Here is a 52,988-nt window from a genome sequence, read left to right as displayed (position 1 = left end):
CGGGTGCTGCCGCGGGTGGTTTGGCGTTGATCAACTCCATGGGCCAGATGGCGGGTTTCCTCAGCCCGTATATCGTCGGGTTTGTGAAGGATGCCACTGGGTCTACGGACCTGGCGTTGTACCTGCTGGCGGCGGTGATTGTCGCGGGCAGTGTGTTGGCGTTGCGCATGACGCGCACCTTGAAGGTGTAACACCGGTAATGTGGGGGCGAATGGCTCGCTCCCACAGTCTGATGGCTGTTTACAACAAACCACCGCCGTCGACATCAATCACGCTGCCAGTGATAAACCCGTTCTCCATCGCCAGCACATACCCGGCAGCCACTTCTTCGGCCTGCCCCACTCGCCCCACTGGCAACGCCCCGCCCGCCTTGGCAAACATCGCCAGCCGCTGCTCCTCGGACAACCCGGCATACGCCTCGGTGTCGATCACGCCCGGACTGACCACATTCACTCGACGGAGTGCCAGCTCTTTGGCCAACTGTTTGCCCAGGGCTTCAGTGGCCGCGTTGATCCCGGTCTTGATGAACTGCCCTGCCACGGTTTTGCGCCCCAGTTGACCCGAGGTCAGCGTGATGCTGCCGCGCTCGTCGAGAAAAGGCAGGGCCAACTGGATCGCCCGCAACGAACCCCAGAGCTTCACGTTGAAGTTGTCTTGCGCCAGGGCCAGGTCCGTCTCGATCAAGGGCTTGGCCTGCACCGCCGGCCCTGCCGTGTAGACCAGATGATCAAACGGCCCCACGGTTTCGAACAAGCGCTGCAACGAGGCCGCGTCGGTCACGTCGACCTGCTCGCTGCGCACACCGTTCTCCACGGCTGAAGACAAGCGCCGCCCCGCCAGCACCACGTGGGCACCGCGTGCCACGGCCTGCTTGGCCACGGCCGCACCAATGCCGCTGCTACCGCCGATGACGATGATGGTTTTGCCGCTGAGGGGAGAAGTCATGAAGAGCTACCTGATTGAGAAATGAGGTTTCATCTTCCCAGCTTGGCAATCGTTGAAAAATCCCGGTAAAACGACAAGATCTTTAAAGGATTTTTACAGATGAGCTCAATCCTCGACCTTGAAGTGTTCGTGCGCACCGCCGACACCGGCAGCCTATCCGCCGCCGCCCGTAGCCTCAGCCTGACCCCGGCGGCCGCCAGCATTGCCCTCAAACGCCTGGAAACCCGCTTGGGCATGCGGCTGCTGGCGCGCTCCACCCGCAGCATGCGCTTGACCGAAGAAGGCCGGCGCTACCTGGACAGCGTACGCGTCGCCCTCGAGGCATTGTCCGAGGGCGAACAAGCAATCAAGCAACAAGGCCAAAGCCTCAGTGGTTTGCTGCAATTGGCCGCGCCCTCGGATTTCGGGCGCAATGTGCTGCTGGGCTGGCTGGATGAGTTCAAGCTTGAACACCCGAACGTTCGCCTCCAATTGCTGCTCAACGACAGTAATGCCGACCTGTTTCGCGAAACCGTCGACATCGCCCTGCGTTTCGGCGTACCACGGGACTCCAGCCTGGTGGCGCTGCCGGTGGTGCCCGATCACACACGTGTGGCGTGTGCCAGCCCCGACTACCTTGCGCGCCACGGTACGCCCCGCATGCCCCAGGACCTGGCGCAACACAGCACGCTGCGCTATATGCGCCAGGGGCGCGCGAACAACACCTGGTACTTTCGCCAGGGTGAGCTGCTGCAGGAAGTCGAGGTCAACGGCGACTACTTGAGTGATGACGGCGAGATCGTGCGGCGTTGGGCATTGGCCGGCCATGGCATTGCTTATAAAGCGCGACTGGATATAGCCCGCGACATCAAGGCCGGGCGCCTGGTGCCGTTGCTCACCGATTGGCAAGGCGAGCCGACGCCGTTCAACCTGATGTGCCCGCATCGGCTGCAAGTGTCGGAACGGGTCAAGGTACTGCACCGCTTCCTGCAGTTGCGTTGCGCCGAACTATTACCGCAATAACCGTCCCAGGGCTTGTTCCAGAGCCTTGCTGTCTGGTATTGGATAGGGACTGTCTCCCCCTTATGAGGTGTTCACGATGATTTACCGCACACTGGGCCAGTCCGGGTTGAAGGTCAGCGCACTGACCCTGGGCAGCATGATGTTTGGCGAGCAGACCAACACCGAGGACTCGCTGCGCATCATCGACAAGGCCTGGGATCAAGGCATCAACTTTATCGACACCGCCGACGTCTACACCGGCGGGCGCTCCGAAGAAATCGTCGGTGAAGCCATCGCCCGCCAACGCCAGGATTGGGTGCTGGCCTCGAAGGTTGGCATCGGCCCGGTGGATGGCCTGCCGAACCGCAGCGGCCTGAACCGCAAGCGGATATTCAATGCCCTGGAAGCCAGCCTGACGCGCCTCGACACCGATTACCTGGACATCTATTACCTGCATCGTGAAGACCACAACACGCCGCTGGAAGTCACGGTTTCAGCGATTGGCGATTTGATCCGCGAGGGCAAGATCCGCCATTGGGGCTTGTCCAACTACCGCGGCTGGCGTATCGCTGAAGTGATCCGCGTGGCCGAGCGCCTGGGGGTGGACAAGCCGATCATCAGCCAGCCGCTGTACAACATCGTCAACCGCCAGGCCGAGGCGGAGCAGATCACTGCGGCCGCCGCCTATGGCCTGGGTGTGGTGCCTTACAGCCCGCTGGCCCGTGGCGTGCTCAGTGGCAAATATGCGCCGGACGTAACGCCTGAAGCCGGCAGCCGCGCCGGGCGCCAGGACAAGCGCATCCTGGAAACCGAATGGCGCGTTGAATCCCTGCGCATCGCCCAGCAGATCCAGCAATACACCCAGGGCCGTGGCGTGGGGATTGTCGAGTTTGCGATTGCCTGGGTGCTGAACAACTCGGCGGTCAGCTCGGCGATTGTCGGGCCGCGCACCGAGGCGCAGTGGGATGCCTACACCGGTGCGCTGGAGGTGAAGATCACGGCGGAAGATGAAGCCTTCATCGATTCGCTGGTCACCCCGGGTCATGCCTCGACGCCAGGGTTCAATGACGTCAGCCACTTTGTCTCGGGACGCATTGCCCGGCCATAAACACACTTTACGGGAGGATCCGAGAAATCCTCCCGTAAAATTGCCCCAAAACAGAGCAAACATCTCACCTCAAAAGCACTATATTCCCTCCCTGAAATCTCCCTTCTTTTGTATGAATCGGTTTTCGCGAGGACAGTGTGTCTAAAGGTGTTGTGTTATCGGTCTTGGCCTCGGTGTTGTTTGCCGTGATGTATTACTTCACGTCGCTGCTGACGCCCTTGAGCGGCCTGGAGATCTTCGGCTGGCGGATGCTGCTGACCATGCCCTGCATGACCGTGTTCATGATCGTCAGCGGCGAGTGGCGGCGAGTGTGGGAATTGGTTCGGCTGGTGGCGGCCAAACCCGGATTGATCGGCGGGATGCTGGTGTCTTCAGCGTTGCTTGGGGTGCAACTCTGGTTGTTCATGTGGGCACCGCTCAACGGCCGTAGCCTGGATGTGTCCCTGGGGTATTTCCTGCTGCCGTTGACCATGGTGCTGACCGGGCGCCTGGTGTATGGCGAACAATTGTCACGCCTGCAAAAAGTCGCGGTGTTTTTTGCCGGCGTGGGTGTGCTGAACGAGTTGTATCAGGTCGGTGGTTTCTCCTGGGCCACGTTAGTGGTGATCATCGGCTACCCGATCTACTTCATCGTGCGCAAACGCCTGAAGACCGACCACCTGGGCGGGCTGTGGTTCGACATGGCGCTGATGTTGCCGGTGGCGTTGTGGTTCGTGCAAAGCGGCGAACAGGGGTTTGCCGTGCTCGATGCCCACAAGGGCTTGTACGTCTTGATCCCGATGCTGGGCTTGATCAGTGCCTCGGCGCTGGTGTGCTACATCATTGCCAGCCGCATGTTGGCGTTCAGCCTGTTCGGGCTGCTCAGCTATGTGGAGCCGGTGCTGCTGCTCGGGGTCGCCTTGTTGCTGGGAGAAAGCATCAAGGCGGGGGAATGGCTGACCTATCTGCCGATCTGGCTGGCCGTGATGGTGCTGGTATACGAAGGTTTCAAGCACCTGGTTCGCCAACGTAAAGCCTGATTCCAGGCGAAAAAAAATCCCGGTCGCGGATACCCACGACCGGGATTTTTTACATCAACGATCAGTCAGCGGTGAGCACACCACGACGCACCTGGTCGCGTTCGATGGATTCGAACAGGGCCTTGAAGTTACCTTCGCCGAAACCGTCATCACCCTTGCGTTGGATGAACTCGAAGAACACCGGGCCCATCAGGGTTTCCGAGAAGATCTGCAGCAGCAGGCGCTTGTCGCCCGCCACCGACGAACCGTCCAGCAGGATGCCCCGCGCTTGCAACTGGTCCACCGGCTCGCCGTGGTTTGGCAGGCGGCCTTCGAGCATTTCGTAGTAGGTGTCTGGCGGCGCGGTCATGAAGCGCATGCCGATCTTCTTCAACGCATCCCAGGTCTTGACCAGGTCATCGGTGAGGAAGGCTACGTGCTGGATGCCCTCGCCGTTGAACTGCATCAGGAACTCTTCGATCTGCCCGGCGCCCTTGGACGACTCTTCGTTCAGCGGGATGCGGATCATGCCGTCCGGCGCGCTCATGGCCTTGGAGGTCAGGCCGGTGTATTCGCCCTTGATATCGAAGTAGCGCGCTTCACGGAAGTTGAACAGCTTCTCGTAGAAATTCGCCCAGTAGGCCATGCGGCCGCGGTACACGTTGTGGGTCAGGTGGTCGATGACTTTGAGGCCGGCGCCCACCGGGTTGCGCTCAACGCCTTCGAGGTACACGAAGTCGATGTCATAGATCGAGCTGCCTTCGCCGAAGCGGTCGATCAGGTACAGCGGCGCGCCGCCAATGCCCTTGATCGCCGGCAGGTTCAGCTCCATCGGGCCGGTTTCGATATGGATCGGCTGGGCGCCCAGTTCCAGGGCCCGGTTGTAGGCCTGCTGCGAGTCTTTCACGCGAAACGCCATGCCGCACACCGACGGGCCGTGCTCGGCCGCAAAGTAGGAGGCGATGCTGTTGGGTTCGTTGTTGAGGATCAGGTTGATCTCGCCCTGACGGAACAGGTGCACGTTCTTGGAACGGTGGGTCGCGACTTTGGTGAAGCCCATGATCTCGAAGATCGGCTCCAGGGTGCCTGGGGTTGGCGATGCGAATTCGATGAATTCAAAGCCCATCAGGCCCATTGGGTTTTCGTATAGGTCTGCCATTTTCGGTGCCTCATCATTCTTGTAATTACAAATGTTTATTTGCGAGCAAGGATGAGGTCGGCGGGTGGCGCACAGGAGATACCCCGCACGCTGCGGGCGAGGAAGTCACCAAAGATGAGGGGGGACCCGAGTAGCTTCATGGTTGCATCAGTCTCTTACGGGCGAGGCTTGCGTTAGCGCAAGTCCTTATTCTTGTATGCGTAAATCGATTCTACACAGCGTAACCGCATTTGTCCGTACTCTTATCAAATCCCCATTGCCCTGGGCCGCGCAAGGGGTTTGTTGCACAGGTAGATGCCCAGCAGGATCACTGCCCCGCCCAGCAGCATCGGCGCGGTGACTTGCTCGCCCAGCAGCAATGCACCGCAGATCACCGCCGTCAGCGGATTGAGGGCGATGAACACACCCGCGCGTGTGGCGCCGATGCGACGCAAGCCGTCGTAGTATCCGATGTAGGCCAGCGCCGAGCCCAGCACGCCGAGATACAACAAGCTCGTCAGTTGGGGCAGATCAATCGCGCCCAACGCCGCCACGGTCAACCGCCCCGTCACCAGCGTGGTGATCGTCAGCATCAGCGTGCCCAACAGGATCGACCAGGTCACGGTTTGCAACGGCCCCAGGCTTTGGTTAAGGCTGCGGGAAAACAGCGAGTACACGCCCCAGCCCACCACGCAGCCGAAGATCAACAGATCACCGATCCAGGCATGCGCGCCGCCCTGCAACAGCTGCGGGTTGCGGCTGACGATCACCAACCCCGCACCGCCCAGGCACAGCGCGATACCCAACAGTTTCACCTGGCCCAGGCGCTCCTTGAACAGTAGCCAGGAAGCCAAGCCAATCACCGCCGGGTTCAGCGCCACGATCAGTGACGCCCGGGATGCATTGATGTAATGCAGGCCGTAGAAAAAGCACAGGTTGTAGAAAAAGATCCCGAAAAAGCCGAGTACGGTCAGTTGCGCCAGCTGTGGGTTGGTCGGGCGCACCAGGCGAATGCGCGCGACACCCAGGAATACCAATAAGGCGACGCTGGCCAGCACAAAACGAACGGTCGCCGCCAGCAGCGGGTCCGGGCCTGCGGCCAGATAGCGCCCGGCCACGAAGGTGCCACCCCAGATCATGGTCACCGCCGCCAATTTCAAATACGTGAGACGGTCAGAGGTCGGGGTCATCAGATTTCTACTCAAGAAGCGTGGGATTGGCTTATTGTTCAGCTAATCTCTTGTCATCGTAAAATGAGTAAATACTCATGACCCTTACCCAACTGGAAATCTTCTTCCTGGTGGCCGAGCTGCAAGGCTTCACCAGCGCCGCCAATCGCCTGGGCATCAGCCAGTCAGCGGTGTCCCATGCGATCAAATCCCTGGAACAGGAATTGGGTGTGGAGTTGATCCGCCGCCATCAGTCTCAAGTCGAACTCAGCGATATCGGCCAACAACTGCTGCTGCGCGCCCGGGCCATGCTCGGGCTGGCCAATACACTGCAACAGGAAGCCGCCGATGCTCGCGGGATGAAGCGCGGCACGCTGCGCATTGGTTCGTTTGGGCCGACTTCATCGATTCGTCTGTTGCCGAAGATTTTGCAACGCTTTCGCGAGCTGCATCCGGGCATTGAGGTGCACGTCGACGAAGGCCCTGATCGGCAGGTGATGCAATGGCTGGAAGAGCGGCGCGTCGACGTCGGGTTTGTGGTGTTGCCTGAAGAGCGCTTCGATACGTTCCCGCTGATCGAGGATCAGTTGGTCGCGCTGTTGCCAGCGGGACATCACCTGGGCGCGCAGCCGAGTGTCAGCCTCAAGGCGCTATGCGGCGAGCCCTTCATCCTGACCCAGGCCGGGTCATCCGAACTGGTCTCAAGGCTGTTCGTCGGTGCCGGGCTGCAGCCGGATGTGCGTTACCGCTGCTCACAATTGCTCAGCACCCTGGACACCGTGCGCCGGGGTGACGGCGTGACCATTGTCGCCGAGTCGTCGCTGCCTGAATCCACCGAGCCGGACTACCTGATCAAACCGCTCAAGCCTGCCGTGAAACGCCAGGTGGGGCTGGCGGTCCTGGATCGACGGCAGTCCTCGCCGGCGACCCTGGCGTTTATTGAACTGGCCACACGCTTGCCGTTTGATTGAGCATGCAGGGTCGCGTGCCGCCATCTATCATGGCCAATACCAATACGCTTTGTTGGACGTCCCGACCGCATTTGAGCGTCTTATTGACCCTTCCCGCTACAGGCTGCACAAATGCCACTGACCGTCAAAGGCCCACGAAAAGCGAGCACCCGCCTCCTCATCACCCTGCTCAGTGGCGCGCTGCCAATTCTGCTGGGTGTGCTGATCCTGTACTGGCAAGCCGGGCGCACGCTGGAGCACAGCACCGCGCAAACCGCCCAGGAAGCCGTGCGCCAGTTTGACCTGATGCTCGATAACACCGCCCTCGCCGCCCAGGCCCTGCTGCCCCTGGCTGGGCATGAGTGTGATAACCCGACACAACTGGCGCTACGGGAACAAGTCACCCGCCGGCCTTTTGTGCGCGCCACGACCTTGTTCTGGCAGAGAAATATCTATTGCAGCTCGTTGTTCGGTGGCAACTACCAGTCGCCGGTCAACCCTGAAGACTACGTCGACGGCCGCCTTTGGCTGATGAAAGGCAACCCGGTGACACCTGATACCGCATTGCTGGTGTATCGCCTCACCGAGGGCGACCGGGGTGCTTTCGCCTCCGTTGATGGCTATCACTTGACCAACGCGTTGCGCCTGATCAGCCGGTATGCCGACCTGGTGTTGCAGGTGGGGCCTAACTGGCTGGCGTCGGATGGCAAGGTGCACAGCGAAGCGTTGCCGACATTTCCTGTGGCGCACCATCATCTCGATTCCGAGCGGTATACCTACAGCGTGGAAGCCGGGATGCCGGAGGGCGAAACCTGGCGCTACATGCAAGCGCGGTATCCCGCACTGTTCGTTCTGGTGGTGTTTTTCGGCGTGTTGGCGGGCATCCTCGCCCACTGGCTGCAAAAGCGTTCATCGGCGCCGACTCACGAGCTGCAACGTGCCTTGGGTGCCGATGAATTCGTGCCCTATTACCAGCCGGTGGTACGTGGCCAGAACATTCGCCAGTGGGCCGGCTGTGAAGTGCTGATGCGCTGGAATCACCCTAAGGAAGGCCTGGTGCGCCCCGACCTGTTCATTCCCCTGGCCGAGCATTCCGGCCTGATCGTGCCAATGACCCGCGCCTTGATGCGCCGGACCGCACTGCAACTGGCGCCCCACGCCGAGCAGTTCGCGGATGGATTTCATGTCGGGATCAACATCACCGCCCGCCATTGTCACGACCTGGAACTGGTGGAAGACTGCCGGGAATTCCTCGCGGCCTTCCCGCCGGGCAAGGTGATTCTGGTACTGGAATTGACCGAGCGCGAGTTGATCGAACCCACGGATATCACCCGCCAGTTGTTCCAGGCGCTGCACGAAATGGGGGTAATGATTGCGATCGACGACTTCGGCACCGGCCACTCGAGCCTGGGTTATTTGCGCAACTTCAATGTCGATTACTTGAAGATAGATCAGAGCTTCGTCGCGATGATCGGTGTTGATGCACTCTCGCGGCATATACTCGACAGCATCATTGAACTGTCCGCCAAGCTCGATTTGGGTATCGTTGCCGAAGGAGTAGAAACACCAGAACAATCCGAATATCTTGCCGCTCAAGGTGTTGATTTCTTGCAGGGCTACCTGTTTGGCAAGCCAGTACCTTGCGATGAGTTCATTAGATTCCTGAACCGCCATTGAATAGCCATCCACTTCGACGGAAATATTGTTATTTATACAAAAGACATGATTTACTCATGGCTGATTAACTACTACAATTTTTCCTGCCTGTGCTGAATTGGCAGGAAGGCCACTTTCATTGAGTCGCCTTAAGGCTCTTGGCTTATCGCTTTGTTTGCAGTAGATATCAGCCAAATACACTATTGGAGTATAGATTTTGTCCAGACTCGCCGAATTTCGCGCAGCAGAAAAAGCCCTTCAAGAGCAGCTTGCCCAGCTGGAATCCCTGAAGAACGACGCTGGCCTGAAGAAAGAAATCGAATTCGAAGAAAAGCTGCAAGGGCTGATGAAAACCTACGGCAAAAGCCTGCGCGACATCATCTCCATCCTGGATCCTAACCCGAGCAAGTCCGGCGCTTCCGTCGCAACCGCACCAAAACAGCGCCGTGCACGTGTGGTCAAGGTTTACCACAACCCGCACACTGGCGAACTGATCGAAACCAAAGGCGGCAACCACCGCGGCCTGAAGGCATGGAAAGAACAATACGGCGCGGCCACTGTAGATTCCTGGCTTCGCGGCTAATGCTTTGCAGCTAGTACAAACGCACTAAGAAAAGCCCTGCACATGCAGGGCTTTTTTTGCTTACAGGCATCGATATTGAAACAAAACAGGCCCCTCGCACTTTCAAAAACGAACTTTAAAAAACATTTCACTTTGTGCAAATCGACTAATTTTCTGCTTTGCCTACAGCGCTCAAAGTTTCAGGCTTTCACGCACCGAACTGACTTCATCCTTGCTTGATTCGTAAGCCTGGGCCTGGCCTGCGTATGAAAATACATAGGCCTTATCGGTGTCGACCGCTCCCACCAGGGTTTGCGACAGCACATGCCGACCGTTCTCGGTGATTACACAAGTAGTTTCCAACGCCTCAAGGCGGCTCAATGTTGTGGGGTGCATCTTGGTGCACACACTTTGATAACCGCCTTGGGCAAAGTCCTTCTGGATGGACTTGCGCATTTCCAGCAGCACACCTTGAAGATTGACCGTATGCCCCGCTTCGATCGGAGTGCCTGTCAACTCCATGACCATCAAGGTCGCGCCATTTTCATCATTCTTGATCGCACGCTGGCGGGACACTGCCGACGGTTGCGCCGGAGCCTGATCGTCGGGCACCACCTCCTCCACCTGCCAGCCACTGGGCCAATGAATTTCCGGGTCAGCCGCCCATGCAGCAGTGCTGCCCAACAACAGGCCCAGGGTACTTAACAGCGGTGCGCGAAATCCGATCATTGCGAAAAACACTCAAGGTTCAAGCCACAAAGTTTGGGCCTCTGTACCCGCTGCTCGCAAGGGCTGCGTGACCTTTTTCATTTGGCGCATCCGGCAGGGCTGCGTATCATGGACCGGCTGCACGGATGCCAGCCGCAAGCCAAGGGATCGCTCGAACTAGAGCTGCGTTTGCCCCATTCTTCTCTGGAGGGCCCATGAGCCTGCACGAACTGAACACATTCCCGGGCGTAACCGCCCAACCTGACACCGCCACCACGAACTTCGTGTTCAACCACACCATGTTGCGGGTCAAGGACATCACCAAGTCGCTGGATTTCTACACCCGCGTACTGGGTTTTTCCCTGGTTGAAAAACGTGACTTTCCGGAAGCCGAATTCAGCCTGTACTTCCTGGCCCTGGTGGACAAGGCCCAGATCCCGGCCGACGCTGCCGCACGCACCCAGTGGATGAAGTCGATTCCGGGCATCCTGGAATTGACTCACAACCACGGCACCGAAAACGACGCGGACTTTGCCTATCACAACGGCAACACTGACCCGCGCGGCTTTGGTCATATCTGCATCTCGGTGCCGGACATTGTGGCTGCCTGCGCACGCTTTGAAGAACTGGGCTGCGACTTCCAGAAGCGTTTGAGTGATGGCCGCATGAAAAGCCTGGCCTTCGTGAAAGACCCGGATGGGTACTGGGTTGAAATCATTCAGCCAACGCCGCTGTAACAAAAAAAACCCCATGATCACTCATGGGGTTTTTCGTTTCAGGGCCGGCAGCTTAGCTGCGGATCAGGTGATCGAAAGCACTCAGGGAGGCCTTGGCGCCCTCGCCCACGGCGATCACGATCTGCTTGTACGGCACGGTAGTGACGTCGCCAGCGGCGAAGATACCTGGCAGTGAAGTCTCGCCACGGGCATCGACAATGATTTCGCCACGGGGCGACAACTCGACGGTGCCTTTGAGCCAGTCGGTGTTGGGCAGCAAGCCGATCTGGACAAAGATACCTTCCAGGTCAACGGTCTTGAACTCGCCACTGTCACGATCCTTGTACGCCAGGCCGGTAACCTTCTGACCGTCACCTTTGACTTCACTGGTGAGCGCGCTGGTGATCACGTCAACGTTAGGCAGGCTGTACAACTTGCGCTGCAACACAGCATCGGCGCGCAGTTTGCTGTCGAATTCCAGCAAGGTCACGTGGCTGACGATACCGGCCAGGTCGATGGCCGCTTCAACGCCGGAGTTACCGCCGCCGATCACCGCCACACGCTTGCCTTTGAACAATGGACCATCGCAGTGCGGGCAGAAGCACACGCCCTTGGCCTTGTATTCCTGCTCGCCCGGCACACCCATTTCACGCCAGCGGGCGCCGGTGGCCAGGATCACGGTCTTGGACTTCAGGGTCGCACCGCTTTCGAAACGGATTTCGTGCAGCTCACCCGCGTTCTTGGCCGGGATCAGCGCGTTGGCGCGTTGCAGGTTCATGACGTCCACGTCGTACTGCTTGACGTGTTCTTCAAGAGCACTGGCCAGTTTCGGCCCTTCGGTTTCCTGCACCGAGATAAAGTTCTCGATCGCCATGGTGTCCAGCACCTGGCCACCAAAACGCTCAGCGGCCACACCGGTACGAATGCCTTTACGGGCCGCGTAGATCGCTGCAGCTGCGCCGGCTGGGCCACCGCCGACGACCAGCACGTCAAAGGCGTCTTTGGCGCTGATTTTCTCGGCTTGTTTTTCAATGCCGCTGGTGTCGAGCTTGGCGAGGATCTCTTCCAGGCCCATGCGGCCCTGGCCGAAGTTCACACCGTTCAGGTAAACACTCGGCACAGCCATGATCTGACGATCATCGACTTCGGCCTGGAACAACGCACCGTCGATGGCGACGTGGCGAATGTTCGGGTTCAGTACCGCCATCAGGTTCAGCGCCTGGACCACGTCCGGGCAGTTCTGGCACGACAGCGAGAAATAAGTCTCGAAGCTGAACTCGCCTTTAAGGGCGCGAATCTGTTCAATCACTTCGACACTGGCCTTCGATGGGTGGCCGCCGACTTGCAGCAGCGCCAACACCAGCGAAGTGAATTCATGACCCATTGGGATGCCGGCGAAACGCAGGCTGATATCGGCACCCGGGCGGTTGATGGAGAACGAAGGCTTGCGCGCATCGTTGCCATCGCTTTGCAGGGTAATCAGCGTCGAGAGACTGGCTACGTCCTGCAACAAGGCAAGCATTTCCTCGGATTTCGCACCGTCGTCGAGGGAGGCGACGATCTCGATCGGCTGGGTGACCCGTTCCAGGTATGACTTCAACTGAGCTTTAAGATTGGCGTCCAACATACGGGCGATTTCCTATTAATTCGGTTTATTGCAGACAAAAAAACGCCCGAGCGAATCTCGCCCGGGCGTTTTGAGGGCGGATGCAGCTTACTTAGGTGCGGTAACCCGCCCTTGGCACTTCACAGACTTAGATCTTGCCGACCAGGTCCAGGGACGGAGCCAGGGTGGCCTCGCCTTCTTTCCACTTGGCTGGGCACACTTCGCCTGGGTGAGCAGCAACGTACTGAGCAGCCTTGATCTTGCGCAGCAGCTCGGAAGCGTCACGGCCAACGCCGCCATCGTTCAGTTCAACGATTTTGATCTGGCCTTCCGGGTTGATCACGAAGGTGCCACGGTCTGCCAGGCCAGCTTCTTCGATCAGTACGTCGAAGTTGCGGGAGATGGTCAGGGTCGGGTCGCCGATCATGGTGTACTGGATTTTGCCGATGGCTGGCGAAGTGTTGTGCCAGGCAGCGTGGGCAAAGTGGGTGTCGGTAGAAACGCTGTAGATTTCAACGCCCAGTTTCTGGAATTCGGCGTAGTTGTCAGCCAGGTCTTCCAGTTCGGTTGGGCAGACGAAGGTGAAGTCGGCTGGGTAGAAGAAGACGACAGACCATTTGCCTTTCAGGTCAGCATCAGTCACGTCTACGAAGTTGCCGTTTTTGTAGGCGGTAGCTTTGAACGGTTTTACTTGGCTGTTGATGATAGGCATCGTTGACTCTCCGTCAGGTTTGTAAAAGGGCTTAGTAAGTTGATGAGGTGAATCCTACCCACTCTCCCGGCCGATGGCTCATTGGCAAACCTGATGCTGACGATTGGTTTTCACTATCAACGGACGGTATTAATAGAAGAAACCTTCAATCACTCGAGGGATGCGCGGGTCATGCCGAGAAAGGGTGTCGCTTCAACATAGCGCATGGCAGATTTCATGTCTTTCCAGCCGACGTAAGTCATCAACGACTTCAAGTCCCAGCCACTGCGATGGGCCCAGGTGGCAAAGCCCCGGCGCAGTGAGTGGCTGGTGTATTGATCCGCTGCAATGCCCGCGCGCTCCAGGGCCTGGCGCAATAGCGGGATCACGCTGTTGGGGTGCAAGCCCTCCTCGCCCAGGTTGCCCCAGCGGTCTATACCGCGAAATACCGGGCCGCGCACCAGCGCCGAAGCACTGAGCCACTCGCTGTAGGCCTGGACCGGGCACAGGCGCAGCAACGCCGGCGCCTGGTAAGTGCGACCCAGGTTCTCCCGATCGCTTTTACTGCGCGGCAAATACAGGGTAATGCCCGAACCGGGTACTGCCTGCACGTGCTCGATATTCAACCGGCACAGCTCATCACTACGAAACCCGCGCCAGAAACCCAGCAGGATCAATGCGGCGTCACGTTTGGCACGCAGCCAGCGGGGATGGTCTTCTGCGCTTCGGGCGTCGCGGCCTTCCTGTTCGAGAAACTGGATCACCTGCTCCAGGTGCTGGAGCTGCAATGGTTCGGCCTGTTTTTCCTGAGCCGGGTGCACGGCGCGAATCCCTTTCAGGACTTTACGCACCACCGGCGCCTTGGTCGGATCGGGAAAACCCTGGCTGGTATGCCACTGAGCCAAGGCCGACAAGCGCAGCTTCAACGTGTTGACCGACAACACGCCCGCATGGGCCACCAGGTAGCGCGCCACGCTTTCGCTGGTGGCCGGCAGGAATCCACCCCAATTCACCTCGAAATGCTCGATTGCCGCTCGATAACTGCGGCGGGTGTTATCGCGGGTGGCCGCATTCAGATAACGGTCCAGTTCACTCATACCTGTACTGCCATTGGGCGCTGTCCACTTCAAAACCTTGATCACACGGGATAATACGCCAATATCCCATCTGTTAAATCATCAATTTCAGCCTAAATATAATCGTGATATAGTACGTAAATACATACTACGTAACACAGTACTAAATCGACGGAGACTCCATGGCTCGCGGCGGCATCAATAAAGCAGTAGTTCAAACGGCACGCCTGGCGATCCTCGCCCGCGGCGAAAACCCAAGCATCGATGCAGTACGCATCGAGATGGGCAATACCGGCTCGAAAACCACGATTCACCGCTATTTGAAGGAGCTGGACGAAAGCGAAACCCGCCAGACCATCACCGAAGCGCCCATCGACGACGAGCTTGGCGAACTGGTGGCACGGCTGGCTCAGCGTCTTAAGGAAAAGGCCCAGGAGCCTATCGACCTGGCCCTGGCGCAGTTCCAGCAACAGAAAGCCGCCCTGCTCGCCCAGGTCGAGGAGCTGGAAGCCGCCCACAGCCAACTCAAGCAACAATTCGATATCCAGGCGGCCGCCCTGGCGGACGAAAGTGCGGCGCTGCAAAGCACCCGCTCCAGCCTGCAAACCGAGCAAACCCGCAACGCCGGGCTGAGCCAGGCGTGCAGCGATTACGAGCTGCGGATCAACGACAAGGACGAGCAGATTCGCTCACTGGAAGAAAAGCACCTGCACGCCCGGGACGCTCTTGAGCATTACCGCAACGCAATCAAGGATCAGCGTGAGCAGGAACAGCGCCGCCATGAGGGTCAGTTGCAACAGGTACAGGCCGAGCTGCGTCAGGCTCAGCAGAGCGCAATGGTGCGCCAGGACGAGATCACCCAGCTGCATCGCGATAACGAGCGCCTGCTGATTGAGCATCGAGTGACAGTGAAGGAATTGAGCGCACTGCAGGAACAGGCCCGCCAGGACCGCGATCAGCAGCGCCAGCTTAGCGAACAGGTGAGCGTGATCGACAGCGAACGCACCCTGCTGCAGGAACGCTTGCGGGTTGCACTTCTGGAAAGTCAGACGCGCCAGGAAGCGCTGGCCGAGCATCAGCAGACCAACAAAACCCTGGAGCTGGACCTGGTCAAAGCCCAGGCCAGCATCGAGGCGTTGCGCCTGGCGGCCGTCGTTGCGACGGTGCCAGAGGCAACTACCGAGGGCTGATTACTGCGCCACCGGCGTGCGCATGGTGACGAACTCTTCCGCCGCCGTAGGGTGCACGCCGATGGTTTCGTCGAAATGCTGCTTGGTCGCGCCCGCCTTGAGTGCGATCGCCAGGCCCTGCACGATCTCCCCGGCGTCCGGGCCGACCATGTGGCAACCCAGGACCTTGTCGGTCTCGGCGTCCACCACCAGCTTCATCAGGGTCTTTTCCTGGCACTCGGTCAGGGTCAGCTTCATCGGCCGGAAGCGGCTTTCGAAAACCTGCACCTTGTGGCCGTCTGCACGGGCCTGCTCTTCGCTCAGGCCCACGGTGCCGATATTCGGCAGGCTGAACACCGCTGTCGGGATCATCGCGTAATCCACCGGGCGATATTGCTCAGGCTTGAACAGGCGACGTGCCACGGCCATGCCTTCAGCCAGCGCTACCGGCGTCAGTTGCACACGACCGATCACATCGCCAATCGCCAGGATCGACGGTTCGGCAGTCTGGTACAGATCATCCACTTCGACAAAGCCGCGCTTGTCCAACTTGACGCCGGTGTTTTCCAGCCCCAGGTTATCGAGCATCGGGCGTCGGCCAGTGGCGTAGAACACACAGTCGGCTTCCAGCACGCGGCCGTCTTTCAAGGTGGCTTTCAGGCTACCGTCGGCCTGCTTGTCGATGCGCTCGATGTCGGCATTGAATTGCAGATCCAGGCCACGCTTGGTCAGCTCTTCTTTCAAGTGTGTGCGCACCGAACCGTCAAAACCGCGCAAGAACAAGTCGCCGCGATACAGCAGAGAGGTCTTTGCGCCCAGGCCATGGAAAATCCCGGCAAACTCGACAGCGATGTAACCGCCGCCGACCACCAGCACACGCTTGGGCAACTCTTTGAGGAAGAACGCCTCATTGGAACCAATGGCGTGCTCGCGCCCCGGGATTTCCGGGATCTGCGGCCAGCCACCGGTGGCCACCAGAATGTGCTTGGCGGTAAAGCGCTCACCGTTGATTTCCACCTGATGCGGGTCTACCAACCGCGCATGGCCTTCATGCAGGGTCACGCCGCTGTTGACCAGCAGGTTGCGGTAGATGCCATTGAGGCGGTTGATCTCGCGATCCTTGTTGGCGATCAGGGTCGCCCAATCGAAGTTTGCTTCACCCAGGGACCAGCCAAAACCGCTGGCCTGCTCGAAGTCTTCGGCGAAATGCGCGCCGTACACCAACAGCTTCTTCGGCACACAGCCCACGTTCACACAGGTACCGCCCAGGTAGCGGCTTTCAGCCACTGCCACCTTGGCGCCAAAACCTGCGGCGAATCGTGCAGCGCGCACACCGCCGGAACCGGCACCAATTACATAAAGGTCAAAATCGTAGGCCATTTCACTCTCCTCGGCAGGACAACAGCATACCTGCTTACATGGGGCCGAAAAACGAAAAAGCCACCCGAAGGTGGCTTTCCCAGATCAAGCAGGCAACCGTGAATCAGTAAGCCTTGCCAGTCTTGTAGAAGTGCTCGTAGCAGAAGTTGGTTGCTTCGATGTAGCCTTCAGCGCCACCGCAGTCAAAACGACGACCTTTGAACTTGTAGGCAATCACGCAACCGTCTTTTGCCTGCTTCAGCAGGGCGTCGGTGATCTGGATCTCGCCACCCTTGCCCGGCTCGGTTTCTTCGATCAGCTTGAAGATATCCGGAGTCAGGATGTAGCGACCGATGATCGCCAGGTTCGACGGAGCATCTTCCGGCGCCGGTTTTTCAACCATGTCACGTACGCGGATCAGGCCATCGCCGATATCGTCGCCGGCGATCACGCCGTACTTGTTGGTTTCCTGAGGATCAACCTCTTGAACCGCGACGATGGTGCAACGGTACTTCTGGTACAGCTTGACCATCTGGGTCAGGACGCCGTCACCTTCCAGGTTTACACACAGGTCATCCGCCAGTACCACGGCGAAAGGTTCGTCACCGATCAGCGGGCGACCGGTCAGGATCGCATGACCCAGGCCTTTCATTTGGGTCTGACGGGTGTAGGAGAACGAGCACTCGTCGAGCAGTTTACGGATGCCGACCAGGTATTTTTCCTTGTCGGTGCCCTTGATCTGGTTTTCCAGCTCGTAGCTGATGTCGAAGTGGTCTTCCAGGGCGCGTTTGCCACGGCCGGTCACGATCGAAATTTCGTTCAGGCCGGCATCCAGTGCTTCTTCCACGCCGTACTGGATCAGTGGCTTGTTCACCACCGGCAGCATTTCTTTGGGCATGGCCTTGGTCGCTGGCAGGAAGCGAGTGCCGTAACCGGCTGCTGGGAACAAGCATTTCTTGATCATATGAGTCCTTACAAAGGGCTGTGCGTACGAAATTCGGCGCAGTCTAATCAGGCCGCAGTCACCTTACAATGGGTGCTGCTGGCGCCGCGATGTCAACATAGAGAAAAAATGTCGGCGTAAGTTCCGCCGGCATTCAATCTTGTGCCTTCGCCGCTGTTAGAAATCGTCGGCTTGCGCCCGTCACTCAAAGGGCTTAAACCTTTTTAGCACGCTTTATGGCGATCGGCACTGACCTGCAACAACTTGCGCCGCCCCAGGCCGTTTGGCGCTATCATTACCGCCTTGAACCAGACAACGAGATTGATAGATGTCAGAACCAAAAGGCGTGAACGGCTACCTGATCACCAAGCGAGCGGATGGCTGGCACCTGATCAACTTCCACGGCGACAGCGTTGCCGGGGCATTCGCTACCGAAGCTCAAGCCTGCGCCGTGGCCGAAGTGTTCGTAGATGAAGCGGGCCACGCGTCGAGCAAACGTCCCAAGACCAAGTAATACCCGTAGCAATGCCAATCAAGCCTCGTTTATCGGGGCTTTTTTGTGTTTGTCTGTACCTTGATGGCGGTTCGCTATAATCTCGCCTGAAACGCCCCACGACAGTGTCAGCGCTTCCCTCCAACACCCTAATGACGACTCCTACATGAACAAGATCCTGGCACTGATTGCGGTACTGGCGCTTACCGGTGGCTGCACCACCACTTCCGACACCGTCCTGAAAAACGGCGAACAAGGCCTGGCCATCGATTGCTCCGGCGAAGCCAACTCCTGGGCCAGTTGCTATGAAAAGGCTGATGCGTCCTGCGCGGGCACCGGTTACCGGATCGTCGGTACCGAAGGCACACCGGCCCTGAAAGAAAGCGACAAGACCCTGGGCAAGGATGTCGGCAACTACAAGACCCGCAGCGTGACGGTAGTTTGCAAGTAATTACATGTGAATTTCGGCGAACTTGATGCCCAGGCCGCGAATGGTCTCGATCAAGTCGTCCAGGCGAGCAAAGGATTCGACTTCATCCTGGTCATCCACCAGGAAATAGCTGCGACCGCCGCTCTTTTTGAAGAACACGATCCACTCGCCGGTATCCGCGGGATTTTGAATCACATGGGTCGCAGAAATATGCCCCCCTGCATGTTGTTCTCTGACTTGCTCACGCTTCATGAATAAATTTCCGAAAAGACAATGCCGCTGATTCAGCGGCATTTTTTGTGGGTGATCGACAGTTTAACGGATGCCTTGGCCAATCAGTACGCCATCCACCGTTTGCCCGTAAAGATTGACGCCGTCATTGGCGTGGAACTTCACCCGGGTTTTCTCCACTGAGCCTTCCACCAGGCGCGGGTCCTGAGGTCGCTCGTGGCGGTTGACATAGGCCGCCACGTCCCAGGCTTGCTGGTCGCTCAGGCTGCCGCCCTTGCCCAGGGGCATGTTGTGCTTGATGAAGGACGCTGCCGTATTGATACGGTGCATCCCAGCGCCCCAGTTGTAGGAGTCTTTACCCCACAGCGGCGGCATCACGTAGCTGTCACCGACTTTCTGGCCCTCGCCTTCGGCGCCATGGCACACCGCGCATTGACCCTTATAGACCTCCGCGCCCTGGGCCAGGTCGTACCCCTTGGCGGGTGCCGGCACCTCCGGATACCCCCGCCCCGGCAACTCGACGCCCAACGGCGCCTTGCTCGACAGCCAGTAGGCATACACCGACAGCGCAGTAATTTCCGGGCTGTCTGCGGCCGGTGGCGTGCCGCCATTCATGCTGAACTGGAAACAGCCCTGCAAGCGCTCGGCGAAGGTATTGACCTTGTCGTTCTTTTTTCGATACGCCGGGTACATCGGGTACGCGCCCCACAGCGGCGCGGAATTGGCCAGGCGGCCCTGGTCCAGGTGGCAATTGCTGCAATTGAGGCCATTGCCGACAAATTGCGGCGCCAGGCGCCTGGTGTCGACAAACAGGGCATAGCCCTGCTTCACCAGCTTGCCGTAGGCATTATCCGGCAGCTCGCGCTCTTGCGGCGGCTGGAACTGCGCGGCAGCCGTCGGACTGGCGGTGGGCTGCAACTGTGACTGATCTTCCATGGCGATGGTGGCAGCATGGGCAGGCACGCTGGCGAGGGCTGCCAATAAGAAAAGCTTCATGGCTTGGCCTCCTGGCCGCTCAACGACGCAAAATAGGTGGCCACGGCCTGCACTTCCTCAGCGCTGAGGGATTTAGCGATATGGCCCATCAAATCGTTCGGATCGTTATGGCGCGTGCCACTGCGCCAGGCATGCAACTGCGCCGCCAGGTAGGCCGCGGATTGCCCGGCAAGCGGCGGAAATGCGTCGCCGACACCCACACCGCCCGGGCCATGACAGCTGACGCAGGCCGGAATCTGGCGCTCCCACGCGCCTTGCAGGGCAATCTTTTGCGCCGCTTCGGTTGGCATCTCGCTGCGGTGCACCGAAACGGCCACCGGCGCAGGCATTGCCGCCAGTTCCCGGGTCACAGCGTTGATTTCCTCTTCCGTCAAGGCGTTGGCCAGCGGTTGCATCACCGGACTGGTACGGGCGCCGCTTTTAAAATCCTCGAGTTGCTTGCGCAAATACCCCGCCGGCAAACCGGCCAGGCGCGGAAAGCCGGCCGCTGCCAGCCCCAGCCCATCCGCTCCGTGACAGGCTACGCACGGCGCAGCTCCCGGCTGTGACCCACCCTGCGTAAATACGTTCTTCCCCTCTAGCGCGTGGGCATTGCCCAGCATCAGCAGCAGCGCGCTACCCATCAGAACTCGTTCCAGAGACATCATCACGACTCCATTTTTATAGTTATATGCTTAGGCGAATTAGGCATAAGCCTACAAATGGTAGGGTAATGATTCGATAGCCACAACACCCCGCACCGAAGGAAAAGGGCGACGCACTGAAAATTCCACACAAAAAACCCGACACTGCACTGGCAGGTCGGGTTTCTTGATCGGATTCAAAAGTGAGCGGCTGACAGACTCAGCCGGAAATGCAAGCCTCCCCTGCGGCCTTCACGTCACCCGGACGGATAGGCACATTGGACATGCTCTCGTAGAGTTTGATGCTGCTACCGCTGGAGCGCTCTTCAATTTCAAAAATGGCCGACGGATCAGCAGAAAACTTCTGCGGAACGATAACCTGAACGCCATCCTTGTGGGGCTCGATCTGTGATGGCCTACGGGTTTTCGAGAGTTTCTGGACGATACACGCCGCGTATTCCTGTGGTTTTTTCCCGGAGATCACTGCCAGCGTCGGTGGGGTCTGCTTGATATCCGCCACCGAAGCACATCCACCCAACGCCAAGGCCAGAACCAACACACTCCACTTCATAAAAAACCTCCGATAAAGACCCTACGACAGCGGGAAAGGTATTTTTCTCCCGTCAATGTAGGATTTATCCCTGATAACTCGGTAAATAACTGTTTTAAATTGTCGAACTCGTCGACGACGGTCCGATAATAAACGTGCTGGGGCTGATAAACTCCATCTTATCCTACGTATCGTTCTGATTTTTCAGAAAAAGCCCTTCTGGAGACACCTCATGAAATTCATCCACCAGCGCGAACACCTCAATGAAGGAGACATTGTCGTCATTGAATGTTCGCAAACGTGCAACATCCGCCTGATGAGCGACGCGAACTTTCGCAGTTTCAAGAACGGTGGCCGCCACACCTACCACGGCGGCGCATTCGACAAGTTCCCGGCAAAAATCACCGCGCCGAGCACTGGGTTCTGGAACATTACCCTGGACGTGGTGACCCGCCGCGCCATCAGCGTGACCAAAAAGCCGACCTTGTCCCACAAGATCCGCATCGTGCGTCGCACCAATTCGAAACTCAGCTGACAGGAATGCCCGTGACTACCACCAAATATGTGATCAAGTACAAACTCAACGGTGAGCGCCGCTTCGAATTCGCCCAATTGCAAGCAGGCAGCATCGAGGAAGCCAAGGCGGCGCTGGCGAAAATGCACGATGCCAGCGATGAAATCACCGATATCAATGTGAGCAAGGCCCTGTAATTCGAGCGCAAGCATCGGAGTGTCGTAACGCTGGCGACTTCCTAGACTGGCAGCCTTTATCCGCTGCCACAGGAACTCGCCGATGCCTTCTACCTCACTGCAAGAACGCTTGGCCAAGCTGGATTGGCGAGCGATCGAGCAAGACCTCGATCAACAGGGCAACGCAATCATTCCAGCGCTGCTGGGTCAGCAAGAATGTGCGCAGCTCTGCGGCCACTACCCGCACCCTGAGCGGTTTCGCTCCCATGTGCTGATGGCCAGGCACGGCTTTGGTCGGGGCGAGTACAAATATTTCCGCTATCCGCTGCCCACCCGGGTCAGCGAGTTGCGTGAGCAGCTGTATCAATACCTGGCGCCCCTGGCCAATCGCTGGAACGAACAGATGAACCTGCCGATCACCTACCCGGCACACCATGCTGACTTCATTGCCCGATGCCACGCCGCGGGGCAACAGCGCCCTACCCCGTTATTGCTGCAATACGGCCCCGGCGACTACAACTGCCTGCACCAGGATCTGTACGGCGAACATGTGTTTCCCTTACAAGTGGCCATCCTGTTGTCGCAGCCGGGAGAAGACTTCCGTGGCGGCGAACTGGTGCTGACCGAACAGCGACCACGCATGCAATCCCGGGCCCAGGTCGTACCGCTGAACAGGGGCGACGCCGTGATCTTCGCGGTCAATCAGCGACCCATGCCCAGCGTGAGGGGGTTTCATCGGGTGACCTTGCGCCATGGGGTCAGTGTTCTGCACAGTGGTACGCGGCATACCTTGGGAGTGATTTTTCACGATGCGCAGTAAGACCGATCCCGGAGCAACCGCCGATTTGTTTGCCGACGAGGCCTTGCAGCAGCCCCCGGGGCGCGAGCAAATCGGTGAACAATCCTACGTTCTCAGAGGCTACGCCTTACCCTGGGTCGAGCGTTTGCTGCCGGAGCTGCGGCGGGTACTGGCTCAATCGCCGTTCCGGCAAATGGTCACACCCGGTGGTTTTACCATGTCGGCGGCGTTAAGCAGTTGCGGTGAATTGGGCTGGACGACCGACTCCACCGGTTATCGCTACTCCCCAATTGACCCGAATAACCAACAACCCTGGCCAGCCCTGCCGGCCGCATTGCGCGAACTGGCCGTGATGGCCGCAGCAGATGCAGGTTTCGACGATTTCGAACCGGATGCCTGCCTGATCAACCGCTATGTGCCAGGCGCGAAAATGTCCCTGCATCAGGACAAGAACGAGCGCCGCTACGCCGCTCCAGTGGTCTCCGTGTCACTGGGTTTGCCGGCGATCTTTCTGTTCGGCGGCCATGAGCGAGGCGACAAGGCACAAAAAGTCTCGCTGTTCCATGGCGATGTGGTGGTATGGGGCGGTGTGGATCGCCTGCGCTTTCACGGCGTGATGCCGATCAAGCCCGGCACTCATCCGGTCATGGGGCCGCAGCGCATCAACCTGACGTTTCGCACGGCCGGGTGAATTTGACCGCAAGCATCGGAGTGTTGCGAATGCCCCCGGGGACTAACCTGGCATTCTTCAACCAGGAGCCACCACCATGACCGCGCGCCACGCCACCGAACAAGACCCACGCTGGGCCGCCATCGTCGCCCGCGACGCCAAGGCCGACCTGACCTTCGTCTATGGCGTAAAAACCACCGGTGTGTACTGCCGCCCCAGCAGTTCCGCGCGGCGGCCGCGCCCGGAGAATGTCGAGTTCTTCGACACCCCGCAACAGGCCGAAGCCGCAGGCTACCGACCCAACAAGCGCTATTCGGGAGACCAGACACAGGTCGCCGCACGCCACGCGCAACTCGTGGCAGCCGCCTGCCGGCACATCGAACAGGCCGAAACCCTGCCGGCCCTTGAAGACCTGGCTACTCTCGCCGGCTTGAGCCCGTTTCATTTCCATCGGGTGTTCAAGGCGGTGACCGGCCTCACACCCAAGCGCTACGCCAGCGCCCATCGCTCACGCAAGGTCCGCGACGGGCTCAAGGGCCATCATTCGGTGACCGATGCGCTGTACGACGCCGGCTTCAATTCCAACAGCCGCTTTTATGAGGCCGCCGACCAGTTGCTCGGCATGAAGCCTGGCGACTACAAAGCCGGTGGCACCAATACGGATATTCGGTTTGCCGTCGGCCAATGCTCGTTGGGCGCAATTCTGGTGGCGCAGAGCAATCGCGGTGTGTGCGCGATCCTGCTGGGGGATGACCCGGACAAACTGGTGCGCGACCTGCAGGACCAGTTTCCCCGCGCCAATCTGCTGGGCGCCGATCACGACTTCGAACAACTGATCGCCCAAGTGGTGGGCTTTATCGAGGCGCCGGCCCTGGGCCTGAACTTGCCCCTGGATCTGCGCGGCACTGCGTTTCAGGAGCGGGTCTGGCAGGCCTTGCGGGAAATCCCGGTGGGTTGCACTGCCAGCTATGCCGAGATTGCCCAGCGCATCGGCGCCCCGACGGCCTATCGCGCCGTGGCCCAGGCGTGTGGTGCCAACAACCTGGCGGTGGCGATTCCCTGCCATCGCGTGGTGCGCAGCAATGGCGACCTTTCGGGCTATCGCTGGGGCGTGGAGCGCAAACGGCAGTTGCTGGCACGTGAAAGCCCGGCAGAATCCTGAAGAAGGCTACAGGAGTTTGCGCTTGCGAAACTCGGCCACCTTATGCCGATTACCACACAGCGCCATGCTGCACCAGCGACGCTTGTGGCCCTTGGTCCGGTCGTAGAACCACAGCACGCACTCGGGATGTTCGCAGGTACGGATCAAACCGAAATCCCCTTCCACCAGCAACGTCGCCGCGGCTTCGGCGATTGGCGCCAGGAACTGCTCAGCGGTTTGCTGTTTGCGCTGGCGCTCCAGGCGCAACTCCCCGGGCGCCGGCCAAGCCAGCTGCGGATGGCTGACGGCCTTGCGCAAAAATGCATTCAGTGCCGCAGGATCACCCTGCTGCCCAGCCTTGCGCTGTTCCAGCAACAAGCGAATCACTTCCCGCAGCCCCCGCGCCGCGCCCAGCAAAGCGCCCTCCTCGAAAACCGGCGCCGCGCCCTCTTCGCACCAGCCCAGTCGCACCAGCCAGCGCTGCACATCGGCATCGCCTTGCCAGAATTCAAAGGGCACACCGTCGACATTCGCCAGGGTGTTGAGCATGTCCAACACCGGATGGTCGGCTAGCACGTGGGGTTCCATCGGGGATGGTGTGGTGGCGGTCATGGCGAGTCCTCTTCAAGTCCGCGACATCGTAACCGCTGATATTGCTTTTGGATAGTTACTAAACACACCTATAGGTAACCTATTAAATTAATTTGACAGGTTACTTTTTCGAGCGCAGCCTGCGAAACCAGTAACCCAACAAATCAACTTATCCAGTTACACAGAGAATTCCGATCATGTCGATTTCAGCCCCCGTTGTGCGCTACCAGCATGTTGATGCCGATGGCGTGCGCGTGTTCTACCGCGAAGCCGGCGATCCGTCTGCGCCCGTGCTGTTGCTGCTGCACGGTTTTCCCAGCTCGTCCCATATGTACCGCGACCTGATCCCGCTGCTCGCCACCCGCTACCGGGTCATCGCCCCCGACCTGCCTGGCTTCGGCTTCACCGAAGTGCCTGCCGAACGTCATTACCACTACAGCTTCGATAACCTGGCGATTACCGTCGGCCATTTCGTCGACGCCCTGCAGCTCAGCCGTTATGCCCTCTACGTGTTCGACTATGGCGCACCAGTGGGCCTGCGCCTGGCAGTGGCGCACCCTGAACGGGTCAGCGCGCTGATATCGCAAAATGGCAATGCCTACCTGGAAGGTCTGGGTGACGCCTGGGATCCGATCCGCGCCTATTGGGCCGAGCCGAGCCCAGCCAATCGCGAGGTGATTCGCAACGCCGTCATCAGCCTGGAAGGTACGCGCTATCAGTATTTGTACGGCGTCCCGCAGCCCGAGCTGGTTGCGCCCGAGTCCTACATGCTCGATGTGCTTCTGATGCAGCGACCCGGCAATGACGAAATCCAGTTGGACCTGTTCCTCGACTACCGCAACAACCTGACGCTGTACCCGGCGTTCCAGGGTTTTTTCAAGGCCACGCAAGTGCCGGCGCTGGTGATCTGGGGCCAGAACGATCCGTTCTTCATCCCGCCGGGCGCCCATGCCTATAAACGCGATAACGCCAACGCCGTGGTGGAATTGCTCGACACCGGCCACTTCGCCCTGGAAACCCACGCCGCGCATATTGCCCAGCGGATTCATGCGGTACTGGGCCACGCCATCGACTGATGCGCGCCCATGAAACACTGGATTCGTCCAGTGAATAAAACAGACTGGCCTGGTGCTGCATGGCCCTGCTAAAACGACGGCACAGCATTCCACCGTTGGAGAAGCGTCCCATGAGCACCTGGCCAGACACCCGAATTCTTGACCTGCTGGGCATTGAGTTGCCGATCATCCAGGCGCCCATGGCGAATGCCACGACCACCGCCATGGTGATTGCCGCCAACCAGGCCGGCGCCCTCGGTTCGATGCCGGCAGCAACCCTGAGCATCGAACAGTTGCGCGAAGCACTGACCATCATTCGCCAGGCCAGCTCGCGGCCGCTGAACGTGAATTTCTTCTGCCATCAGCCACCGGCGCCAGACGCTGATCGCGACCTTCAGTGGAAGAACCTGCTGGAGACTTACTACCGCGAACTCGGCGCTGACTTTGATGCCCCGACGCCCGTCTCCAACCGTGCGCCGTTCAACGACGCTGCGTGCAAAGTGGTCGAAGAATTCCGTCCGGAAGTGGTGAGTTTTCACTTCGGCCTGCCGGAAAAAAACCTGCTGGACCGAGTCAAGGCCACCGGGGCGAAAATACTGTCGTCGGCCACTACGGTGGAAGAAGCCATCTGGCTGGAACAGCACGGCTGCGACGCAATCATCGCCATGGGTTTCGAAGCCGGCGGCCATCGCGGGATGTTCCTCAGCGACGACCTGAATAGCCAGATCGGCACACTGGCGCTGGTGCCGCAGATCGTCGACGCCGTGAGTGTGCCGGTGATTGCGGCCGGCGGCATCGGGGATGCGCGGGGCATCGTCGCGGCCTTCGCCCTCGGCGCGTCGGCGGTACAGATCGGCACCGCGTACCTGTTTACCCCCGAGGCCACCGTCTCGAAGTCCCACCACCACGCCTTGCGCAACGCCCAGGCCAGCGAAACCGCGCTGACCAACCTGTTCACCGGCCGCCCGGCGCGGGGCATTATCAACCGAGTGATGCGAGAACTGGGCGCGATCAACCCGACAGCACCTGCGTTTCCGTTGTCTGGCGGTGCGTTGATGCCACTCAAAGCCAAGGATGAAGCCGGCTTCAGTAACTTGTGGTCGGGCCAGGCGTTGCGCCTTGGCAAGGACATCTCCACTTATGACCTGACGCTGGAGCTGGCCGCGCAGACCCTGGAAAAACTCGGCCGACGCTGAACCTGAACTCCCGGGACAACTTTGCACTGTACCGGCAGTGGCCAACCGCTATATATTCCCATACATAGCGGTACGCCCTTCTGCCTATAACAAGCCGCAAAGTCGGTAATCCCCCAAGGAGCTTCTTGATGATGATTCGCGCCTCACGCCTGGCCCCCACGGCCCTCGCTACCCTGATCGCCGCGTTTGCCTTGTCCTCGGCGAATGCCGATGAAGTCCAGGTGGCCGTGGCCGCCAACTTCACCGCACCGATCCAGGCAATTGCCGCCGACTTTGAAAAAGACACCGGCCACAAGCTGGTCGCCGCCTACGGTGCCACCGGCCAGTTCTACACCCAGATCAAGAACGGCGCGCCGTTTGAGGTGTTCCTCAGCGCCGACGACACCACCCCGCAGAAACTCGAAGCCGAAGGCGATACCGTCAAGGGCTCGCGCTTTACCTACGCAGTAGGCACCCTGGCGCTGTGGTCGGCCAAGGAAGGTTATGTGGATGCCAAGGGCGAAGTGCTGAAGAAAAACCAATTCCAGCACCTGTCCATCGCCAACCCGAAAGCCGCGCCTTACGGCCTGGCCGCCACCCAGGTACTGGCGAAGGAAGGCTTGACCGAGAAGGTCAAGGACAAGATCGTGGAAGGCCAGAACATCACCCAGGCCTATCAGTTCGTGTCCACCGGCAATGCCGAGCTGGGTTTTGTAGCGCTGTCGCAGATTTACAAGGACGGCAAAGTCACCAGCGGTTCCGCCTGGATCGTGCCGTCGTCGATGCATGACCCAATCAAGCAGGATGCGGTGATCCTCAACAAGGGCAAGGACAGCGCCGCTGCCAAGGCCCTGGTTGAATACCTGAAAGGTCCGAAAGCCGCCTCGGTCATCAAGTCCTACGGGTACGAACTGTAAATGCCGCTGTCGAGTGCCGATTTTTCCGCGATCTGGTTGACCGTGAAGCTGGCGTCCCTGACCACGGTGATCCTGCTGATCATCGGCACTCCGATCGCCCTGTGGCTGTCGCGCACCCGCTCCTGGTGGCGCGGCCCCATTGGCGCGGTGGTGGCCTTGCCGTTGGTGTTGCCACCCACGGTGATCGGCTTCTACCTGCTGTTGACCATGGGGCCCAACGGCTACTTCGGCCAGTTCACCCAATGGCTGGGCCTGGGCACCCTGACCTTCAGCTTCGCCGGGCTGGTGATTGGCTCGGTGATCTATTCCATGCCGTTTGTGGTGCAGCCGTTGCAAAACGCCTTCTCCGCCATCGGTACTCGACCGCTGGAAGTGGCCGCTACCTTGCGGGCCAATCCCTGGGATACATTTTTCACGGTGATCCTGCCCCTGGCGCGCCCGGGGTTTATCACGGCATCGATTCTCGGTTTTGCCCACACCGTCGGCGAGTTCGGCGTGGTGTTGATGATCGGCGGCAATATTCCAGACAAGACCCGGGTGGTCTCGGTGCAGATCTACGACCATGTCGAAGCCATGGAATATGCCCAGGCCCACTGGCTGGCCGGCTCGATGGTGGTGTTTTCTTTCCTGGTGTTGCTGGCGCTTTACTCCAGCCGTAAAACCAAAGCGGGCTGGAGCTGATGTCGATGATCGAGGTGCGCCTGCAACTGAAGTATTCCGGGTTTGCCCTGGACGTTGACCTACAACTGCCAGGTCGCGGGGTGACGGCGCTGTACGGTCATTCCGGCTCCGGCAAGACCACCTGCCTGCGCTGCATCGCCGGGCTGGAACGGGCCGAAGAGGGCTTCGTGCGGATCAACGACGAAGTCTGGCAAGACAGCCGCAAAGGGCTGTTCGTGCCGCCCCACAAGCGGGCCCTGGGCTACGTGTTTCAAGAAGCCAGCCTGTTCCCGCATTTGTCGGTGCTGGCCAACCTGGAATTCGGCCTCAAGCGCATCCCACGCCAACAGCGCCGCGTTGAGCTGGACCAGGCCACCGAGCTGCTGGGCATCGGCCACTTGCTGGACCGCCATCCGCAGCACCTTTCCGGCGGTGAACGCCAGCGCGTCGGCATCGCCCGCGCCCTGCTCACCAGCCCGAGCCTGCTGCTGATGGACGAACCGCTGGCGGCGCTGGACAGCAAACGCAAAAGCGAAATCCTGCCGTACCTTGAACGTTTGCACGACGAGCTCGAGATCCCGGTGCTGTACGTCAGCCATGCCCAGGACGAAGTGGCGCGCCTGGCTGATCACATCGTGTTGCTCAGCGACGGCAAGGCCCTGGCCAGCGGCCCCATCGGCGAAACCCTGGCCCGGCTGGACCTGCCCATGGCCTTGGGCGACGATGCCGGCGTGGTGATCAACGGTACGGTCTGCGCCTACGATGAGCATTACCAGTTGCTGACCCTGCAACTGCCCGCGAGCCAATTGCAGATGCGCGTGGCCCACGCACCGCTGGCGCTGGGCAAACCGTTGCGCTTCAAGATCCAGGCACGAGACGTCAGCCTCAGCCTGCAGGCCGAGGAACACAGCAGCATCCTCAATCGCCTGCCGGTGACGGTGACCCAGGAAATCCCGGCGGACAACGCAGCCCATGTGCTGGTGAGCCTGGATGCGGCCGGCACTCCGCTGCTGGCGCGCATCACCCGCTACTCACGGGACCAGTTGCAACTGCATCCCGGCCAGACGCTGTGGGCGCAAATCAAGGCGGTGGCGGTACTGGCCTGACTGCCCGACACCCCTTCCCGTAGCAGCTGTCGAGCCCCAGCGAGGCTGCGTCGGCGCGCCTCGGTTCAGCGCCTGGCTGGTTAATGGAGGTGCTGCCAACGCAGCCTCGCTGGGGCTCGACAGCTGCTACGGGGGGGCAAACTTGTTGGCACGACCGCAAAACCCTGCGGTCAATCAGAAATACCTGCCAAGGAATTTGCGCCATGCCCGATCCTGCGTTGCTTGCCGACCTGCCCCGCGACCTGCATTACGTCGACGATACCCAGCCCGGGATCTCCCGGAAAAAGCTGCGGGGCAAATTCCAGTACTTCAAGGCCGACGGCACACGCATAACCGATGCCGACGAAATCAAGCGCATCAACGCCCTCGCGGTGCCGCCGGCCTATACCGATGTGTGGATCTGCGCCGACCCGCGCGGCCACCTGCAAGCGACCGGCCGTGATGCCCGGGGGCGCAAGCAATACCGTTATCACCCGCGCTGGCGCGAAGTGCGTGACACCGACAAATATTCCCGTCTGCAACAGTTCGGCAGCGCGTTGCCCAAGTTGCGCAAGCAGTTGGAAGCGCAGATCGCGGCGCCCGGGTTCAATCGGGAGAAGGTGCTGGCCACGGTGGTGATGCTGCTCGACGCCACCCTGATCCGCGTCGGCAACACTCAGTATGCTCGGGACAATCGTTCCTACGGCCTGACGACCCTGCGCACCCGACATGTGGACATCAAGGGCAGCGAGATCCTGTTCCAGTTTCGCGGCAAGAGCGGCATCGAGCACCAGATCACCGTCAAGGACCGACGCCTGGCCACGGTGATCAAGCGTTGCCTGGAATTGCCGGGGCAGAACCTGTTCCAGTACCTGGACGAGAATGGCGAGCGTCATACGGTCAGTTCCACCGACGTGAATGCCTACCTGCACAGCCTCACCGGCGCGGATTTTACCGCCAAGGATTACCGCACCTGGGCCGGCACGGCCCTGGCGTTGGCGGTATTGCGCGAGCTTGAATGGCAGCCGGAATCCGACGCCAAGAAGCATGTGGTGGAGATGGTCAAGAACGTCGCCAAGCAACTGGGTAACACCCCGGCGGTGTGCCGCAAGTGCTATATCCACCCGGCCGTGCTGGAGCATTTCAGCCTGGGCGAGCTGGCAAAGCTGCCCAAGCCCCGGGTGCGCAAAGGCCTGAAAGCCGAGGAAGTGGGGCTGGCGATGTTTCTGGAGCAACTGGCCGAACGCCTGTGAGTGCCCCAAGTCATTGCAGCCGAACGCAAAGCGTCCTACGGTAGTGGCCGGATAATCTCACCGAGGAACCCGGCCCCATGCTGCCTTCATCCTTGAAGCCCTACACCAACGCCGCCTTATTGCATCGTCACAAATGGCGCGGGCGTGTCGGGCTGATGCTGGTGGCCAGCCTTTCCGTGCTGGCGGGCATGACCGACGCCATTGGTTTCATGGCCAGCGGGGATTTTGTCTCGTTCATGAGCGGCAACACCACGCGCCTCGCCGTGGCGATCAGTGAGGGCGACCTGGGCCTCACCGCGCGCCTGACGCTGCTGGTGGCGACGTTTATCGCCGGCAATGCATTGGGCGTGATGGTCAGCCGCATCAGCCGGCGCCATGCCCTGCCTTTGTTGCTATGCATTGCGACCCTGCTGTGCGGGGCCGCGGCCTGGCCGTTCGACGATCGACTGCCGTCATTGCTGGCGGCAATCATCGCCATGGGCATGCTGAATGCTGCCGTCGAAGAGGTGAACGGATTACCGGTGGGGCTTACTTATGTCACGGGGGCGCTGTCGCGATTTGGTCGCGGGCTGGGCCGCTGGATGCTGGGTGAACGCCGCAATGGCTGGCGCGTGCAACTGATCCCCTGGGCCGGGATGTTTGCCGGTGCGGTGATCGGTGCATTGCTGGAACATCACATGGGGATTCGTGCGCTGCTGGTCAGCGGGTTGCTGTCGGCGCTGTTGGGGCTGGTGTCGCTGAAGATTCCCCGGCGCTGGCACCTGGGGTATATGCCACGCTAGAAACGAGTTGCCCGCCCGACGCTCCGGCCTCGACGTCCATGTACCGGTAAAGAGCCGTCACGCCAGGCGAGCAGGAAAATACTAAAACAATGCCCGCGAAGCTGTCCGCAGGGCATTTCTGAACTTTTCTAACGCAACGGATTAGAGACAAGTCGCCAGTGCGGCGAGGCGACGCTTGGCCGGGTAGTCATCCTGGGCCGCGTAATAGTTCACGCTGGCACCCGCGCCGGCGCTGCGCACGTCGACAAAGTAATCACCTGCCGTGGTGTAGATGGTGAAGCCACCGGCCTGTGCAGGCTCCATAAAGCCACCGGCGTCGACGCCGAATACCGCTTCGTCCTGCCAGCCGAACTGGATGCATTGGGCAACCACCAGCGGGGCCTTGTCCGAGGCCAGGGTTTTATAGGGCGTACCGGTACGCGCCTGTTTCATCTTCGAGCCCGCGCAACCGGCCAGCGATGCCAGTACCAAAGCGCCAATTACCACCATCCGCATACCGAAGCTTCCTTGGAAAAAACGCGACTGTACCATTAGCAGGCGACACCGAATGATAATTGCGTCACCCTGCCGCCTACTTACGAACCCGCTTTTACCCGGAACCCCCATGACACCCAACGCCGAGCGCTACAACCCCTCCACCGACTACGCCGACAAGCTGATCAGCCGCATCGGCCAAACGCCTTCGTGGATCGCCAAACGCATCGGCGTGACCGACAAGCGCATCCGCTACATCCTGGACGGCGAGCGCACCGTCAAAGGCGAAAGCACCCCGATCCAGATGACCTACACCGAGCAGTTCGCCCTGGAATGCCTGGCGGCCGAGGCCAAAGCCAACAAGAAACCCGCCAGCCCGGTTGCTGAATAGCTGACAGATTCATGAACTTTGTTTCACTGTGAAGGGAGACCTTGCCGCCTATAGTCGGCAGGCTCATTTTTAAGAAGTCTCCCTTCCAGCCTGCCCTCCCGCAGGCTTTTTTTTGCCTTGGTTTTGCGCCCCCCGTAGCAGCTGTCGAGCCCAAGCGAGGCTGCGTCAGGCGCGCCTCGGTTCAGCGCCTGGCTGGTAATGGAGGTGCTGCCAACGCAGCCTCGCTGGGGCTCGACAGCTGCTACGGGGGGGGAGTTTGCGGGTTAGAGCAGCCAGCGGAACAGATAGAACAGTGCCATGCTCAGCAACACAGTGATCAGCACGCTGCGGGTCCAGAACATCAACGCCACCGCGCACACCCCGGCCAGCAGGTAAGGGTTGCCCAGGCTCAGGTTGAGCGTGTGGTCAGCCAGAAAAATGATCGGTCCACAGATGGCGGTGAGCATCCCCGGTACGGCAAACCCGAGAAACTCCCGTGCCCCGCGATTGAGGCGCACCGGCAGGCGCGGCTCGAGAAACAGGTAGCGGTTGAGAAACACGATCAGGCCCATGCCAAAAATCATCACGAAGATCATTGCTGCCCTACTCCCAGCCGCTTGCAGGCAAACCCTGCGCTCATCCCCAGCACACCGGACACCACCACCGCCGACTCCCAATGCAAGTAGCTCAGCCATACCGAGCACAGCAACGACACGGCGACGCAGACGATGGTTGGCACGTCGCGTACCACCGGGGTGATCAGGGCGATAAAGGTCGCGGCAATCGAGAATTCCAGGCCCAGTTGATCCAGCCCGGGAATGCTTTTGCCGAGCACGATGCCGGCGAAGGTAAAGACGTTCCAGATGATATAGAACGTCAGGCCGACGCCCAGGGCGTACCAGCGGTTGAAGGTCTGGCGGTCATATTGGCTGACCAGGGCGAAGAATTCGTCGGTCAGCAAAAAGCCCAGGCTCATGCGCCACCGTGGTTTGAGCGGCGACAGCGTGGGACGCATGTGCATGCCGTAGAGCAAATGCTGAGAGGTCAGCAGCAAGGTAGTCAGCAGGATCGAAATCAGGCTGGCGCCGCTCTTGACCATACCGATGGCCACCAGTTGGGCGGCACCGGCAAACACAATGGTCGACAGCCCTTGGGCTTCCAGCGGCGTGAATTGGGCATCAATTGCGGTGGAACCGGCCAGCAATCCCCAGGGCGCACAGGCCAGGGACAATGGAATGATCGCAATCGCGCCACGGGAAAAGGCGTTCAGAGGCAGGGCGTTAGGCATACACAACAGGCTCATCGACAGTCAGTCGACAAGCATGCCAGCGGTATCAGGGATTGTCTTGAACGATCGTGCTCAAGCCAGTTTGACCGACACCCGCTCCACCGCATCCCGGGCTTCGCGCAGTTCGTGGGCGTCCTGGTTGAGCCGGTGGATGGTATTGAGCAGACGCTGGCGCAGCACTTCATCGCTGAGCTTTTCGACGGCGCGCATCAGGTCAAAGGCCGCGGTTTCGTTATTGTCCGCGACGGAATCAAGGGTCTTGCGCAGGTTGCGAGTGGCACGGGTCACACGTTTTCTTCCTTCATCACCAATGGGCAGGCACTTTAGGACATTTGTGTTTCAGTTTAATTTCAACCACTTGTCGTCGATTGTCCGGCCGTTGACGCAGGTCAATCGAAACAGAATTTGACCGACACATATGGAAATACGTATATTCGTATTTCCATATGTATGAGGCCGCTGACCATGTCAGATCTCTTCTCCCCACCCAACGTCTTCAAATGCCTGGCCGACGCCACCCGCGCTCGGATGACGTTGTTGATCCTGCGTGAAGGCGAACTTTGTGTGTGCGAGTTGATCCATGCTCTGGACGACAGTCAGCCGAAAATATCCCGCCACCTGGCGCAACTGCGCAGTTGCGGGTTATTGCTGGACCGTCGCCAGGGCCAGTGGATTTATTACCGCCTCAATCCTGTATTACCTGAGTGGGTGACGGCGGTGCTCGACGTCACCCTGCAAGCCAACCAAGCCTGGTTAAACACAGACGCCCAGCGTCTGGACACCATGGGCGACCGACCACAACGGGCCAGCGCCTGCTGCTGATCCTGCGGAGAGCTTTTCATGCTTGTTGCCGTTGCTATCTTTCTGTTCACCATCATCCTGGTCATCTGGCAGCCCAAGGGCCTGGGTGTAGGCTGGAGCGCCACGATGGGTGCAATCCTGGCCCTGGCGTGTGGGGTTATCAGCCTGGCGGATATTCCGGTGGTGTGGCACATCATCTGGAATGCCACCGGGACGTTCGTCGCGCTGATCGTCATCAGCCTGTTGCTGGATGAGGCGGGCTTTTTTGCCTGGGCCGCCTTGCATGTGGCGCGCTGGGGACGTGGACGCGGTCGGCGGTTGTTCGCGTATATGGTGCTGCTGGGTGCGCTGGTGTCGGCCCTGTTCGCCAACGACGGCGCGGCGCTGATCCTCACGCCCATCGTGATGTCGATGCTGTTGGCGTTGCGCTTCTCTCCGGCGGCAACCCTGGCGTTCGTCATGGGCGCCGGGTTTATCGCCGACACCGCGAGCCTGCCGCTGGTGGTCTCCAACCTGGTAAACATCGTATCGGCCGACTACTTCAAGATCGGCTTCAACGAATACGCCGCCGTGATGGTTCCGGTAAACCTGGTAAGCGTCGCCGCGACCCTCGCGGTATTGATGTGGTTTTTCCGCCGCGATATTCCGCAAACCTACGACCCGGCCGACCTCGACGACCCTGCCAGCGCGATCCACGACCGTGCAACGTTTCTCGCCGGCTGGTGGGTACTGGGCATTCTGCTGGTGGGCTGTTTTGCCCTGGAACCGCTGGGCATTCCCATCAGTGCAATTTCCGCCGCCTGCGCCACCTTGCTGCTGGTGATCGCCGCCAAGGGCCACAAGATTTCCACGCGCAAGGTGCTGAAAGAAGCGCCCTGGCAGATCGTGATCTTCTCCCTGGGCATGTACCTGGTGGTCTACGGCCTGCGCAACGCCGGGCTGACCAACTACCTCGCGACCTGGCTCGACACCTTCGCCGGTTACGGCGTGTGGGGCGCGGCATTGGGCACCGGTGTACTCACTGCCCTGCTGTCTTCGGCAATGAACAACCTGCCAACCGTGCTGATCGGTGCGCTTTCCATCGAAGCCAGCCACGCGGTAGGCGTGGTCAAGGACGCGATGATCTACGCCAACGTGATCGGCAGCGACCTCGGCCCGAAAATCACCCCCATCGGTAGCCTGGCGACCTTGCTCTGGCTGCACATCCTGGCGCGCAAAGGCATCAGCATCACCTGGGGTTACTACTTCAAGGTCGGGATCGTGCTGACCTTGCCGGTGCTGTTGATCACCCTCGCCGCCCTCGCCCTGCGCCTGAGTTTCTGACGGAGTCCGCTTGATGAAAGTCCTGTTCATGTGCACCGCCAACAGCTGCCGCAGCATTCTCTCGGAAGCCTTGTTCAACCATCTGGCGCCGCAAGGTTTCCAGGCCATCAGCTCCGGGAGTTTCCCCAAGGGCCAGGTGCTGCCCCGCAGCCTGACCACCCTGAAGGCCGCCGGCATCAGCACCGAAGGTTTGTACAGCAAGGGCAACGACGCCTTTGAAGGCAGCCCGCCGGACGTCGTCATCACCGTGTGCGACAAGGCCGCCGGAGAAGCCTGCCCGGTGTATTTCGGCCCGGCCATCAAGGCACATTGGGGGTTGGAGGACCCATCGGATGTTCAAGGCGATGAAGCCCAGGTCGACGCCGCGTTCCGCTCCACGCTGGAAATCATTGAACGGCGCTGCCGGGCTTTTTTCGAGATTCCGTTCGCCAGCCTGAATCCCGTTGAACTCAAGGCCGAGCTTGATCGCATCGCTGCGCTATAACCGCAGAGCCTGTCGACGAGTCGATCTGAAGCCCTTTTCCGGCGTATGCTCGCGGGCAACCGTCCCTGCGAGCCCCCTCAATGAGTTCCATGCAGCACGCCTGGCTGGGCAACTACGAAGTCAGCAGCACCGCCTGCACTGGCCTGACATTTGCCCGCCACAGCCATGATGAATGCGTGATCGGCGTCAACCTGCTCGGCGAGGAGCAGGTGTGGCTGGACCGCCGTACCTTCGAGGCCGGCCCCGGCAGTATCACCTTGTACAACCCGGGGCAGATTCAGGGCGGCGGCGCGGCCGAGGGGCAGCCGTGGCGGTTTGTCAGCCTGTATGCGACTGCCGATCAATTGGCAGCTGACCTGGGTCTGGCACACCTGGAATTCGACCGTTCGCTGTGCTTCCAGCCGGAACTGGCGATGAAACTGGCCGGTGCGATTGAGGGTTCGTTGAGTGCCGATCCGCTGACCAGAGCGCTAAGTGAGGACGCCTTGGTGGTGCTGCTGGGTGAGGTGGTCAGTTGCAGTGGCGTGCGGTTGCCTGGCAGCACGGCGGTGGGTCGCGGGGTGGTGATCAAGGCCCAGGAATTGCTGGCTGAAAACCTGCATCAGGCCGTGGCCCTCGATACCCTGGGTGATGAGTTGGGCCTGTCGAAATTCCATCTGCTGCGGGCCTTTCAGAAAGAAACCGGGCTGAGTCCGCGCCAGTGGGCGATGCAACTGCGCACCCGTCGCGCCAAGGGGCTGTTGCGCTCAGGCATTGCTGCGTCGCAGGTGGCTCACACCCTGGGATTTGCTGACCAGAGCCATCTGAACCGGCATTTTCGTGCGGCCTACGGCATTACGCCGGGGCGCTATCAAAGCGTGCTCAAGGGCTGAAAAGCGCAATCTGGTTCAAGACGACTTACGCGCCCTTCCCTAAAATGCCGGCATTCACTGTAGAAGCCAGCTTGCTTGCGAAAGTCGTTAACGATGACGCGGGAAGCCTGGTGCTCTGCGGTGTCTGTGATTTCTTCGCGAGCAAGCTCGCTCCTACATGGGTGTTGCGCATGTTGACGATCTTTTTTTCGGCGCTGGTGTTTGGGTTTGTGTTTTGCTTGTCTCCGGGGGCGGTACTGGCGGAAACCCTGCGCCGTGGGTTATTGCACGGGTTTACGCCTGCGTTGTTGGTGCAGGTTGGCTCGCTGGTGGGCGATGCGGTGTGGGCGGTGATCGGGCTGACGGGCATGGCGTTGTTGGTCCAGCATGAGTCGGTGCGGGTGCCGCTGACGGCGGTGTGCGGGTTGTATCTGGCGTGGCTCGGGGTGCGTAGCTTGATGGATGCCTGGCGGCTGCCGGAAGCCGACAGTGCGCCGGCCAGGTCCGGGCAGAATGCGCTGATGGTAGGGGCCGCGATTTCCCTGGCCAATCCGAAGAACATTGTCTATTGGGGGGCCTTGGGCAGCGCGCTGTCGGGGATAGTCGGGGCGACGCCGAGCCATGGGCAGACGCTGATGTTTTTTGCGGGGTTCATGGTGGCTTCGGTGCTTTCGTGCTTTTTGATTGCGGCGTTGGTCAACCTGTTGCGCCAGAATGCGTCGCCTATGTGGCAGAGAGTTAGCTATGGCGCTTGCGGTGTGGTGCTGCTGTATCTGGCGGTTCTGGCTTTGCGGGGGATTTGAGGGGGATTGAGTACATATCCGTTATTTGGGTAACGGCGGCTTATGGTTCCGCTCTTACAGCGGGTCACTTTTGGCAAACGCCCCAAAAGTAACCAAAAGGTCTTTGCCCCACCACTCGGTGCCTCGCCTAGGCTCGGCATGCCCGCACTCCGGCACGGCTCCGCGGGCCGCCGCGACGGGCCATCCATGGCCCGGCGCGGCTAAATCGGCTTCCCTGCCGATTTACCCGCTCCACCGTGCCTGCTTGCGGCCATCGTGGTTGACGGGGCCCGCAGATCAAAATCAAAAGCAGATCAAAAGCAGAGCACAGCGGCCTCCCGGCCGGCTTGAGTGTTAAAAGCAAAAGCAAAGACCAGAGCGAAAACAAATCTGCTTTTCTGTGGGAGCGGGCTTGCTCGCGAAAAACCTGAGAGCGCCGCGTTCATCCAGGATGCCCGCGTCATCGTTAACGACCTTCGCGAGCAAGCCCGCTCCCACATTTTTTGGACCGTGCCCGCTTTAGATTTTGATTTGGCTTTTAACACTCAAGCCGGCCGGGAGGCCGCTGTGCTCTTGATCTGCTTTTGATCTTGATCTTAGGCGCCCCGTTAAACCACGCTGGCCGAACGCAGGCTTTGGAGCGTGGGTAACCTGGCAGGACGCCAGGTTAGCCGTCCTGGGCCAAGGATGGCCCATGACGGCGGCCCACGGTCCAAAGCCGGAGTGAGGGCACTCCGAGCCTAGGCGAGGAGCCGAGTGGTGGGGCAAGAGCGTTTTGCTTACTTTTGCGCTCTTCAAAAGTGAGCCGCTGTAAGAGCGGAACCCTAGGCGGCCGTTACCCAAATAACGGATATGTACATCCCTCTACCCATCAGACAAAAATCTTTATCAACAAATACACTTACCACACCAACTTCCCCCCACCATCTATCTGAACAAACTCTGAACCAGTAACAAATTAAGTCATTAACCGTTGACATCCGGCAACTGCCTGAGTAAATTCCCCGTGCCTGCAACTCAGGGCCATTTTTCAACCTCACAAAAGAAGCCAATGGACACAGTATCTAGTCGCTGTCCGATCACCGTGAATGCGGCAAATCGGGCGCCAAACCCAGAAAAAATGACGGGACTCGCCTTTCCGGCCGAGTAAGCTGCGCTAGAGCCTGACGCTCCAACGTAACTGCCTCACCGGATGCCAGTCCGGTCCCGAGGTGTGTTATGACCTTTCAACTGATTGTTTTGCCTGACCTGCGTACGCTGGCTGCGGCCCTGCGTGCCAAATTGTGCCGCGAGCCCGTAGGCTTTTCCCCTACCCGCAGCGCCTTTGCTACCTCTTCCCCCCGCGTGTGCCCCGCTCCCCGGGCGCACTGGCATATCTGCCCTACCACCGGCCACCTGGTCCAGCAATGGGACCACGCCGACCCTCAAGACCCACAGAGACGGGACGTTTCCAGCCTGGTCGCGCAAGCGAACCTGATGCTGAGCCTCTACGTGGACGCTCGCGCGGCGTAAGCCGGCTGGAAACAGCAACTTCCTGATGATCCGTTAATTGTTTAGCTGGAGTTCTCTATGGACGAAGCCAGTAGTAGCCCGCTGCGCGCTAGTTAACTAACGCGCTGTTAGCGGGCCTGTAGAAAGTTACCCAACACTTTATTTAAACCGATCGCGCAGTCAGCGACTCGGCATGCTTTCGCTCGCCTGTCATCAGGTAAGTACCGGGTATGTTTTGTCGAAAAATTGGCGACAGGAGTACACACAATGAGCGCAGTAAAAAACCCGAAACCGCACAAGAAAAACGGCACGGACACCGACACCAAACTGTCGATGCGTGCCGCCCGCGAAGCCCAGAACGGCCTCTCGGCAACCCTCGCCAATGTCCGGGCAACCAAGGATGGCCTGACCGAACTGGATGCCTCTGCTCGCCTGCAACGTGAAGGCTACAACGAGGTGGCCCACGACAAGCCGCCTCACGCCATCGTGCAATTCCTCCAGGCACTGAACAACCCGTTCATCTACGTGCTGCTGACCCTGGGTGCCATCAGCTTCGTCACCGACTACTGGCTGCCCCTGCAGGAAGGTGAAGAAGCCGACCTGACCAAAGTCATCATTATCATGACCATGGTCATGCTCAGCAGCCTGCTGCGGTTCTGGCAGGAACACCGTTCGGCCAAGTCCGCCGAGGCCTTGAAGGCCATGGTGCGCACCACCGCCACCGTGTTGCGCCGCGAGCAAGTAGGCTCCAAGCCGACCCTGCGGGAAGTGCCGATGCGCGACCTGGTGGCCGGCGATATCGTGCAGCTGTCTGCCGGCGACATGATCCCGGCCGACATCCGCCTGATCGAGTCCCGCGACCTGTTCATCAGCCAGGCCGTGCTGACTGGCGAAGCCTTGCCGGTGGAGAAGTACGACACCCTCGGGGACGTCACGCAAAAATCCGCCACTTCCACGGCGGCCGACCAGGGCAACCTGCTGGACCTGCCGAACATCTGCTTCATGGGCACCAACGTGGTCAGTGGCCGGGCGCAAGCCGTGGTGGTTGCCACCGGCCCGCGCACCTACTTTGGCTCCCTGGCCAAGGCGATTGTCGGCTCCCGGGTGCAAACCGCGTTTGACCGCGGGGTGAACAGCGTCAGCTGGCTGCTGATCCGCTTCATGCTGGTGATGACGCCGATCGTGTTCTTCCTCAACGGTTTCTCCAAAGGTGACTGGAGCGATGCCTTGCTGTTCGCCCTGGCGGTCGCAGTAGGCCTGACCCCGGAAATGCTGCCGATGATCGTCAGCGCCAACCTGGCCAAGGGCGCAACCGCCATGGCCAAGCGCAAGGTGGTGGTCAAGCGCCTCAACGCGATCCAGAACTTCGGTTCGATGGACGTGCTGTGCACCGACAAGACCGGCACCCTGACCCAGGACAAGATCATCCTCGAGCACCACGTCAACGCCTTCGGCAACCGTGATGATTCGGTGCTGACCCTGGCCTGGCTCAACAGCCATCACCAAAGCGGCATGAAGAACCTGATGGATCAGGCGGTCGTCCAGTTCTCGGAGCAGAACCCGAAGTTCCAGATACCGTTCGCCTACAGCAAGGTGGATGAACTGCCGTTCGACTTTATCCGCCGTCGCCTGTCGATTGTGGTCAAGGACGCGCAAAACGATCACCTGTTGGTGTGCAAGGGCGCGGTCGAGGAGATGCTGAGCATTTCCACCCACGTGATGGAAGGTGACGTTGCCGTCGAGCTGGATGATCGTCGTCGTAACGAGTTGCTGGCGATTGCCCAGGACTACAACGAGGACGGCTTCCGGGTGCTGGTGCTGGCCACCCGCAATATTCCCAAGGCCGTCGCACGCAAGCAGTACACCACAACCGATGAACGCAACCTGGTGATCCGTGGCTTCCTGACCTTCCTCGATCCGCCAAAGGAAACCGCAGGTCCGGCGATTGCTGCCCTGCGCGAAATTGGCGTGGCGGTCAAAGTGCTCACCGGCGACAACGCCATCGTCACCAGCAAGATCTGCCGTCAGGTCGGCCTGGAGCCTGGCGTACCGTTGCTCGGGACGGAAATCGAAGCGATGGACGACGCCACCCTCAAGCTGCGGGTTGAGGAACGCACCGTCTTCGCCAAGCTGACGCCACTGCAGAAATCGCGAGTACTGAAGACCTTGCAGTCCAACGGCCACACCGTGGGTTTCCTCGGCGACGGCATCAACGATGCACCGGCCCTGCGGGACGCCGACGTGGGTATCTCGGTGGACAGCGCGACGGACATTGCCAAGGAATCCGCCGACATCATCCTGCTGGAAAAGAGCCTGATGGTGCTGGAAGAAGGCGTGCTGAAAGGCCGCGAGACCTTCGGCAATATCATGAAGTACCTGAACATGACCGCCAGCTCCAACTTCGGCAACGTGTTCTCGGTGCTGGTGGCCAGTGCGTTCATTCCGTTCCTGCCGATGCTGTCGATCCATCTGCTGCTGCAGAACCTGATGTACGACATCTCCCAGCTGGCCTTGCCGTGGGACAAGATGGACAAGGAATACCTGGCCAAACCACGCAAGTGGGACGCGAAAAACATTGGCCGCTTCATGATCTGGATCGGGCCGACCTCGTCGATCTTCGACATGACCACCTTTGCCCTGATGTGGTACGTGTTCTCGGCCAACAGCGTGGAAATGCAGACCCTGTTCCAGTCCGGCTGGTTCATCGAGGGGCTGCTCTCGCAAACCTTGGTGGTACATATGCTGCGCACCCGCAAGATCCCGTTCTTCCAGAGCAACGCCGCATGGCCGGTGATGATGATGACCTGCATCGTGATCGCGCTGGGCATCTACGTACCGTTCTCGCCGCTGGGCGCGATGGTCGGCCTGCAACCGCTGCCACTGGCGTATTTCCCATGGCTGGTGGGCACTCTGGTCGCCTACTGCTGCGTGGCTCAACTGATGAAAACCCTCTACATCCGCCGCTTCAAGCAGTGGTACTGATCGGCTCTGTGTAGGAGCGAGCTTGCTCGCGAAGGTCGTTAACGATAACGCGGGTGTCCTGGCTAAACGCAGTGCTCTCGGGTTTTTCGCGAGCAAGCTCGCTCCTACAGTAACCGCAGCCTTTGATGGAGAGAGGCGATGAAAACACTCATGAGCTACCTCGACAACGCCACACGCGCCGTATTGGTGTTCGCCCTGGCCCAGGCCGCCAAGGCGGTGATGGTGCTGGGCGTGCGGCTCTACGCGCGCAACGTGCTCAGTGCCGTGGAAATGCGCTTCATGCTGGGTTTCTCCAGCAGCTTGAACAGCACATGCATCCGCTTACTGCGCCCGCGTCGATAAATGGCAATACGCAATACAAGGAAACAACACCATGCGCGTCTTGATCTGTGCAGGTCGTCATTACGCCGATACAAAAATGTCCCGCCAGGTGCTGGATGCCTATCACCGCTTGCGCCCGGTGCAGGTGTTGATCCACGGCGGCAGTCAGTTCCTGGGCAGCGACGTGGAGGACTGGGCACGGGAAACGGGAGTGGACGTGGTGCGTTACCCACCCAACTGGCAACGCCATGGCAAGCAAGCCGAGCGTCACCGAAACCAGTTCATGCTCACTGACAGCCGCCCCGACGTGATCATCGCGCTGCCCGGCGGCGACGACACCTCGGAACTGGTGAGCCAGGCCAAGGCCTGTGGCATCCATGTGCTGACCGTAGACAGCTGAATCAACCCTTATTGGAGCATCCGGACATGAACGAAGAACCCAGTTGTAGCCGCATCTCGTTGCACACCTTTTTCCATTTGAATCACGGCGCGTCCCTGCCAAGTCCGGTCGGGACACGCCACCGGCTGTTGATCGAGGTTCACCATGTACAAGAAACACACCCCTGACGGTTTCGCCAAATACCGCAACCGCAGCACCCACGTAACCTTTCACCCCCTGCCCGCTTCCAAGCGTCGGGCGGTGCGGCGCAACCTGATTTTCGTCGGCGTGACGGCGGGCATCGTGCTGGTACTCAGCCTGATGTCGAATGCCAATGCGGCCGGCGGCTCCTACATGGTCGACGATGGCGCGATCAATGCCCCGGGCGAATGCAATGTCGACGCCTGGTTCTCCGCCAATCGACACGACGGCTCCACCCACAGCGAAACCCTTTCGCCCGCTTGCACCGCCGCTGCCATTCCCTGGTTGCAATGGACCGCCGCCGTGTCACGGGCCAACCATGATGGCGATGGGGAAACCCAGGTGAATCCGCAGCTCAAGGCCCAGCTGTGGACCCGGGAAGACCTGGGCCTGGAACTGGCCGCGTCTGCCGGCGTGCATTACGCATTGAACCGTCAGCATTCGTTTGATGGCGCGGACTTGAACGTACCGTTTACCTGGCAGCCGTTAGAGGCCCTGCGGCTGAACTTCAACGCGGGTTGGAGCCATGCCTACAACGACGGCGACCAGACTCATCGGCCGACCTGGGGCACCGGGTTTGAATACAGCGTGATGGACTCGCTGACGCTGATCGCCGAACGTTACGGCCAGCAAGGTGGCGACCAGGCGTGGCAGGCGGGGCCAAGGCTACACATCGGCAAGAATGTGGATGTGGACCTGGTGGTGGGACGCAGTTTGATCGGGGATCAACATCAGTGGCTCACGACGGGAGCCACGCTGCGGTTCTAACAACTCAAGATATGTACACCGCCTGTGGCGAGGGGGCTTGTCCCCCGTTGGGCTGCGCAGCAGCCCCAAAACTGACGGTTTGATTCAATCTGAATGAACGTAGCGCTCTGAGAGGGGCTGCTTCGCAGCCCAACGGGGGACAAGCCCCCTCGCCACAGACAAGCTCCCTCATCACGAAAGCTCGGCGCAAGATTTGCCGCAGCGATTTAAACCTGTCCCTTGGCCTGCTGCTCCAGATGCACCTGCAACTCAGGGTCAATCTTCAGCTGCCCAGCCAGCTCATCCAAGTAATTGCGCTCCGCGTCCTGCTGATCATCCACCAGCAGCACACTGACCAGGTACACCTCGGCCGCCACTGCCGGGTCCCCGGCAAACTCGGCAAAATCCGCCGCATTCAGCGGCTTGGCCACCTCGGCATCCAGCCACGCCTGCAATTGGGGATCATCGGTGTGCTTGCCGATCTCGGCCGAGATCATCAGCTGCTCGCGCTCATCAATCTCGCCATCTGCCTTGGCCGCCGCGATCAATGCGCGCAGCACGGCGTGGCTGTGCTCTTCGACTTGCGCCCCAGACAATTGATCAACCGTTTGCAACGCCGCCTGCGGCGCCGACGCCTGTTGCCGCTGCCACGCCTGATACGCCTGGAACGCCATCATGCCCAGGGACGCCAGCGCCGCGTAGTTGGTGCCGCCGGTGCGCGCTTGGGGCGCGGTGCGGGTTCCGCCGAGCATGCCGCCCAGTCCACCGAGCAAACCACCGAGGCCGCCACCGCCTGAAGCTGAAGCACCACGGCCGCCCAGCAAACCGCCAAGCAGCCCGCCCAAGCCACCCAGCCCGCCCTGAGACGCCGGTGCAGAGCCGCCCTGTTGGCTCGTCGAGGCTTGGCCCGCGCGCAGCAATTGTTCCAGTAGATCGCCGGTATTCATGGTGTCACCCTCCCAGGGCGCAGAGTTCCAGATCAACAACAATAGACCGGCTGCGCCAGAACACCATGACCGCCCGACAGGCGCGCTTTATGATGGTGCCACCCGCCTATCGAGGAAGCCCCACGTGACCCGTACCGAGCAGATTGCCTTGATGGCGACCTACAACCAGTGGATGAACCGCAAGGTGTACGAGGCGGCCGGCGGCCTGAGCGACGCGGATCTGATAGCCGACCGTGGTGCGTTCTTCGGCTCGATCCTTGGCACGCTGAACCACCTCGCCCTGGGTGACCGCGTCTGGCTCAAGCGTTTCGCCGAGCATCCGGCAGGCTTTGCCGCACTGGCACCGCTAAGCGCTTTGGCATTGCCGCCACGCCTGGATCAACTGGCCTTCGCCAATATCCGTGAACTGTCGGCCCATCGCGCCTGGCTCGACCAGATCATCATCGACTGGACGCAATCCATCAGCGAGCCGGAGCTGGATCAGCCACTGGCCTACCGCAACATGGCAGGCACAGCCATGCACAAGAATTTTCATGCGTTGCTCGTGCACTTCTTCAATCACCAGACCCACCACCGGGGCCAGGTGACCACGCTGCTGACCCAGGCCGGGCGCGACGTGGGCGACACCGACTTGCTGGCGCTAATGGATTAGTTCAACCGGCGCTGTATTCGGCGTACGCCTGAATCAGCGCGGGAAAATCCTCCCGCTCCGGGAGCTGCGCAAAGCTGTGCTGCGCCGGCGTAGACGCCCACGGCAGTTTTTCACTGGTCCAGGTTTCAATGAATGGCACATAGCCGCTGACATCATCAAACATGGTGGGCCGCAGGTTGATCAGGTCCTCGACGCCATTCGGGCGGGAGAACATCCAACTCATGCAGTGCGGGCAGCAGTAATGGCGGTCTACGCCGTGCAACCCGCCGATCACCGGGTTGCCCTGGGTGATGGTAAATCCGCTGGCGGGGATCAGCGCGCTCAAGGAGAACGCGCTGGACGACATCTTCTGGCAGCCGGTGCAATGGCACGCCATGGTGATCAGTGGTTTTTCGGTCACGATAAACCGCACCCGATCACAACGGCAGCCGCCTTCCTGGGACTCTTGATGACTCATCTTCCACTCCATTCACATTGTGTGTGTGCCTGGAGAGTAAACGAGCGGGTGCGTCACGAACAGCAGCAGGCGTTATGGGGGTCGACGGCCGCGAAATCCCCTCAAACGAACGCATGGGGCCGCGAACTGTCATAAAGGACAGAGCGGTGAAGTAAGCCAACGGCTGGCCGCCCTGCCCGCGCGCATCAACAGCTTGCCGATGCGACGCATCCCCCCAGAAGGAGACGCTTACATGGTCATTCACTTCAAAGTCGCCGGCCACCTTGCCTGCGGTCATCACGGCAATAACCTCCCTTCCAGCACCGAACTGAAGCGAGTCAAATGCCGTACCTGCCGTAACACCGAAGCCTTCAAGGAAGCCCGCCGCACCCAACGCAACGCCGCCCGACGTGCTGCACGCAGGTCTAAAGCGGAACATGTCGCTGTTGACTGGCGCAGCGCCTGGACACAGCGCCTGACTGACCTCCCAGGCCGTCAGCGCCTGCCACGCGGGTTCAGCGGCCAGCCATTCGTTTAGCTCAAGCAGCCGGGGCACGACGATAGGCGGCCAACAGCACGCCCATTGTCATCAAGAACCTCCCAAAAAAAAGCCCCGGACTGACCGAGGCTTTTGAGGTTCAAGCATCATTGGCCACCGGCCTCGACCTCGCCTTGTACCCCGGCAGCGCAGCGGCGTAGGCCAGTGCCTGCTCACGGGAGCCGAAGGATGCCAGGCGGTCGGCCTTGGTACAGACCCGCCACGGGCCACTGTTGACCTGCACGATGTCATAGCCGTTGAGATGCAGTTTGTTCAGCATGGGCGTGCTCATAGTCACCTCTCTCTCCAGAGATAATCCAGGTTGCCCGGTCTACCATACACCCGGGTAAAGCGGTGTAACCTACCGGGCGTCGCACAGGCGTGCGCTTTATGGAGCAGGGAAGATGATCAGTATCAAACAGGCGACGGTCAGCGATAGTGCGGTGCTGCGTGACATTGGCATCGAGACCTACACCGAGCATTTCTCGGCCATCTGGAGCCCGGCGGGGATGCAGGATTTCCTGGACAAGGACTTCTCTCCCGAATCGCTGCAAGACACCCTTGAGCATCCCGCAGCGCATTGCTGGTTACTCGCCCGGGATGAGCAGGCACGCGTCGTTGGGTTCGCCAAAATCAACTGGAACCGGGCGATCCCAGGCAGCGAGGAAACGGGCGCAGAGCTGCAAAAAATCTACTTCCTGAAGTCCGAGGCCGGCAAAGGCCACGGGCAGCAGTTGTTGGACCATGTGCACCAGCTTGCACGCTTCCACCAGCAACCGCTGCTATGGCTCGAAGTACTCAACACCAACGAAAGCGCACAACGGTTTTATCAGCGCTGCGGCTTTGAACGCCTGGCAGAAATCCCATTCAGCACCGACATCACTGCGATCCCGATGGTGGTCATGTCCCACCGTTTGACCCGATAAAAGGCCCCGTAACGGCCGCCTCGTTTGCCCAGGCTTTCGGCGCCAATACCGCTGATGCGCTTTTATTTCACCTTGCTGCTGAGGGTGTCGACACTGCGCTTGAGGTCTTCAAGACTGCGCTTCTGATCACTGACGGTGCTTTTGAGGCTGGACAGTTCGCTGGAGCTGGAATTTGAGCTGGAACTTGAATTGCGCTTGAGGTCTTCAATCTCGCTCTTGAGTTTATCGATGGTGTTTTTCTGATCGGATACGGTGCGCTTGAGCTCCGACAGTTGGCCGTCACTGGAGCTGGAACTTGAGCCGGTGTTTTTCTTCAGGTCTTCAAGGGCGCGTGCCTGGCCGTCCAGCTTGCTTTCCAGGCTTTGGATTTCGCTGTCATTGCGCTTGAGCAAGTCGCGCATGTCCTGAATGTCACCTACCGAAATGTCCGACGGGTGCAGGAAATATTCGCCACCTGCGCCCGAACTGCTCGCGGTGAGTTTGTTACCGACCGACGCACCGAATTCCCCCCACCGCGCCGGACTCGCCGCCTGAACTGACGGGGCCATTGCACCGATCAACAACGACGCGACAACAGCGAACGAAGCTTTACCCATGATAGACATCAATTGATTCCTTTCTGATCTGCCGAGATGGCACATCGCTATGACTGCGTTTTTGAATACTTGTTCCCGTGAGGCGTTGGACGCCGTATACGAAAAAGCCCCGGCAAACGCCGGGGCTCGGAAATGTCCAACTGGCGGTGCGATGCGCTGTTCTTTCACACACCTTTCACACCCAGGCGCCTATGGTCATCTCAGCTCCTGGTGAAACCCTTTAAGCCCGCGTTCCCCATCGCGGGCTTTTCTTTGCCTGTTATTTGTCCACCGATTTTCGCTAAATTCGCTGCGGCGGTGAGCCGGTGCAAGCGCCCTGCTCGATGCAGAATACAAAGGGCGCCACCACTTCGATTTCGCCTTTACGCAGCATGGAGGGCGGCGGCGCAGGCACTGGCGACGCCGCCGGAATCAACGCCTCCACAGCCCCGACGAAAAGATCCGAGCCTGTATGGCTGACAATTTTGTGGCGTATCAGGTTGCCTTTGGCGTCGACGACAAAGGCCACTCTGACCATGCCGGTCAGCCTTTGCAGGCGAGCTTCTTCGGGATAGGACTTGAAGTGGTTGAGGTGAGTGAGCAACTGATATTCCCATAAGCGCTTCTCTACCATTTGCTCCTGGTGGTTGGGGCCGCTCGTGCAGGCGCAAAGCAGTAAGACAAGTGCGATCCAGCTGTATTTCATAAACGCAGTTCCGTTGACGTTCTGGTGTGCGAAGTGAGGCTAATCATCCGACGCTATGCTGCGTCTCAAAAGGCCGATTACTTTAACGCGCTGCGGTCTTTATAGCGCCCGAAATTTCAGGCTACGACAAAACGGGAGCTGCCCGAGCGCGCAGCCCTGCTGCAATCATCAGGACAATAGCCGGAACAATCACCACGCCGGCCGACAGCATCGCCCCCTTGAAACCGGCCACATCCAACGCGCTCCCTCCGATAATCACACCCAGCCCGATTGCACTGTTCAGCACGGCGGTATGGAGCGCAGTCGCCGGTACCATGTGATCTCCGGCGATCCTCAAGACCCACGTCTGCAGGCCGGTAAACAAAGCGGAAATGGCCACGCCCCAGATCACCAGTAACGTCACCACGGGCGCGAACCCCAGCAGCGGACCGTAGATACCCAAGGTCACCAACGCCAATGCCATCGCAACCAGCGCCAGCAAAATGAACGCCTTCAAGTAGCGATCAATAAACAGCGCGCTCAGCAGGTTGCCCAGAAAACCTGCGGCGCCGAAAGCAAACAGCAATACAGCAATCAAATACGAAGTAATGCCGGGTACCTGGCCTATAAACGGTTCGACAAAGGTGTAGGCGCCAAAATGCGCGGCCGCCGTCAGGCCGGTGATGACGTAGGTGATCATCAGGTCCTTGCGCCGCAGCACCACCGCAAAGCCCAGACCTTTGGCCAGTGAGGGAATATGCAGGGAAGGCAGCACCAGGGCCATCGCACCGGCACTGGCGAGACACATCACGGCCAGGCACATAAAGGCCGTGCGCCAACCATCGTATTGGCCCACCAGATTAATCAGCGGTACGCCCATGACCGTGGCGATCGTGATGCCGCCCAGCACAATCGAGGTGGCCAGCCCCACGCGGTGCGACGGCACAATATGCGCAGCGGTGGCTGCCACGATGGCCCAGAACACGCCATGGGCCAATGCGCCGACGGCGCGGGCACCGAGCAGAGAGGAAAACTCAGGGGAAAACGCTGCCAGGCCGTTTGATAAGGCCAGTATCAACATCAACGCAATCAGCAGCGCCTTGCGGGGAACCCGGCGGTTCAACCAGTTGGATAGCAAGCCGCTGGCCGCCCCGATCCAGGCGTATAGCGTTACGGTCAGCCCGACGGTAGAGGGGGCTTGATCCAGGTCGGCAGATATTTGCGACAGTAAACCAATGGGGGCGAACTCGGAAGTCACCATGGTAAACGAGGCGATGCACAGCACACTGACTGCACACCACACCCGCAAGGCTGAATTGATCACCGGCAATGTCCGTCCCTGTTCATGGCTGAGTCGTCGTGACTCCCCCCGCGCGTCGCTCACTGAGACGGGCTAGTTATCGGGATTCCAAACGACGGCCTGTGCCACGACAACGTATTCGCCGTTAAAAGTTGCCGCTGGCGAACCATAAAGCTGGTAGCCCAGAGCAAGGGCTTCAGAGACTCGGTGACAGAAGGAGGCATCGTCCTTGCCTGTCAGAATCCGATAAGTGGGTAAGCCTTCAGGAGGAGAACTTTGCATGGGCGCACCTGCTGGAACAGTTGAAGAAAACCACTGGGGGGATCTGACCCAGCGTTTGTTCGCCAGGCCAGAGGCTGAGTTAAAGCAGTACAGTGGAAAGCATGCCCAAGGCTCCCAGGACGAACCCGATGAGTGCGCCACGCCCTGGTGCTTCATGAAACAGCGACCAGACCACCACGGGCTCAAGCAGTAGCAAAGAGGTGACTGAGACCACGGTGACGATCCAGATATCACCGACAGCCATGTACCCCAGCCAATACGCACCCAGCAGGCAAAGCCCGGCAAAACACATGATCACAACGGGAATGACGAACCCTTCCCATGAACCATTACCTGTCTGGGCAAGCTTGGCGGTTACCACCTCACTGTAGATTGCACAAAACTCACCGAGCACCATCAACCCTAGAGCAGAAACTCCGAGTAGTTCTTTGGACATATCAAAAACTCCTTCGTATTCAACGCAATATTTTTCAGCTCCCAGCGAGCGATGCCGCTGCCCAGGAGCGTGTTGCAGTGATACGAAGCAGCCTTGAACAGGCCTGAATTACCGAAGTGCTTTTCCATGCTCATGTCCTTCAAAGGGTGTGAGTCTCAGCGCCCGGATAAGGGCACTCGTGGCGATCATACGTTCCGCCAGCCATCGCGAACAACCCGGGCAATATAAGCAGAGGTAGAGCGATCTCAAAGACGCTAAATAACGATCAACTACCGAGTTCTCTACTTTGTAGCCAGGTACTGATGGCCTCAACGAGTTCCGTCTTGCACTCCACTGGCAGCCAATGCCCGCCGGACACGCTTGTCACGCTGAGATCTGCGCAGGCCGCACGCATTGGATCGCCCAACCGATTGCCCTTGATGGTATTCATCTGGTCGTAATCGCCGTTCACAAACAGTACGGGCAATGACAGGCGTCCACCGTTGGGCGCTCGGTGGGCGTACTCGATGTTGGCATCGTCGTTCAGGTACCACGCGCAGGGCGCGCCAAAACCCTGCTCTTCGAAAGTCCGCACCAACACAGCGAAGTCCGCCTCGGGCCAGAGCGCGGGGTCGGGTCGGGTGGGTGGCGCCCGGTGCGCTTCGCCAAACCGCCCGCCTTTGCTGGTCACTTCGGCATTGGATGCAACCTTGCCGATGCTCGCAGGGTCGCCTCGCCGATAAATCGACGCCAGCGACGCGGCTTTGTCCGCATCAAGATCAGCGACGGCGGACGCAAAGTGCGTGTTGTAGTAGCGGTAATAGTCCCATTGACCGTCTGGATACTGGTCTGCCGGATAAATCCCTCGGTCTACCAGCGGCACCAGCGTCGGCAGCGCGTTCGTGGAGGGGAAGTACGGGACCGAAATCAGCACCACGCCGCGGCTGCGCTGAGGTTCATGAGCGACCAACTCACCTGCCACAACGCTGCCCCAGTCGTGGCCCACCCAGATTGCGGGCATTCCACCGAGGTGGTCATGAAGTTCTGCCATGTCTGCCACGATGTTTTCAATCGTGTACGCATCGATGGCGGCAGGCGCAGAGGAGCCACCATAGCCGCGCATGTCGGGTGCGACGCAGTGCCAGCCTTTAGCTGCGAACGCTTCCAGCTGCGCACGCCAGATCAAACTGAGCTCAGGCCAACCGTGCAGGAACATCATCAATGGGCCATCGGCAGGCCCCTGCTCTACATAATGCGTCGTGTGACGGGGCGTGCTGAAAACCCGTGAAGTGAGCTTGGAAGTGGACATAGGATCTCCTCATGCTAGGCCGGCCGACATAAGCGCCATGTCGGCAGAATCACCGCTGAATCTGCACCCTAGCGTAACCATCCCTATGATGCTTGCCAGCTTCCCGTCATATTGTCAGTCCTGTACCTGCCAACTGCAGCCAGACCCAACACGGCATATCTTGTTACAACCATTCGCCTGCGGGCACTGCCCTTAGAGAACTTCAAACTTTCGCTCCAGTCCTAATGCCAGGCGTGCTTTAAACCGTGAGCGCCTGCTGACAACCCATAGAGGTTCAAAAAATGAAAATGACACTACCCGCCCTGGTTCTGGGTGTCCTCATTTCGCAAGGCGCGATGGCAGCCGGAGATGGCACAGCCGCTCTGGGAGGCGGCGTTGGTGGTGCACTTGGCAATATCGTAGGTCAACAGCTCGGCGGCTCAACGGGCGCGGCGGTAGGCGCAGGCGTAGGGGGTGCTGCCGGCAGTGCTGTCGGCGCTCAAAGAGGCAACAGAGCGGAAGCCGCGTTAGGTG

67 protein-coding genes (2 of these 67 cut by a window edge) are annotated in these 52,988 nt (G+C 59.8%); 39 read left to right on the top strand and 28 right to left on the bottom strand.

Annotated features, from left to right (window positions below; all coding sequences use genetic code 11):
- Positions 1–191 carry the end of an MFS transporter gene (locus ACUN0G_RS28390; RefSeq protein WP_258346190.1) on the top strand. It extends 1,120 nt beyond the left edge of the window, so only the last 191 of its 1,311 coding nucleotides appear in the window; the start codon falls outside the window, past its left edge; its stop codon occupies positions 189–191.
- A 49-nt stretch (positions 192–240) separates the two neighbouring features.
- Here the strand turns inward: ACUN0G_RS28390 and ACUN0G_RS28385 are convergent, their stop codons facing one another.
- Entirely contained in the window at positions 241–945 is a 705-nt protein-coding gene (locus ACUN0G_RS28385) for an SDR family oxidoreductase (RefSeq protein ID WP_445574960.1), read from the bottom strand.
- Between the two features lie 99 nt (positions 946–1,044).
- On the opposite strand from ACUN0G_RS28385, the gene ACUN0G_RS28380 reads away from it, so the two are divergent.
- The 3 genes from ACUN0G_RS28380 (at position 1,045) to rarD (ending at position 4,053) form a co-directional block, all read left to right on the top strand.
- Positions 1,045–1,947, top strand: a complete 903-nt coding sequence (locus tag ACUN0G_RS28380; protein WP_445574959.1) for a LysR family transcriptional regulator — start codon at positions 1,045–1,047, stop codon at positions 1,945–1,947.
- 76 nt (positions 1,948–2,023) lie between these two features.
- On the top strand, positions 2,024–3,034 hold the full coding sequence (locus tag ACUN0G_RS28375) for an aldo/keto reductase (protein WP_445574958.1): 1,011 nt from the start codon (positions 2,024–2,026) through the stop codon (positions 3,032–3,034).
- Positions 3,035–3,171: 137 nt separating this feature from the next.
- On the top strand, positions 3,172–4,053 hold the full coding sequence (rarD, locus tag ACUN0G_RS28370) for an EamA family transporter RarD (RefSeq protein ID WP_421525513.1): 882 nt from the start codon (positions 3,172–3,174) through the stop codon (positions 4,051–4,053).
- Between the two features lie 61 nt (positions 4,054–4,114).
- On the opposite strand, the gene hppD is transcribed toward rarD, so the two are convergent.
- Both hppD and ACUN0G_RS28360 read right to left on the bottom strand, forming a co-directional pair.
- Positions 4,115–5,191, bottom strand: a complete 1,077-nt coding sequence (gene hppD, locus ACUN0G_RS28365; RefSeq protein WP_258346195.1) for a 4-hydroxyphenylpyruvate dioxygenase — start codon at positions 5,189–5,191, stop codon at positions 4,115–4,117.
- A gap of 245 nt (positions 5,192–5,436) precedes the next feature.
- Positions 5,437–6,360 carry a DMT family transporter gene (locus ACUN0G_RS28360; protein WP_445574957.1) on the bottom strand — a complete coding sequence of 308 codons (924 nt, stop codon included), beginning with the start codon at positions 6,358–6,360 and terminating at the stop codon, positions 5,437–5,439.
- 77 nt (positions 6,361–6,437) lie between these two features.
- On the opposite strand from ACUN0G_RS28360, the gene ACUN0G_RS28355 reads away from it, so the two are divergent.
- From ACUN0G_RS28355 to ACUN0G_RS28345, 3 genes are all read left to right on the top strand, one after another.
- Complete coding sequence (locus tag ACUN0G_RS28355) at positions 6,438–7,310, top strand: LysR family transcriptional regulator (protein WP_445574956.1); 873 nt, start codon at positions 6,438–6,440, stop codon at positions 7,308–7,310.
- Positions 7,311–7,421: 111 nt separating this feature from the next.
- A complete protein-coding gene (locus ACUN0G_RS28350; protein ID WP_445574955.1) occupies positions 7,422–8,966 on the top strand; it encodes an EAL domain-containing protein in 1,545 nt (514 codons plus the stop codon).
- Positions 8,967–9,162: 196 nt separating this feature from the next.
- Positions 9,163–9,528 (top strand): histone-like nucleoid-structuring protein, MvaT/MvaU family, encoded by a 366-nt coding sequence (locus ACUN0G_RS28345; RefSeq protein ID WP_017480385.1) that lies wholly within the window; start codon positions 9,163–9,165, stop codon positions 9,526–9,528.
- 171 nt (positions 9,529–9,699) lie between these two features.
- Here ACUN0G_RS28345 and ACUN0G_RS28340 read toward each other — a convergent pair whose 3' ends face one another.
- Positions 9,700–10,236: a DUF4946 domain-containing protein gene (locus ACUN0G_RS28340; protein WP_421525509.1), complete on the bottom strand. Its 537-nt coding sequence runs from the start codon at positions 10,234–10,236 to the stop codon at positions 9,700–9,702.
- A gap of 194 nt (positions 10,237–10,430) precedes the next feature.
- Between ACUN0G_RS28340 and gloA the strand changes: the two genes are divergently transcribed.
- Positions 10,431–10,952 (top strand): lactoylglutathione lyase, encoded by a 522-nt coding sequence (gene gloA / locus ACUN0G_RS28335; RefSeq protein ID WP_258346200.1) that lies wholly within the window; start codon positions 10,431–10,433, stop codon positions 10,950–10,952.
- Positions 10,953–11,004: 52 nt separating this feature from the next.
- On the opposite strand, the gene ahpF is transcribed toward gloA, so the two are convergent.
- The 3 genes from ahpF to ACUN0G_RS28320 all read right to left on the bottom strand — a co-directional run bounded on the left by ahpF (position 11,005) and on the right by ACUN0G_RS28320 (position 14,325).
- A complete protein-coding gene (ahpF, locus tag ACUN0G_RS28330; protein ID WP_421553487.1) occupies positions 11,005–12,558 on the bottom strand; it encodes an alkyl hydroperoxide reductase subunit F in 1,554 nt (517 codons plus the stop codon).
- Between the two features lie 127 nt (positions 12,559–12,685).
- Positions 12,686–13,249, bottom strand: coding sequence for an alkyl hydroperoxide reductase subunit C (gene ahpC / locus ACUN0G_RS28325; RefSeq protein ID WP_003173835.1), 564 nt, complete (start codon positions 13,247–13,249; stop codon positions 12,686–12,688).
- 149 nt (positions 13,250–13,398) lie between these two features.
- The gene (locus ACUN0G_RS28320) at positions 13,399–14,325 is read right to left on the bottom strand and encodes a site-specific integrase (protein WP_445574954.1); all 927 of its coding nucleotides are present in this window, start codon (positions 14,323–14,325) and stop codon (positions 13,399–13,401) included.
- A gap of 161 nt (positions 14,326–14,486) precedes the next feature.
- Here ACUN0G_RS28320 and ACUN0G_RS28315 point away from each other — a divergent pair, with 161 nt between their 5' ends.
- Positions 14,487–15,494, top strand: a complete 1,008-nt coding sequence (locus tag ACUN0G_RS28315; RefSeq protein ID WP_445574953.1) for a DNA-binding protein — start codon at positions 14,487–14,489, stop codon at positions 15,492–15,494.
- Here ACUN0G_RS28315 and gorA read toward each other — a convergent pair whose 3' ends face one another.
- Together gorA and galU are read right to left on the bottom strand one after the other, a co-directional pair.
- On the bottom strand, positions 15,495–16,853 hold the full coding sequence (gene gorA, locus ACUN0G_RS28310) for a glutathione-disulfide reductase (RefSeq protein WP_445574952.1): 1,359 nt from the start codon (positions 16,851–16,853) through the stop codon (positions 15,495–15,497). It abuts the gene before it with no gap.
- Positions 16,854–16,956: 103 nt separating this feature from the next.
- Positions 16,957–17,796 (bottom strand): UTP--glucose-1-phosphate uridylyltransferase GalU, encoded by an 840-nt coding sequence (galU, locus tag ACUN0G_RS28305; protein WP_003212579.1) that lies wholly within the window; start codon positions 17,794–17,796, stop codon positions 16,957–16,959.
- Between the two features lie 307 nt (positions 17,797–18,103).
- On the opposite strand from galU, the gene ACUN0G_RS28300 reads away from it, so the two are divergent.
- Positions 18,104–18,289, top strand: a complete 186-nt coding sequence (locus tag ACUN0G_RS28300; RefSeq protein WP_003212580.1) for a hypothetical protein — start codon at positions 18,104–18,106, stop codon at positions 18,287–18,289.
- Positions 18,290–18,434: 145 nt separating this feature from the next.
- Positions 18,435–18,719: a hypothetical protein gene (locus ACUN0G_RS28295; RefSeq protein ID WP_003212581.1), complete on the top strand. Its 285-nt coding sequence runs from the start codon at positions 18,435–18,437 to the stop codon at positions 18,717–18,719.
- Here the strand turns inward: ACUN0G_RS28295 and ACUN0G_RS28290 are convergent, their stop codons facing one another.
- The 4 genes from ACUN0G_RS28290 to ACUN0G_RS28275 form a co-directional block, all read right to left on the bottom strand.
- Positions 18,720–18,950, bottom strand: coding sequence for a hypothetical protein (locus ACUN0G_RS28290; RefSeq protein WP_445574951.1), 231 nt, complete (start codon positions 18,948–18,950; stop codon positions 18,720–18,722).
- Between the two features lie 63 nt (positions 18,951–19,013).
- Positions 19,014–19,925: a c-type cytochrome gene (locus tag ACUN0G_RS28285; protein ID WP_445574950.1), complete on the bottom strand. Its 912-nt coding sequence runs from the start codon at positions 19,923–19,925 to the stop codon at positions 19,014–19,016.
- Positions 19,922–20,572, bottom strand: a complete 651-nt coding sequence (locus tag ACUN0G_RS28280; RefSeq protein WP_445574949.1) for a c-type cytochrome — start codon at positions 20,570–20,572, stop codon at positions 19,922–19,924. The genes ACUN0G_RS28285 and ACUN0G_RS28280 overlap by 4 nt, the downstream gene beginning before the upstream one ends.
- 196 nt (positions 20,573–20,768) lie before the next feature.
- On the bottom strand, positions 20,769–21,119 hold the full coding sequence (locus ACUN0G_RS28275) for a hypothetical protein (protein ID WP_017480375.1): 351 nt from the start codon (positions 21,117–21,119) through the stop codon (positions 20,769–20,771).
- A gap of 211 nt (positions 21,120–21,330) precedes the next feature.
- Between ACUN0G_RS28275 and ACUN0G_RS28270 the strand changes: the two genes are divergently transcribed.
- The 5 genes from ACUN0G_RS28270 (at position 21,331) to ada (ending at position 24,419) form a co-directional block, all read left to right on the top strand.
- The gene (locus tag ACUN0G_RS28270) at positions 21,331–21,633 is read left to right on the top strand and encodes a DUF1883 domain-containing protein (RefSeq protein ID WP_003212586.1); all 303 of its coding nucleotides are present in this window, start codon (positions 21,331–21,333) and stop codon (positions 21,631–21,633) included.
- An 11-nt stretch (positions 21,634–21,644) separates the two neighbouring features.
- Positions 21,645–21,809 (top strand): hypothetical protein, encoded by a 165-nt coding sequence (locus tag ACUN0G_RS28265; RefSeq protein ID WP_421525524.1) that lies wholly within the window; start codon positions 21,645–21,647, stop codon positions 21,807–21,809.
- Positions 21,810–21,891: 82 nt separating this feature from the next.
- Positions 21,892–22,608 carry a 2OG-Fe(II) oxygenase gene (locus ACUN0G_RS28260; RefSeq protein ID WP_445574948.1) on the top strand — a complete coding sequence of 239 codons (717 nt, stop codon included), beginning with the start codon at positions 21,892–21,894 and terminating at the stop codon, positions 22,606–22,608.
- Positions 22,598–23,278 carry a DNA oxidative demethylase AlkB gene (gene alkB, locus ACUN0G_RS28255; protein ID WP_445574947.1) on the top strand — a complete coding sequence of 227 codons (681 nt, stop codon included), beginning with the start codon at positions 22,598–22,600 and terminating at the stop codon, positions 23,276–23,278. The genes ACUN0G_RS28260 and alkB overlap by 11 nt, the downstream gene beginning before the upstream one ends.
- 76 nt (positions 23,279–23,354) lie before the next feature.
- The gene (gene ada, locus ACUN0G_RS28250; protein WP_445574946.1) at positions 23,355–24,419 is read left to right on the top strand and encodes a bifunctional DNA-binding transcriptional regulator/O6-methylguanine-DNA methyltransferase Ada; all 1,065 of its coding nucleotides are present in this window, start codon (positions 23,355–23,357) and stop codon (positions 24,417–24,419) included.
- Positions 24,420–24,425: 6 nt separating this feature from the next.
- On the opposite strand, the gene ACUN0G_RS28245 is transcribed toward ada, so the two are convergent.
- Positions 24,426–25,010: a CGNR zinc finger domain-containing protein gene (locus ACUN0G_RS28245; RefSeq protein WP_445574945.1), complete on the bottom strand. Its 585-nt coding sequence runs from the start codon at positions 25,008–25,010 to the stop codon at positions 24,426–24,428.
- Between the two features lie 176 nt (positions 25,011–25,186).
- Between ACUN0G_RS28245 and ACUN0G_RS28240 the strand changes: the two genes are divergently transcribed.
- The 7 genes from ACUN0G_RS28240 to ACUN0G_RS28210 all read left to right on the top strand — a co-directional run bounded on the left by ACUN0G_RS28240 (position 25,187) and on the right by ACUN0G_RS28210 (position 31,916).
- Entirely contained in the window at positions 25,187–26,065 is an 879-nt protein-coding gene (locus ACUN0G_RS28240) for an alpha/beta fold hydrolase (RefSeq protein WP_445574944.1), read from the top strand.
- Between the two features lie 110 nt (positions 26,066–26,175).
- The gene (locus ACUN0G_RS28235) at positions 26,176–27,240 is read left to right on the top strand and encodes an NAD(P)H-dependent flavin oxidoreductase (RefSeq protein WP_445574943.1); all 1,065 of its coding nucleotides are present in this window, start codon (positions 26,176–26,178) and stop codon (positions 27,238–27,240) included.
- 128 nt (positions 27,241–27,368) lie between these two features.
- The gene (gene modA / locus ACUN0G_RS28230; protein ID WP_445574942.1) at positions 27,369–28,136 is read left to right on the top strand and encodes a molybdate ABC transporter substrate-binding protein; all 768 of its coding nucleotides are present in this window, start codon (positions 27,369–27,371) and stop codon (positions 28,134–28,136) included.
- On the top strand, positions 28,137–28,817 hold the full coding sequence (gene modB, locus ACUN0G_RS28225) for a molybdate ABC transporter permease subunit (RefSeq protein WP_076016198.1): 681 nt from the start codon (positions 28,137–28,139) through the stop codon (positions 28,815–28,817).
- 5 nt (positions 28,818–28,822) lie between these two features.
- Complete coding sequence (gene modC, locus ACUN0G_RS28220; protein WP_445574941.1) at positions 28,823–29,902, top strand: molybdenum ABC transporter ATP-binding protein; 1,080 nt, start codon at positions 28,823–28,825, stop codon at positions 29,900–29,902.
- Between the two features lie 203 nt (positions 29,903–30,105).
- Positions 30,106–31,134 carry a DNA topoisomerase IB gene (locus ACUN0G_RS28215; RefSeq protein ID WP_201142933.1) on the top strand — a complete coding sequence of 343 codons (1,029 nt, stop codon included), beginning with the start codon at positions 30,106–30,108 and terminating at the stop codon, positions 31,132–31,134.
- A 77-nt stretch (positions 31,135–31,211) separates the two neighbouring features.
- Positions 31,212–31,916, top strand: coding sequence for a YoaK family protein (locus ACUN0G_RS28210; RefSeq protein WP_445574940.1), 705 nt, complete (start codon positions 31,212–31,214; stop codon positions 31,914–31,916).
- A gap of 141 nt (positions 31,917–32,057) precedes the next feature.
- Here ACUN0G_RS28210 and ACUN0G_RS28205 read toward each other — a convergent pair whose 3' ends face one another.
- On the bottom strand, positions 32,058–32,411 hold the full coding sequence (locus ACUN0G_RS28205) for a hypothetical protein (RefSeq protein ID WP_258346219.1): 354 nt from the start codon (positions 32,409–32,411) through the stop codon (positions 32,058–32,060).
- A gap of 109 nt (positions 32,412–32,520) precedes the next feature.
- On the opposite strand from ACUN0G_RS28205, the gene ACUN0G_RS28200 reads away from it, so the two are divergent.
- Positions 32,521–32,781, top strand: coding sequence for a hypothetical protein (locus tag ACUN0G_RS28200; RefSeq protein WP_017480362.1), 261 nt, complete (start codon positions 32,521–32,523; stop codon positions 32,779–32,781).
- A gap of 263 nt (positions 32,782–33,044) precedes the next feature.
- On the opposite strand, the gene ACUN0G_RS28195 is transcribed toward ACUN0G_RS28200, so the two are convergent.
- The 3 genes from ACUN0G_RS28195 to ACUN0G_RS28185 all read right to left on the bottom strand — a co-directional run bounded on the left by ACUN0G_RS28195 (position 33,045) and on the right by ACUN0G_RS28185 (position 34,336).
- Positions 33,045–33,356, bottom strand: a complete 312-nt coding sequence (locus tag ACUN0G_RS28195) for an AzlD domain-containing protein (RefSeq protein WP_258346221.1) — start codon at positions 33,354–33,356, stop codon at positions 33,045–33,047.
- Positions 33,353–34,048 (bottom strand): AzlC family ABC transporter permease, encoded by a 696-nt coding sequence (locus ACUN0G_RS28190; protein ID WP_003212602.1) that lies wholly within the window; start codon positions 34,046–34,048, stop codon positions 33,353–33,355. The genes ACUN0G_RS28195 and ACUN0G_RS28190 overlap by 4 nt, the downstream gene beginning before the upstream one ends.
- A gap of 72 nt (positions 34,049–34,120) precedes the next feature.
- The gene (locus ACUN0G_RS28185; protein ID WP_003212603.1) at positions 34,121–34,336 is read right to left on the bottom strand and encodes a hypothetical protein; all 216 of its coding nucleotides are present in this window, start codon (positions 34,334–34,336) and stop codon (positions 34,121–34,123) included.
- A gap of 177 nt (positions 34,337–34,513) precedes the next feature.
- Between ACUN0G_RS28185 and ACUN0G_RS28180 the strand changes: the two genes are divergently transcribed.
- The 11 genes from ACUN0G_RS28180 to ACUN0G_RS28130 all read left to right on the top strand — a co-directional run bounded on the left by ACUN0G_RS28180 (position 34,514) and on the right by ACUN0G_RS28130 (position 44,431).
- Positions 34,514–34,870 carry a metalloregulator ArsR/SmtB family transcription factor gene (locus ACUN0G_RS28180; RefSeq protein ID WP_258346225.1) on the top strand — a complete coding sequence of 119 codons (357 nt, stop codon included), beginning with the start codon at positions 34,514–34,516 and terminating at the stop codon, positions 34,868–34,870.
- Between the two features lie 18 nt (positions 34,871–34,888).
- Entirely contained in the window at positions 34,889–36,172 is a 1,284-nt protein-coding gene (locus ACUN0G_RS28175; protein ID WP_017480358.1) for an arsenic transporter, read from the top strand.
- A gap of 13 nt (positions 36,173–36,185) precedes the next feature.
- Positions 36,186–36,656, top strand: a complete 471-nt coding sequence (locus tag ACUN0G_RS28170) for an arsenate reductase ArsC (RefSeq protein ID WP_445574939.1) — start codon at positions 36,186–36,188, stop codon at positions 36,654–36,656.
- A gap of 80 nt (positions 36,657–36,736) precedes the next feature.
- Positions 36,737–37,528, top strand: a complete 792-nt coding sequence (locus ACUN0G_RS28165) for an AraC family transcriptional regulator (protein ID WP_445574938.1) — start codon at positions 36,737–36,739, stop codon at positions 37,526–37,528.
- A gap of 170 nt (positions 37,529–37,698) precedes the next feature.
- Positions 37,699–38,310 (top strand): LysE family transporter, encoded by a 612-nt coding sequence (locus tag ACUN0G_RS28160; RefSeq protein WP_445574937.1) that lies wholly within the window; start codon positions 37,699–37,701, stop codon positions 38,308–38,310.
- Between the two features lie 330 nt (positions 38,311–38,640).
- Positions 38,641–38,877 carry a hypothetical protein gene (locus ACUN0G_RS28155; RefSeq protein ID WP_445574936.1) on the top strand — a complete coding sequence of 79 codons (237 nt, stop codon included), beginning with the start codon at positions 38,641–38,643 and terminating at the stop codon, positions 38,875–38,877.
- A gap of 630 nt (positions 38,878–39,507) precedes the next feature.
- Positions 39,508–39,801, top strand: coding sequence for a hypothetical protein (locus ACUN0G_RS28150; RefSeq protein ID WP_445574935.1), 294 nt, complete (start codon positions 39,508–39,510; stop codon positions 39,799–39,801).
- Positions 39,802–40,047: 246 nt separating this feature from the next.
- A complete protein-coding gene (gene mgtA, locus ACUN0G_RS28145) occupies positions 40,048–42,762 on the top strand; it encodes a magnesium-translocating P-type ATPase (protein WP_445574934.1) in 2,715 nt (904 codons plus the stop codon).
- A 138-nt stretch (positions 42,763–42,900) separates the two neighbouring features.
- A complete protein-coding gene (locus ACUN0G_RS28140; RefSeq protein WP_421551713.1) occupies positions 42,901–43,104 on the top strand; it encodes a hypothetical protein in 204 nt (67 codons plus the stop codon).
- Positions 43,105–43,135: 31 nt separating this feature from the next.
- Positions 43,136–43,483, top strand: coding sequence for a DUF2493 domain-containing protein (locus tag ACUN0G_RS28135; RefSeq protein ID WP_010171459.1), 348 nt, complete (start codon positions 43,136–43,138; stop codon positions 43,481–43,483).
- 144 nt (positions 43,484–43,627) lie between these two features.
- On the top strand, positions 43,628–44,431 hold the full coding sequence (locus ACUN0G_RS28130) for a hypothetical protein (protein WP_445574933.1): 804 nt from the start codon (positions 43,628–43,630) through the stop codon (positions 44,429–44,431).
- 206 nt (positions 44,432–44,637) lie between these two features.
- On the opposite strand, the gene ACUN0G_RS28125 is transcribed toward ACUN0G_RS28130, so the two are convergent.
- Positions 44,638–45,357, bottom strand: a complete 720-nt coding sequence (locus tag ACUN0G_RS28125; protein ID WP_445574932.1) for a tellurite resistance TerB family protein — start codon at positions 45,355–45,357, stop codon at positions 44,638–44,640.
- A gap of 124 nt (positions 45,358–45,481) precedes the next feature.
- Between ACUN0G_RS28125 and ACUN0G_RS28120 the strand changes: the two genes are divergently transcribed.
- Positions 45,482–46,009, top strand: coding sequence for a DinB family protein (locus ACUN0G_RS28120; protein WP_167664943.1), 528 nt, complete (start codon positions 45,482–45,484; stop codon positions 46,007–46,009).
- 1 nt (position 46,010) lies between these two features.
- On the opposite strand, the gene ACUN0G_RS28115 is transcribed toward ACUN0G_RS28120, so the two are convergent.
- Complete coding sequence (locus ACUN0G_RS28115; protein ID WP_167664944.1) at positions 46,011–46,466, bottom strand: GFA family protein; 456 nt, start codon at positions 46,464–46,466, stop codon at positions 46,011–46,013.
- A 232-nt stretch (positions 46,467–46,698) separates the two neighbouring features.
- Here ACUN0G_RS28115 and ACUN0G_RS28110 point away from each other — a divergent pair, with 232 nt between their 5' ends.
- Positions 46,699–46,983 (top strand): hypothetical protein, encoded by a 285-nt coding sequence (locus ACUN0G_RS28110; RefSeq protein WP_445574931.1) that lies wholly within the window; start codon positions 46,699–46,701, stop codon positions 46,981–46,983.
- Between the two features lie 100 nt (positions 46,984–47,083).
- Here the strand turns inward: ACUN0G_RS28110 and ACUN0G_RS28105 are convergent, their stop codons facing one another.
- A complete protein-coding gene (locus ACUN0G_RS28105; RefSeq protein ID WP_023658809.1) occupies positions 47,084–47,275 on the bottom strand; it encodes a hypothetical protein in 192 nt (63 codons plus the stop codon).
- Positions 47,276–47,387: 112 nt separating this feature from the next.
- Here ACUN0G_RS28105 and ACUN0G_RS28100 point away from each other — a divergent pair, with 112 nt between their 5' ends.
- Positions 47,388–47,909: a GNAT family N-acetyltransferase gene (locus tag ACUN0G_RS28100; protein WP_445574930.1), complete on the top strand. Its 522-nt coding sequence runs from the start codon at positions 47,388–47,390 to the stop codon at positions 47,907–47,909.
- A gap of 62 nt (positions 47,910–47,971) precedes the next feature.
- Here ACUN0G_RS28100 and ACUN0G_RS28095 read toward each other — a convergent pair whose 3' ends face one another.
- The 7 genes from ACUN0G_RS28095 to ACUN0G_RS28065 form a co-directional block, all read right to left on the bottom strand.
- Positions 47,972–48,514, bottom strand: coding sequence for a hypothetical protein (locus ACUN0G_RS28095; RefSeq protein WP_445574929.1), 543 nt, complete (start codon positions 48,512–48,514; stop codon positions 47,972–47,974).
- A gap of 271 nt (positions 48,515–48,785) precedes the next feature.
- A complete protein-coding gene (locus tag ACUN0G_RS28090) occupies positions 48,786–49,190 on the bottom strand; it encodes a TonB family protein (protein WP_076013979.1) in 405 nt (134 codons plus the stop codon).
- 121 nt (positions 49,191–49,311) lie between these two features.
- A complete protein-coding gene (locus ACUN0G_RS28085; RefSeq protein ID WP_445574928.1) occupies positions 49,312–50,493 on the bottom strand; it encodes an MFS transporter in 1,182 nt (393 codons plus the stop codon).
- Between the two features lie 69 nt (positions 50,494–50,562).
- Positions 50,563–50,751 carry a DUF1737 domain-containing protein gene (locus tag ACUN0G_RS28080; RefSeq protein WP_167664952.1) on the bottom strand — a complete coding sequence of 63 codons (189 nt, stop codon included), beginning with the start codon at positions 50,749–50,751 and terminating at the stop codon, positions 50,563–50,565.
- A 79-nt stretch (positions 50,752–50,830) separates the two neighbouring features.
- Positions 50,831–51,148: a hypothetical protein gene (locus ACUN0G_RS28075; RefSeq protein WP_063030514.1), complete on the bottom strand. Its 318-nt coding sequence runs from the start codon at positions 51,146–51,148 to the stop codon at positions 50,831–50,833.
- A gap of 5 nt (positions 51,149–51,153) precedes the next feature.
- The gene (locus ACUN0G_RS28070) at positions 51,154–51,315 is read right to left on the bottom strand and encodes a hypothetical protein (protein ID WP_166742167.1); all 162 of its coding nucleotides are present in this window, start codon (positions 51,313–51,315) and stop codon (positions 51,154–51,156) included.
- Between the two features lie 137 nt (positions 51,316–51,452).
- Positions 51,453–52,475 carry an alpha/beta hydrolase gene (locus tag ACUN0G_RS28065; protein ID WP_258346246.1) on the bottom strand — a complete coding sequence of 341 codons (1,023 nt, stop codon included), beginning with the start codon at positions 52,473–52,475 and terminating at the stop codon, positions 51,453–51,455.
- 281 nt (positions 52,476–52,756) lie between these two features.
- Between ACUN0G_RS28065 and ACUN0G_RS28060 the strand changes: the two genes are divergently transcribed.
- Positions 52,757–52,988, top strand: the 5' portion of a protein-coding gene (locus ACUN0G_RS28060) for a hypothetical protein (protein ID WP_421551721.1). The gene runs 200 nt beyond the window's last position; 232 of the gene's 432 nt are visible here — the first part of the coding sequence; the start codon lies at positions 52,757–52,759; its stop codon lies off the right edge, out of view.

It is taken from the genome of Pseudomonas sp. 32A, assembly GCF_052682255.1.
This window is presented reverse-complemented; position numbering and strand designations above follow the sequence as displayed.

What these genes read in the sequence shown, in the direction of transcription:
- ACUN0G_RS28385 (WP_445574960.1), bottom strand. Translation starts at nt 945, where the DNA reads ATGACTTCTCCCCTCAGCGGCAAAACCATCATCGTCATCGGCGGTAGC.
- ACUN0G_RS28380 (WP_445574959.1), top strand. Translation starts at nt 1,045, where the DNA reads ATGAGCTCAATCCTCGACCTTGAAGTGTTCGTGCGCACCGCCGACACC.
- ACUN0G_RS28375 (WP_445574958.1), top strand. Translation starts at nt 2,024, where the DNA reads ATGATTTACCGCACACTGGGCCAGTCCGGGTTGAAGGTCAGCGCACTG.
- hppD (WP_258346195.1), bottom strand. Translation starts at nt 5,191, where the DNA reads ATGGCAGACCTATACGAAAACCCAATGGGCCTGATGGGCTTTGAATTC.
- ACUN0G_RS28360 (WP_445574957.1), bottom strand. Translation starts at nt 6,360, where the DNA reads ATGACCCCGACCTCTGACCGTCTCACGTATTTGAAATTGGCGGCGGTG.
- ACUN0G_RS28355 (WP_445574956.1), top strand. Translation starts at nt 6,438, where the DNA reads ATGACCCTTACCCAACTGGAAATCTTCTTCCTGGTGGCCGAGCTGCAA.
- ACUN0G_RS28350 (WP_445574955.1), top strand. Translation starts at nt 7,422, where the DNA reads ATGCCACTGACCGTCAAAGGCCCACGAAAAGCGAGCACCCGCCTCCTC.
- ACUN0G_RS28340 (WP_421525509.1), bottom strand. Translation starts at nt 10,236, where the DNA reads ATGATCGGATTTCGCGCACCGCTGTTAAGTACCCTGGGCCTGTTGTTG.
- gloA (WP_258346200.1), top strand. Translation starts at nt 10,431, where the DNA reads ATGAGCCTGCACGAACTGAACACATTCCCGGGCGTAACCGCCCAACCT.
- ahpF (WP_421553487.1), bottom strand. Translation starts at nt 12,558, where the DNA reads ATGTTGGACGCCAATCTTAAAGCTCAGTTGAAGTCATACCTGGAACGG.
- ahpC (WP_003173835.1), bottom strand. Translation starts at nt 13,249, where the DNA reads ATGCCTATCATCAACAGCCAAGTAAAACCGTTCAAAGCTACCGCCTAC.
- ACUN0G_RS28320 (WP_445574954.1), bottom strand. Translation starts at nt 14,325, where the DNA reads ATGAGTGAACTGGACCGTTATCTGAATGCGGCCACCCGCGATAACACC.
- ACUN0G_RS28315 (WP_445574953.1), top strand. Translation starts at nt 14,487, where the DNA reads ATGGCTCGCGGCGGCATCAATAAAGCAGTAGTTCAAACGGCACGCCTG.
- gorA (WP_445574952.1), bottom strand. Translation starts at nt 16,853, where the DNA reads ATGGCCTACGATTTTGACCTTTATGTAATTGGTGCCGGTTCCGGCGGT.
- galU (WP_003212579.1), bottom strand. Translation starts at nt 17,796, where the DNA reads ATGATCAAGAAATGCTTGTTCCCAGCAGCCGGTTACGGCACTCGCTTC.
- ACUN0G_RS28300 (WP_003212580.1), top strand. Translation starts at nt 18,104, where the DNA reads ATGTCAGAACCAAAAGGCGTGAACGGCTACCTGATCACCAAGCGAGCG.
- ACUN0G_RS28295 (WP_003212581.1), top strand. Translation starts at nt 18,435, where the DNA reads ATGAACAAGATCCTGGCACTGATTGCGGTACTGGCGCTTACCGGTGGC.
- ACUN0G_RS28290 (WP_445574951.1), bottom strand. Translation starts at nt 18,950, where the DNA reads ATGAAGCGTGAGCAAGTCAGAGAACAACATGCAGGGGGGCATATTTCT.
- ACUN0G_RS28285 (WP_445574950.1), bottom strand. Translation starts at nt 19,925, where the DNA reads ATGAAGCTTTTCTTATTGGCAGCCCTCGCCAGCGTGCCTGCCCATGCT.
- ACUN0G_RS28280 (WP_445574949.1), bottom strand. Translation starts at nt 20,572, where the DNA reads ATGATGTCTCTGGAACGAGTTCTGATGGGTAGCGCGCTGCTGCTGATG.
- ACUN0G_RS28275 (WP_017480375.1), bottom strand. Translation starts at nt 21,119, where the DNA reads ATGAAGTGGAGTGTGTTGGTTCTGGCCTTGGCGTTGGGTGGATGTGCT.
- ACUN0G_RS28270 (WP_003212586.1), top strand. Translation starts at nt 21,331, where the DNA reads ATGAAATTCATCCACCAGCGCGAACACCTCAATGAAGGAGACATTGTC.
- ACUN0G_RS28260 (WP_445574948.1), top strand. Translation starts at nt 21,892, where the DNA reads ATGCCTTCTACCTCACTGCAAGAACGCTTGGCCAAGCTGGATTGGCGA.
- alkB (WP_445574947.1), top strand. Translation starts at nt 22,598, where the DNA reads ATGCGCAGTAAGACCGATCCCGGAGCAACCGCCGATTTGTTTGCCGAC.
- ada (WP_445574946.1), top strand. Translation starts at nt 23,355, where the DNA reads ATGACCGCGCGCCACGCCACCGAACAAGACCCACGCTGGGCCGCCATC.
- ACUN0G_RS28245 (WP_445574945.1), bottom strand. Translation starts at nt 25,010, where the DNA reads ATGACCGCCACCACACCATCCCCGATGGAACCCCACGTGCTAGCCGAC.
- ACUN0G_RS28240 (WP_445574944.1), top strand. Translation starts at nt 25,187, where the DNA reads ATGTCGATTTCAGCCCCCGTTGTGCGCTACCAGCATGTTGATGCCGAT.
- ACUN0G_RS28235 (WP_445574943.1), top strand. Translation starts at nt 26,176, where the DNA reads ATGAGCACCTGGCCAGACACCCGAATTCTTGACCTGCTGGGCATTGAG.
- modA (WP_445574942.1), top strand. Translation starts at nt 27,369, where the DNA reads ATGATGATTCGCGCCTCACGCCTGGCCCCCACGGCCCTCGCTACCCTG.
- modB (WP_076016198.1), top strand. Translation starts at nt 28,137, where the DNA reads ATGCCGCTGTCGAGTGCCGATTTTTCCGCGATCTGGTTGACCGTGAAG.
- modC (WP_445574941.1), top strand. Translation starts at nt 28,823, where the DNA reads ATGATCGAGGTGCGCCTGCAACTGAAGTATTCCGGGTTTGCCCTGGAC.
- ACUN0G_RS28215 (WP_201142933.1), top strand. Translation starts at nt 30,106, where the DNA reads ATGCCCGATCCTGCGTTGCTTGCCGACCTGCCCCGCGACCTGCATTAC.
- ACUN0G_RS28210 (WP_445574940.1), top strand. Translation starts at nt 31,212, where the DNA reads ATGCTGCCTTCATCCTTGAAGCCCTACACCAACGCCGCCTTATTGCAT.
- ACUN0G_RS28205 (WP_258346219.1), bottom strand. Translation starts at nt 32,411, where the DNA reads ATGCGGATGGTGGTAATTGGCGCTTTGGTACTGGCATCGCTGGCCGGT.
- ACUN0G_RS28200 (WP_017480362.1), top strand. Translation starts at nt 32,521, where the DNA reads ATGACACCCAACGCCGAGCGCTACAACCCCTCCACCGACTACGCCGAC.
- ACUN0G_RS28195 (WP_258346221.1), bottom strand. Translation starts at nt 33,356, where the DNA reads ATGATCTTCGTGATGATTTTTGGCATGGGCCTGATCGTGTTTCTCAAC.
- ACUN0G_RS28190 (WP_003212602.1), bottom strand. Translation starts at nt 34,048, where the DNA reads ATGCCTAACGCCCTGCCTCTGAACGCCTTTTCCCGTGGCGCGATTGCG.
- ACUN0G_RS28180 (WP_258346225.1), top strand. Translation starts at nt 34,514, where the DNA reads ATGTCAGATCTCTTCTCCCCACCCAACGTCTTCAAATGCCTGGCCGAC.
- ACUN0G_RS28175 (WP_017480358.1), top strand. Translation starts at nt 34,889, where the DNA reads ATGCTTGTTGCCGTTGCTATCTTTCTGTTCACCATCATCCTGGTCATC.
- ACUN0G_RS28170 (WP_445574939.1), top strand. Translation starts at nt 36,186, where the DNA reads ATGAAAGTCCTGTTCATGTGCACCGCCAACAGCTGCCGCAGCATTCTC.
- ACUN0G_RS28165 (WP_445574938.1), top strand. Translation starts at nt 36,737, where the DNA reads ATGAGTTCCATGCAGCACGCCTGGCTGGGCAACTACGAAGTCAGCAGC.
- ACUN0G_RS28160 (WP_445574937.1), top strand. Translation starts at nt 37,699, where the DNA reads ATGTTGACGATCTTTTTTTCGGCGCTGGTGTTTGGGTTTGTGTTTTGC.
- ACUN0G_RS28150 (WP_445574935.1), top strand. Translation starts at nt 39,508, where the DNA reads ATGACCTTTCAACTGATTGTTTTGCCTGACCTGCGTACGCTGGCTGCG.
- mgtA (WP_445574934.1), top strand. Translation starts at nt 40,048, where the DNA reads ATGAGCGCAGTAAAAAACCCGAAACCGCACAAGAAAAACGGCACGGAC.
- ACUN0G_RS28140 (WP_421551713.1), top strand. Translation starts at nt 42,901, where the DNA reads ATGAAAACACTCATGAGCTACCTCGACAACGCCACACGCGCCGTATTG.
- ACUN0G_RS28135 (WP_010171459.1), top strand. Translation starts at nt 43,136, where the DNA reads ATGCGCGTCTTGATCTGTGCAGGTCGTCATTACGCCGATACAAAAATG.
- ACUN0G_RS28130 (WP_445574933.1), top strand. Translation starts at nt 43,628, where the DNA reads ATGTACAAGAAACACACCCCTGACGGTTTCGCCAAATACCGCAACCGC.
- ACUN0G_RS28125 (WP_445574932.1), bottom strand. Translation starts at nt 45,357, where the DNA reads ATGAATACCGGCGATCTACTGGAACAATTGCTGCGCGCGGGCCAAGCC.
- ACUN0G_RS28115 (WP_167664944.1), bottom strand. Translation starts at nt 46,466, where the DNA reads ATGAGTCATCAAGAGTCCCAGGAAGGCGGCTGCCGTTGTGATCGGGTG.
- ACUN0G_RS28110 (WP_445574931.1), top strand. Translation starts at nt 46,699, where the DNA reads ATGGTCATTCACTTCAAAGTCGCCGGCCACCTTGCCTGCGGTCATCAC.
- ACUN0G_RS28105 (WP_023658809.1), bottom strand. Translation starts at nt 47,275, where the DNA reads ATGAGCACGCCCATGCTGAACAAACTGCATCTCAACGGCTATGACATC.
- ACUN0G_RS28100 (WP_445574930.1), top strand. Translation starts at nt 47,388, where the DNA reads ATGATCAGTATCAAACAGGCGACGGTCAGCGATAGTGCGGTGCTGCGT.
- ACUN0G_RS28095 (WP_445574929.1), bottom strand. Translation starts at nt 48,514, where the DNA reads ATGTCTATCATGGGTAAAGCTTCGTTCGCTGTTGTCGCGTCGTTGTTG.
- ACUN0G_RS28090 (WP_076013979.1), bottom strand. Translation starts at nt 49,190, where the DNA reads ATGAAATACAGCTGGATCGCACTTGTCTTACTGCTTTGCGCCTGCACG.
- ACUN0G_RS28080 (WP_167664952.1), bottom strand. Translation starts at nt 50,751, where the DNA reads ATGCAAAGTTCTCCTCCTGAAGGCTTACCCACTTATCGGATTCTGACA.
- ACUN0G_RS28075 (WP_063030514.1), bottom strand. Translation starts at nt 51,148, where the DNA reads ATGGTGCTCGGTGAGTTTTGTGCAATCTACAGTGAGGTGGTAACCGCC.
- ACUN0G_RS28070 (WP_166742167.1), bottom strand. Translation starts at nt 51,315, where the DNA reads ATGGAAAAGCACTTCGGTAATTCAGGCCTGTTCAAGGCTGCTTCGTAT.
- ACUN0G_RS28065 (WP_258346246.1), bottom strand. Translation starts at nt 52,475, where the DNA reads ATGTCCACTTCCAAGCTCACTTCACGGGTTTTCAGCACGCCCCGTCAC.